Origin of the sequence: Flavobacterium degerlachei (assembly GCF_900106645.1) — a bacterium.
In the GTDB taxonomy this organism is placed as follows: Bacteria; Bacteroidota; Bacteroidia; order Flavobacteriales; family Flavobacteriaceae; genus Flavobacterium; species Flavobacterium degerlachei.
On record NZ_FNMV01000010.1, the window covers coordinates 115,344 to 165,919 of the forward strand.

49 protein-coding genes, 1 tRNA gene and 2 pseudogenes (1 of these 52 only partly in view) are annotated in these 50,576 nt (G+C 33.8%); 23 read left to right on the top strand and 29 right to left on the bottom strand.

What is annotated here, in order from left to right; genetic code table 11:
- From BLV91_RS11415 to BLV91_RS11425, 3 genes are all read right to left on the bottom strand, one after another.
- Positions 1–1,682, bottom strand: the 5' portion of a protein-coding gene (locus BLV91_RS11415; protein WP_091433346.1) for a TonB-dependent receptor. 847 nt of this gene lie to the left of the window's left edge; 1,682 of the gene's 2,529 nt are visible here — the first part of the coding sequence; it begins with the start codon at positions 1,680–1,682; the stop codon falls past the left edge of the window.
- Positions 1,669–2,583 (bottom strand): FecR family protein, encoded by a 915-nt coding sequence (locus BLV91_RS11420; RefSeq protein WP_091433349.1) that lies wholly within the window; start codon positions 2,581–2,583, stop codon positions 1,669–1,671. The genes BLV91_RS11415 and BLV91_RS11420 overlap by 14 nt, the downstream gene beginning before the upstream one ends.
- Before the next feature lie 61 nt (positions 2,584–2,644).
- The gene (locus BLV91_RS11425; RefSeq protein WP_091433352.1) at positions 2,645–3,160 is read right to left on the bottom strand and encodes an RNA polymerase sigma factor; all 516 of its coding nucleotides are present in this window, start codon (positions 3,158–3,160) and stop codon (positions 2,645–2,647) included.
- Positions 3,161–3,503: 343 nt separating this feature from the next.
- Between BLV91_RS11425 and BLV91_RS11430 the strand changes: the two genes are divergently transcribed.
- The 3 genes from BLV91_RS11430 (at position 3,504) to BLV91_RS11440 (ending at position 6,036) form a co-directional block, all read left to right on the top strand.
- On the top strand, positions 3,504–4,547 hold the full coding sequence (locus BLV91_RS11430) for a hypothetical protein (protein ID WP_091433355.1): 1,044 nt from the start codon (positions 3,504–3,506) through the stop codon (positions 4,545–4,547).
- Positions 4,548–4,642: 95 nt separating this feature from the next.
- Positions 4,643–5,419, top strand: a complete 777-nt coding sequence (locus tag BLV91_RS11435) for a membrane metalloprotease (protein WP_091433359.1) — start codon at positions 4,643–4,645, stop codon at positions 5,417–5,419.
- A 32-nt stretch (positions 5,420–5,451) separates the two neighbouring features.
- Positions 5,452–6,036: a porin family protein gene (locus BLV91_RS11440; RefSeq protein ID WP_091433362.1), complete on the top strand. Its 585-nt coding sequence runs from the start codon at positions 5,452–5,454 to the stop codon at positions 6,034–6,036.
- 68 nt (positions 6,037–6,104) lie between these two features.
- On the opposite strand, the gene BLV91_RS11445 is transcribed toward BLV91_RS11440, so the two are convergent.
- The gene (locus tag BLV91_RS11445; protein ID WP_091433365.1) at positions 6,105–7,127 is read right to left on the bottom strand and encodes an alkaline phosphatase D family protein; all 1,023 of its coding nucleotides are present in this window, start codon (positions 7,125–7,127) and stop codon (positions 6,105–6,107) included.
- 203 nt (positions 7,128–7,330) lie between these two features.
- Between BLV91_RS11445 and BLV91_RS11450 the strand changes: the two genes are divergently transcribed.
- Positions 7,331–8,818: an aminotransferase class V-fold PLP-dependent enzyme gene (locus BLV91_RS11450; protein WP_091433368.1), complete on the top strand. Its 1,488-nt coding sequence runs from the start codon at positions 7,331–7,333 to the stop codon at positions 8,816–8,818.
- Positions 8,819–8,859: 41 nt separating this feature from the next.
- On the opposite strand, the gene BLV91_RS11455 is transcribed toward BLV91_RS11450, so the two are convergent.
- Together BLV91_RS11455 and BLV91_RS11460 are read right to left on the bottom strand one after the other, a co-directional pair.
- The gene (locus tag BLV91_RS11455; protein ID WP_091433371.1) at positions 8,860–10,425 is read right to left on the bottom strand and encodes a protein adenylyltransferase SelO; all 1,566 of its coding nucleotides are present in this window, start codon (positions 10,423–10,425) and stop codon (positions 8,860–8,862) included.
- Between the two features lie 75 nt (positions 10,426–10,500).
- A complete protein-coding gene (locus tag BLV91_RS11460) occupies positions 10,501–11,373 on the bottom strand; it encodes a lysophospholipid acyltransferase family protein (protein ID WP_091433374.1) in 873 nt (290 codons plus the stop codon).
- 115 nt (positions 11,374–11,488) lie between these two features.
- Between BLV91_RS11460 and BLV91_RS11465 the strand changes: the two genes are divergently transcribed.
- Positions 11,489–12,127 carry a rhomboid family intramembrane serine protease gene (locus BLV91_RS11465; RefSeq protein ID WP_091433377.1) on the top strand — a complete coding sequence of 213 codons (639 nt, stop codon included), beginning with the start codon at positions 11,489–11,491 and terminating at the stop codon, positions 12,125–12,127.
- Positions 12,128–12,179: 52 nt separating this feature from the next.
- Positions 12,180–12,869: an SIMPL domain-containing protein gene (locus BLV91_RS11470; RefSeq protein ID WP_091433474.1), complete on the top strand. Its 690-nt coding sequence runs from the start codon at positions 12,180–12,182 to the stop codon at positions 12,867–12,869.
- Between the two features lie 178 nt (positions 12,870–13,047).
- Here the strand turns inward: BLV91_RS11470 and BLV91_RS11475 are convergent.
- The 5 genes and pseudogenes from BLV91_RS11475 to BLV91_RS11495 form a co-directional block, all read right to left on the bottom strand.
- Positions 13,048–13,132, bottom strand: a tRNA-Tyr gene (locus BLV91_RS11475).
- A 176-nt stretch (positions 13,133–13,308) separates the two neighbouring features.
- Positions 13,309–13,695 (bottom strand): annotated as a pseudogene (locus tag BLV91_RS11480) (TlpA family protein disulfide reductase); the annotation flags it as partial.
- A gap of 18 nt (positions 13,696–13,713) precedes the next feature.
- Positions 13,714–14,490 carry a DUF4369 domain-containing protein gene (locus BLV91_RS11485; RefSeq protein ID WP_091433383.1) on the bottom strand — a complete coding sequence of 259 codons (777 nt, stop codon included), beginning with the start codon at positions 14,488–14,490 and terminating at the stop codon, positions 13,714–13,716.
- A gap of 438 nt (positions 14,491–14,928) precedes the next feature.
- A complete protein-coding gene (locus tag BLV91_RS11490) occupies positions 14,929–15,369 on the bottom strand; it encodes a KTSC domain-containing protein (protein WP_091433385.1) in 441 nt (146 codons plus the stop codon).
- Positions 15,370–15,542: 173 nt separating this feature from the next.
- The gene (locus BLV91_RS11495; RefSeq protein WP_091433388.1) at positions 15,543–15,791 is read right to left on the bottom strand and encodes a hypothetical protein; all 249 of its coding nucleotides are present in this window, start codon (positions 15,789–15,791) and stop codon (positions 15,543–15,545) included.
- Positions 15,792–15,880: 89 nt separating this feature from the next.
- Here BLV91_RS11495 and BLV91_RS11500 point away from each other — a divergent pair, with 89 nt between their 5' ends.
- Positions 15,881–16,426: a hypothetical protein gene (locus tag BLV91_RS11500; protein ID WP_091433391.1), complete on the top strand. Its 546-nt coding sequence runs from the start codon at positions 15,881–15,883 to the stop codon at positions 16,424–16,426.
- 23 nt (positions 16,427–16,449) lie between these two features.
- Here the strand turns inward: BLV91_RS11500 and BLV91_RS11505 are convergent, their stop codons facing one another.
- Together BLV91_RS11505 and BLV91_RS11510 are read right to left on the bottom strand one after the other, a co-directional pair.
- The gene (locus tag BLV91_RS11505; RefSeq protein WP_091433394.1) at positions 16,450–16,845 is read right to left on the bottom strand and encodes a response regulator; all 396 of its coding nucleotides are present in this window, start codon (positions 16,843–16,845) and stop codon (positions 16,450–16,452) included.
- Positions 16,842–19,688: a PAS domain S-box protein gene (locus BLV91_RS11510; RefSeq protein WP_091433395.1), complete on the bottom strand. Its 2,847-nt coding sequence runs from the start codon at positions 19,686–19,688 to the stop codon at positions 16,842–16,844. The genes BLV91_RS11505 and BLV91_RS11510 overlap by 4 nt, the downstream gene beginning before the upstream one ends.
- A 463-nt stretch (positions 19,689–20,151) precedes the next feature.
- Here BLV91_RS11510 and BLV91_RS17025 point away from each other — a divergent pair, with 463 nt between their 5' ends.
- From BLV91_RS17025 to BLV91_RS11525, 3 genes are read left to right on the top strand one after another with little or no spacing between them, the layout of a single operon-like run.
- On the top strand, positions 20,152–20,304 hold the full coding sequence (locus BLV91_RS17025) for a hypothetical protein (protein WP_091433476.1): 153 nt from the start codon (positions 20,152–20,154) through the stop codon (positions 20,302–20,304).
- An 11-nt stretch (positions 20,305–20,315) separates the two neighbouring features.
- Positions 20,316–20,549 (top strand): hypothetical protein, encoded by a 234-nt coding sequence (locus tag BLV91_RS11520; protein WP_091433398.1) that lies wholly within the window; start codon positions 20,316–20,318, stop codon positions 20,547–20,549.
- 4 nt (positions 20,550–20,553) lie between these two features.
- Positions 20,554–20,934: a YchJ family protein gene (locus BLV91_RS11525; RefSeq protein WP_091433477.1), complete on the top strand. Its 381-nt coding sequence runs from the start codon at positions 20,554–20,556 to the stop codon at positions 20,932–20,934.
- A gap of 127 nt (positions 20,935–21,061) precedes the next feature.
- Here the strand turns inward: BLV91_RS11525 and BLV91_RS11530 are convergent, their stop codons facing one another.
- Positions 21,062–22,294 carry an ATP-binding cassette domain-containing protein gene (locus BLV91_RS11530; RefSeq protein WP_091433401.1) on the bottom strand — a complete coding sequence of 411 codons (1,233 nt, stop codon included), beginning with the start codon at positions 22,292–22,294 and terminating at the stop codon, positions 21,062–21,064.
- Between the two features lie 144 nt (positions 22,295–22,438).
- Here BLV91_RS11530 and BLV91_RS11535 point away from each other — a divergent pair, with 144 nt between their 5' ends.
- The 3 genes from BLV91_RS11535 to BLV91_RS11545 all read left to right on the top strand — a co-directional run bounded on the left by BLV91_RS11535 (position 22,439) and on the right by BLV91_RS11545 (position 25,829).
- Positions 22,439–23,557 carry a vWA domain-containing protein gene (locus BLV91_RS11535; RefSeq protein WP_091433404.1) on the top strand — a complete coding sequence of 373 codons (1,119 nt, stop codon included), beginning with the start codon at positions 22,439–22,441 and terminating at the stop codon, positions 23,555–23,557.
- Positions 23,558–23,624: 67 nt separating this feature from the next.
- The gene (locus BLV91_RS11540; protein ID WP_091433407.1) at positions 23,625–25,088 is read left to right on the top strand and encodes a sigma 54-interacting transcriptional regulator; all 1,464 of its coding nucleotides are present in this window, start codon (positions 23,625–23,627) and stop codon (positions 25,086–25,088) included.
- Positions 25,089–25,235: 147 nt separating this feature from the next.
- Positions 25,236–25,829 carry a 2OG-Fe(II) oxygenase gene (locus tag BLV91_RS11545; protein WP_091433410.1) on the top strand — a complete coding sequence of 198 codons (594 nt, stop codon included), beginning with the start codon at positions 25,236–25,238 and terminating at the stop codon, positions 25,827–25,829.
- Positions 25,830–25,848: 19 nt separating this feature from the next.
- Here the strand turns inward: BLV91_RS11545 and BLV91_RS11550 are convergent, their stop codons facing one another.
- From BLV91_RS11550 to BLV91_RS11570, 5 genes are all read right to left on the bottom strand, one after another.
- Positions 25,849–26,559, bottom strand: coding sequence for a DUF4339 domain-containing protein (locus tag BLV91_RS11550; RefSeq protein WP_091433412.1), 711 nt, complete (start codon positions 26,557–26,559; stop codon positions 25,849–25,851).
- A gap of 236 nt (positions 26,560–26,795) precedes the next feature.
- A complete protein-coding gene (locus BLV91_RS11555; RefSeq protein WP_091433416.1) occupies positions 26,796–27,341 on the bottom strand; it encodes a 2'-5' RNA ligase family protein in 546 nt (181 codons plus the stop codon).
- Positions 27,342–27,410: 69 nt separating this feature from the next.
- On the bottom strand, positions 27,411–28,562 hold the full coding sequence (locus BLV91_RS11560) for a saccharopine dehydrogenase family protein (protein ID WP_091433419.1): 1,152 nt from the start codon (positions 28,560–28,562) through the stop codon (positions 27,411–27,413).
- Between the two features lie 222 nt (positions 28,563–28,784).
- Complete coding sequence (locus tag BLV91_RS11565) at positions 28,785–29,927, bottom strand: hypothetical protein (RefSeq protein WP_091433421.1); 1,143 nt, start codon at positions 29,925–29,927, stop codon at positions 28,785–28,787.
- Positions 29,928–30,007: 80 nt separating this feature from the next.
- Entirely contained in the window at positions 30,008–30,421 is a 414-nt protein-coding gene (locus BLV91_RS11570; protein ID WP_091433423.1) for a hypothetical protein, read from the bottom strand.
- 166 nt (positions 30,422–30,587) lie between these two features.
- Here BLV91_RS11570 and BLV91_RS11575 point away from each other — a divergent pair, with 166 nt between their 5' ends.
- On the top strand, positions 30,588–32,105 hold the full coding sequence (locus tag BLV91_RS11575; RefSeq protein WP_091433425.1) for a hypothetical protein: 1,518 nt from the start codon (positions 30,588–30,590) through the stop codon (positions 32,103–32,105).
- A gap of 227 nt (positions 32,106–32,332) precedes the next feature.
- On the opposite strand, the pseudogene BLV91_RS11580 reads toward BLV91_RS11575, so the two are convergent.
- Both BLV91_RS11580 and mnmE read right to left on the bottom strand, forming a co-directional pair.
- A pseudogene (locus BLV91_RS11580) lies at positions 32,333–32,689 on the bottom strand (hypothetical protein).
- 66 nt (positions 32,690–32,755) lie between these two features.
- Positions 32,756–34,156 (bottom strand): tRNA uridine-5-carboxymethylaminomethyl(34) synthesis GTPase MnmE, encoded by a 1,401-nt coding sequence (gene mnmE, locus BLV91_RS11585; protein ID WP_091433427.1) that lies wholly within the window; start codon positions 34,154–34,156, stop codon positions 32,756–32,758.
- A 171-nt stretch (positions 34,157–34,327) separates the two neighbouring features.
- On the opposite strand from mnmE, the gene BLV91_RS11590 reads away from it, so the two are divergent.
- The 5 genes from BLV91_RS11590 to BLV91_RS11610 all read left to right on the top strand — a co-directional run bounded on the left by BLV91_RS11590 (position 34,328) and on the right by BLV91_RS11610 (position 38,991).
- Positions 34,328–35,161, top strand: coding sequence for a universal stress protein (locus tag BLV91_RS11590; protein WP_091433429.1), 834 nt, complete (start codon positions 34,328–34,330; stop codon positions 35,159–35,161).
- Positions 35,162–35,307: 146 nt separating this feature from the next.
- Positions 35,308–36,141: a universal stress protein gene (locus BLV91_RS11595; RefSeq protein WP_091433430.1), complete on the top strand. Its 834-nt coding sequence runs from the start codon at positions 35,308–35,310 to the stop codon at positions 36,139–36,141.
- Between the two features lie 99 nt (positions 36,142–36,240).
- Complete coding sequence (locus tag BLV91_RS11600) at positions 36,241–38,013, top strand: MutS-related protein (protein ID WP_091433432.1); 1,773 nt, start codon at positions 36,241–36,243, stop codon at positions 38,011–38,013.
- Positions 38,014–38,102: 89 nt separating this feature from the next.
- Positions 38,103–38,486 (top strand): hypothetical protein, encoded by a 384-nt coding sequence (locus BLV91_RS11605; protein ID WP_091433434.1) that lies wholly within the window; start codon positions 38,103–38,105, stop codon positions 38,484–38,486.
- Positions 38,487–38,499: 13 nt separating this feature from the next.
- On the top strand, positions 38,500–38,991 hold the full coding sequence (locus BLV91_RS11610) for a hypothetical protein (RefSeq protein WP_091433435.1): 492 nt from the start codon (positions 38,500–38,502) through the stop codon (positions 38,989–38,991).
- A gap of 219 nt (positions 38,992–39,210) precedes the next feature.
- Here BLV91_RS11610 and dnaN read toward each other — a convergent pair whose 3' ends face one another.
- The 5 genes from dnaN to BLV91_RS11635 form a co-directional block, all read right to left on the bottom strand.
- Positions 39,211–40,329, bottom strand: a complete 1,119-nt coding sequence (gene dnaN, locus BLV91_RS11615; RefSeq protein ID WP_091433437.1) for a DNA polymerase III subunit beta — start codon at positions 40,327–40,329, stop codon at positions 39,211–39,213.
- A gap of 110 nt (positions 40,330–40,439) precedes the next feature.
- Positions 40,440–42,125: a gliding motility-associated ABC transporter substrate-binding protein GldG gene (gene gldG / locus BLV91_RS11620; RefSeq protein ID WP_091433439.1), complete on the bottom strand. Its 1,686-nt coding sequence runs from the start codon at positions 42,123–42,125 to the stop codon at positions 40,440–40,442.
- Positions 42,125–42,850: a gliding motility-associated ABC transporter permease subunit GldF gene (gldF, locus tag BLV91_RS11625; protein WP_091433441.1), complete on the bottom strand. Its 726-nt coding sequence runs from the start codon at positions 42,848–42,850 to the stop codon at positions 42,125–42,127. Before gldF ends, gldG begins: the two co-directional genes overlap by 1 nt.
- Positions 42,851–42,927: 77 nt before the next feature.
- Positions 42,928–43,224: a putative quinol monooxygenase gene (locus tag BLV91_RS11630; protein ID WP_091433443.1), complete on the bottom strand. Its 297-nt coding sequence runs from the start codon at positions 43,222–43,224 to the stop codon at positions 42,928–42,930.
- 76 nt (positions 43,225–43,300) lie between these two features.
- A complete protein-coding gene (locus BLV91_RS11635; protein WP_091433445.1) occupies positions 43,301–44,131 on the bottom strand; it encodes an SAM hydrolase/SAM-dependent halogenase family protein in 831 nt (276 codons plus the stop codon).
- Positions 44,132–44,327: 196 nt separating this feature from the next.
- Between BLV91_RS11635 and BLV91_RS11640 the strand changes: the two genes are divergently transcribed.
- Positions 44,328–45,278, top strand: coding sequence for a PhoH family protein (locus BLV91_RS11640; RefSeq protein ID WP_091433447.1), 951 nt, complete (start codon positions 44,328–44,330; stop codon positions 45,276–45,278).
- Positions 45,279–45,482: 204 nt separating this feature from the next.
- Positions 45,483–46,298: an SDR family NAD(P)-dependent oxidoreductase gene (locus BLV91_RS11645; RefSeq protein WP_091433450.1), complete on the top strand. Its 816-nt coding sequence runs from the start codon at positions 45,483–45,485 to the stop codon at positions 46,296–46,298.
- A gap of 82 nt (positions 46,299–46,380) precedes the next feature.
- Here the strand turns inward: BLV91_RS11645 and BLV91_RS11650 are convergent, their stop codons facing one another.
- Genes BLV91_RS11650 through hmpA form a run of 3 tightly spaced genes read right to left on the bottom strand, consistent with a single transcriptional unit; the run spans position 46,381 to position 48,229 of the window.
- On the bottom strand, positions 46,381–46,584 hold the full coding sequence (locus tag BLV91_RS11650) for a DUF2798 domain-containing protein (protein ID WP_091433452.1): 204 nt from the start codon (positions 46,582–46,584) through the stop codon (positions 46,381–46,383).
- On the bottom strand, positions 46,577–47,014 hold the full coding sequence (locus tag BLV91_RS11655; RefSeq protein ID WP_091433454.1) for an Rrf2 family transcriptional regulator: 438 nt from the start codon (positions 47,012–47,014) through the stop codon (positions 46,577–46,579). Before BLV91_RS11655 ends, BLV91_RS11650 begins: the two co-directional genes overlap by 8 nt.
- A gap of 12 nt (positions 47,015–47,026) precedes the next feature.
- The gene (gene hmpA, locus BLV91_RS11660) at positions 47,027–48,229 is read right to left on the bottom strand and encodes an NO-inducible flavohemoprotein (protein WP_091433456.1); all 1,203 of its coding nucleotides are present in this window, start codon (positions 48,227–48,229) and stop codon (positions 47,027–47,029) included.
- Between the two features lie 263 nt (positions 48,230–48,492).
- Between hmpA and BLV91_RS11665 the strand changes: the two genes are divergently transcribed.
- Both BLV91_RS11665 and BLV91_RS11670 read left to right on the top strand, forming a co-directional pair.
- Positions 48,493–49,341, top strand: a complete 849-nt coding sequence (locus BLV91_RS11665) for a Cof-type HAD-IIB family hydrolase (protein WP_091433458.1) — start codon at positions 48,493–48,495, stop codon at positions 49,339–49,341.
- A gap of 142 nt (positions 49,342–49,483) precedes the next feature.
- Entirely contained in the window at positions 49,484–50,437 is a 954-nt protein-coding gene (locus BLV91_RS11670) for a phosphoribosylaminoimidazolesuccinocarboxamide synthase (protein ID WP_091433460.1), read from the top strand.
- Positions 50,438–50,576 lie beyond the last annotated feature (139 nt).

Consider the following 50,576-nt stretch of genomic DNA (forward strand, 5'->3'; position numbering starts at 1 on the left):
AGCAGTAATTTTTCAAACTTTTGAAAATAATTCAAGCGAACGCCAATTCTCAAATAGCTATTGTTTTTATTGTACTCGGCTTCGGTAAAAAGTCCGTGATTGTCTAATACGTCTTTCTTAGTACTAGAGTAGGATGGAGAGCTAACGGTAGTCTGGTTCAGCATTCCAGTTTCATTAAACTCATATCCTGCCAATATATTGAAGTATGGGGTAGCCTTGTAATGCGCATTCAATTTTATAGCTGTTTCTAACACCTCATTGGCTTCTGTTAGCAGTTGATCCGTTTCTATTCTGTAATCAGTAGCATCGATATTGTATTTTGAAAAGTAGCTGATAAGGTTGGTACTAAATTTAGAATTCCATTGTGCTTTCCAGTTTCCTCCGTATCCAATATTCTTTTGCGATAGCGTACTTGCCTTGGTTTCTGAATTGGAACCGTTTGTACTGAACTCTGTATAATCTAAAGCATTATTGATACCAATAAGATTCGCTCTAAATTGATGTTTATCGTTCAGGTCAAAAAGAATTTTGGCCGTATAATCGTAGAAATAAAAATCTGATTTGGTGTTGTTTTGATTGCTGTCGGCATTGATCTCACTATCCTGAAAACTACGTTTGTAGTAATTGGTAAATGTGGGTGTATTAAAAATATCTGTTACAGAACGCCTGCCTGAAATATCAATTTCCAAATTCTTGGCTATAGGAATGGCCAAAAAAGCATCGGCATTGATACCATTAATTCCTGCACCGCCTGAAAAAGTATTGCTCACTTGATCATTAGTAAACATATTAATCGTACTGGAAACCCCATCGCTATATTCCGCACTGGTTCCGTTTTTAGTGACAATTACTTTATTAGTAAGATTAGGATTATAAGCTGATATGAGACCGAAAAAATGACCCGAATGGTACATTTTAATATTGTCCCAAATCATAAGATTCTGATCGTTTGTACCACCGCGAACATTGATATTAGCAATGCTTTCATTCGTACTTTCCACACCTGGCAATGCTTGTATAGATTGTAATATATCGGGCTCAATTAGTCCGGGTAAGATGCCGAATTTCTTGGTGTTTAAAACGGTACTTCCGTCCAAGTATTTTTGTAAACCTGGAGTCAAATACACATTAATCAGCACTTGATTGAGCTCTTCATTACTTGTTTTTAAAAAGAGCTTCTTACAGTTATTTTGGTCTGAGAATAATTGATTGGCTGTATATTGTTTTCCTTCATATCCTAGATATGAAATTGAAATTGTTTCTGTTATTGGAACATTGGGAATGTTAAAAAAACCATTTTTATTGGTAATGGTAGCTGCGTTTCCCACAAGTACCGTTGCGCCGTCAAGTGGTGTTTTTAATTCTTCTGAAAGGACAGTACCACAAACGGGAAGCGTTTTGTTAAGTATCGAAACTGTAACATAGCGGTTGTCTAAAGCTTTGAAATTTAAAAGTACTTTAGAGTTTAAATAATCCATAGTTTCTTGTAGCGACAGTGTAGTGGCTGGCTTCTCAATAGAAATGCCTGCAACATCTTCAACAGCATACGAGAACTTTACATTAAACTGTTGCTCAATGGAATTTATGATTCCTGATAACGGGATTTTTTCATTTGGTTTTTGCGCATGGCAAATACTTCCTGCGCATAACAAGATATAAAGTATCCATTTATTGCACTTCATAGTTGTAAAATATAATGGTTTTGCCTTCTATTTTATAACTTAGTTTAAGCGGAATAGTAATAGCTTCTAATGCTATTTTTTGATCTTTATGAGTGAAACTTCCAGTAAATAATTTTGAAGTGTCAACGCCTTCAGTTTTGATTTTAATATCGTATTGACGCTCTAATTCGGCTATTACCTGATCTAACGGAATGCGGTCAAAACTAGATTCCTGTTGCATCCACGAAGGATTTTGTGCGTTAAAATCAGGAACATCTTCAATAGTATTATTAATTAATCTAAATGTTTTTCCCGGAGGTAATTTTATTGTTTCATTATTATGTGTTACGCTAACTAAACCTTCGAAACAACTCACTTCAAAATAGTTCTTGCGTTGTTTTACGTTAAAATGAGTTCCCAATACCTTAACGACACCATCGGCAGTATTTACACTAAAGGTTTGCCCTTTTTTTACTTGAAAGTAGGCTTCTCCTTCTAAAGTCAAATCGCGGTTTTTATCCCATTTTTTTTCATTGAATGTGATTTTTGAAGCAGCATTTAATAAGACTTCGGAATCATCTGGAAGATGGAACGTTTTAGTTTGTGCTATTTGAGTTTCAAATGAAGTCGTAGTGTTGTAAAACAAGAAATACGCTGACGTTAACAGTACGACTATCACTGCAGCTGCCCTATACATCATTTTGAAGTTTAGGGTTCTGACTTTAGTTTCCTTTTTGGATTTATTTCTCGATTTAAAATGGTCTAAAGCTTTTTGCGCATCGACTTTTGGAGTTTCCAAGTTGGATGAGTAATGAGCGATTTTTTCCAATGTCTCTAAACCTTCAGATTTTTTTAAATCCTCGATTTCTTGACTTGAAAGGTCTCCATTTAGCCATTTTAGTATTTCTTTTTCATTTTTCATTTTGCTCCTCTATAATAGTAAGACAACCCAATAGCGGTTTTCCCTACTACGAATCAGTTATTTATATGTTTTCGATTTGCTCTTTTAATGTTTTTAGAGCTGCAGACATTCTTTTTTCTACTGCTTTTTGAGATATTTCCAAGATTTCGGCAATCTCTCTGTATTTTTTTCCGTCGATGCGATTCATCAAAAACACTTCGCGCTGAGCTTCTGTTAAAGAGTAAATAGCATTTTGTAGTTTTAGTTTGAATTCCTCTTCTTCTAATAAGTATTCTGGACTTTGATTGTTCGTGTCGAGGTTAGGAGTCTCTTTGGCGTAAGCCAGAACCACCTTATTATGCTTTATAGTGTTTAAAAAAAGATTATTTACAGTGGTAAGTAAATAGGTTTTCACTTTGGTGAAATCAATTTTAGAACAATTCTCCCATATTTTAGTAAAGGCATCTTGAACCAAATCTAAAGCAGCATCGGCATCACCACATTTGTAATAGGCGAAATTCGTAGCCGATTGCACATTTTTTATATAAAAGTGATTGAAGTGATTTTCGTCACAAAGGTTATTTTTGTCGTCGCTCATTTAATACCTATTCATTTTTAGTAGGTAGTAAAAGTAAAAATTATTTTTAATAAAGTATGGACGATAATTTAATTAGTCCTTCTGTAAGTTATTTGTAGAACTGCCCATTTTTAATGGTTATTACTATTTCAAATGTAAATTTTGTAATAAATGGGGTTAATTGTATAACTGAAAGGAGACCGTTTATAAATAATTTTGGCTTTTTAATTAGAAGGTTCGCTTTCGCATTCGGAAAAAAAAATTTTTTATTTTAAAATGAGGGTAGGGTAAAAAGAAACTTGGTTGTCTTACTATCAGAAAGGCGTTTATAGCATCGCTTAAAAAAGATAAAAAAATATAAAATATGAAAAAGTTAAGAACTATTACAGGAATTGCATTGATGTCAATATTAGGTTTCACATCTTGCCAAAGTGAAGTGGATGATGTACAAGGACAAAATCCAAATACGAATGCTGCAAACTCAACAACTGCCAATAATTTGAAACGTACTTCAATGTATGATGGTTCATTTGATGATTTTCTTGATGGTGCTTCTTGTTCTTCGATTGTATTGCCTGCAACAGCAACGATAAACGGAACGAAGATTACATTGATCAGCCAACTAGATTACACACAAGTAATTTCTATTTTAGGTCAGTTTAATAATGATCAAGATTCAGTTACGCTTCAATTTCCATTGAAAGTGAAAATGAGTAACTATACTGAAGTTACTGTTAACAATCAAACAGAATACAATGCAATTGTAAACGTTTGTTCATCTGCACAGTCTTCAGGTCAAAGTGCCATTTCATCTGTAAACATAACTTTTCCTATTACGATTTTAACTTATAATGTGAGTTTAGAACAAACAGGAAGTGTTGTTATCACATCTGAACAACAATTATATACGTATATGTCTAATGTAAGCAGCACAGAATTATTCTCGGTTAAATATCCGATGAATGTGACACTTATTGATGGTACAAAAACATCTGTTTCTAGTGATGTTGAATTTCAGGCAGCAATTGATGCTTCTATTAAAACTGAAGCTACGATGTCAGAAGCAGTTCAAAATTCTAAAAAATTAGAAACTATTTTAGTGAATGGTGCTTTTAGAGTTCAATCTTTTATTAGTGCAGGAGTTGATTCAGCTAATAATTATAAGGATTTTACAATAGATTTTGCAAATGACAAGTCAATAAAAGTGGTAAATACACTTAGTACAGCTGCAACTGGTACTTACGCAGTAAGTTCAGAATTAGATGTATTGTTGAAGTTAACTTTTTCAGGAAATGCTTCATTTAGTTTGTTAAATAACACTTGGAAAGTAACAAGTTTTAGTTCATCATCAATCTCATTACAAAGTACAACAAACGCCGCTATAACGGTAGTGTTGAAACAAATATAAATTGAATGGTTTGATTTATGGTTTGGTTTGTTTAGTGTCCAGCGACTAGCAATGGTTGCTGTACTTTAAATATTAATTTAGAATAAAAAAATAAAATGAAAAAAGGAATTGCATTATTAACATTAGCTATAGCATTACTAGTTTCCTGTTCACAGGAGGACAGTACAAACCAAACATCTGCTGAGGGGAATTTAATCAGTAATAACCAAAAAGCGACAGGAAGCTCTGCTAATGATTTATTATCGGATGCTGCTTTCAAAAGCATGGTTATCGAAGTAGTTTATGTTAAAGGATTTGAACCGTCAGCTTCATCGATAAGTAATTTTGTTGCTTTTTTGAATGCCAGAACTTACAAACCAGGAGGAATTACTGTTTTAAAAAGAGAAATTGCCTCACCAGGAAAAGAGTCTTATACAAATCAAGATATTGTGGACATTGAAGATGCTAATAGAATTAAATACAATACCTCAGATCAGATTGCGGTTTGGGCATTCTTTGCAGATGCTAAGTCTGTTAGTAGTACTGATACAGCAGTTGTTCTAGGAACAGCTTATAGAAATACTTCATTTGTAATTTATGAAAAAACAATTCAAGGTTTAAGCGATAGTCCTTTTGAGCCTAATAGAAGTCTTCTGGAATCAACGGTAATCACACATGAGTTTGGACATATTTTGGGCTTGACCAATTTAGGAACTGCATTACAGAGCAACCATGAAGATCCGGAACATACAAAACATTGTAATGTGTCGAGTTGTTTGATGTATTGGTCAGCTGAATCAGGAAGCGGAATTGCTAACATGGTTTCAGGCGGATCTGCACCACAATTAGATGCTCAATGTATTGCAGATCTTCGTGCAAACGGAGGAAAATAAGTATAAATTAAATCTAATATAAAAACAAAATTATGAAAATTAAATATTTAACACTCGCTTTACTTTTTGGTGTAATGTCAACAATGAATGCACAGGATGGTGCAGTCCGTAAATCAAATATGGGAATAAAAGGGGGGTACAATTTAGCTGCGGTTAATTACGAAGGTAGTGGAGAAACAGGACAACGCCACGGATTTCACGTAGGTGTTTATGGAGAATCATTCATTAGCGAAAGCTTTTCTATTCAACCTGAATTGATGTATTCACAACAAGGATTTGAGGAAAAATATGCAAATGGTGGGACATTTACCCAAAAACTGGATTACATCAACTTACCAGTGATGCTTAAAGCCTATCCTTCTAAAAACGTGTTTTTGGAAGCAGGTCCGCAAATAGGATTGGCAGTATCTCATAAAGAAGAGTATAATGGTGTCATCAGTGGCTCAACAGAAAGAGATCCAAACAGTTTTGATTGGGGAATGAATTTTGGAGGTGGTTTTAAAACTAATTCTGGAATAAGCTTAGGAGTACGTTATCATTTAGGCCTAGGGGATTTGTATGATAATGACAAAGCACATAATCGTGTTTGGCAATTCTCAGTAGGATTCGATTTGTAGTCCCACTAGCTTTTATATTTAAACCCTCACAAAGTACGCTTTGGGAGGGTTTTTCTATTTAATCCGTTTTAGTATTTTTGAAGGTGTTGCCCCAGCAGTTTATTTTCTTTTCCTCGAATTTCCATTTGGACAGTATGGGTATCAAAATCGAATTTTAAAATTCCGAAATTCAATTCTTTGACAACTTCTCCTTCTAAATAGGGGTTTTCTTCTCCTGGGAAAGAGGTATAAGTATGTGTGAGTCCACTTGAAGTGAAATCTACTAAGTCGTAAGGAAGTTGAGGTACTCTCTTAGTTGAAAACAATGCAATATGGCGATCTCCAGAAACTATAAAAGTCCCTTGGGCTTTAGAAGAAACAATCAATTTTTCTAATTTCTCAACTTCATGAGGAAAATTCCCCCAACATTCAAAGCCATGCTTGTTAGATAAAAATTGAATACTACTGACAATCACATTGAATTCTGCTTTAGAGGAGTTTAGTTCTTTCGTCAGCCATTGCCATTGTTCTTTTCCTAAAATAGTTCCCTCGCCGTAAGTATTGGGCTGGAATCGCTTGTTAGAGTCTTGCGATTTGGTTAACTCAGTTCTAAAATAGCGGGTATCCAGAATGATAATCTTTATTTGATGGTTGTTTACTGTTATTGTTTTCGAATTATAAACACCATCTCGTTTTCTTTCAGCTGCATTTTTAGGAGTATCCAAAAAATCAAATAAGTAGTTTTGACTTTCTTTTTTAAAGCGGTATTCATGTCCGCCATCATTTAGTCCATAATCATGGTCATCCCAAGTCCCAAGTATAATTTTGTTTTTTATAAAATGCTGATAAGCTGAATCTTGTTTTTGAAGGTCAAAATTTGCTTTTAAAACTTGCATGTCATTAGTATCTGAATAAACATTGTCACCACCCCAAATCCAAACTGAAGGATGGTTGGTATCAATTGATTCCCAAAGTTCATTTTTTATTTTTTGATTATCGCAGGACCCAAAAGCAATAGTGTATTGATTTTGAGTAGGCTTTAAGTCTAAGTTAGACGTGCTTTTACAATTGATGAATAGAAGAATACTAAAAGCTAAAATGATTTTTTTCATGTGTAATAAGGGACTTAATTATAAGTTATAAAATTAGAGTTTTATTTTTTTACGGAATTTATTTTATTGTCAAATTAACTTTAAATTTTTCCCGGATTTTCTTGATTGATGGAATAAATAATTTAAGAATATGGAATGTAATAAAAGTTCAAATTTTTAAATCGATAAAAATCAATATCTTTGGTACTTAATAAAAGAATGTCATGACCGTTAAAGAATCTCCAACTCAGTTAGAACAATATTTTCAACAGTTTCGTAAGAATATCATAGGAATAGATCAAAATTTCGTTTCTCCTTATGGAGATCAAAAAATTATCTATACTGACTGGACAGCCAGTGGTAGGCTCTATCGCCCTATAGAGGAAAAATTGATGAATGAATTTGGACCTTTTGTGGCTAATACACATACCGAAACGACTATTTCCGGTACTGCCATGACTAAGGCATATCATAAGGCGAGACATATTATCAAGCATCATGTAAATGCAGATGTAAATGATATCCTAATTACTGATGGAACAGGAATGACCGGTGTAGTCAATAAGTTCCAACGTATTTTAGGATTAAAAGTACCAGAAAATCTTAAAGACTTTATTACTATTCCAGCTGAAAAAAGACCAATCGTTTTTATTTCGCACATGGAGCATCATTCAAACCAAACTTCTTGGTTAGAAACGATTGCTGACGTTGAGGTTATACCTTCTACTGAAGATGGCTTATTCAGCATCGAAAATCTTAAGATAGTTTTGGAAAAGTATAAAGACAGGACTTTCAAGATTGCATCAATTACCTCTTGTTCTAATGTAACAGGTATTAAAACGCCGTACCATGAAGCCGCAAAAATAATGCATCAACACAACGGACTTTGTTTTGTTGATTTTGCTTGTTCTGGTCCTTATGTAGAAATAGATATGCATCCTGAAGATCCGGAAAGTTATTTGGACGCCATTTTCTTTTCGCCTCATAAATTCCTTGGCGGACCAGGAACTCCTGGTGTATTGGTTTTTAATAAAAAATTATATCAAAATTTAGTTCCAGATAATCCAGGTGGAGGAACCGTTTCTTGGACAAATCCTTGGGGCGAACATAAATTCATTGATAACATTGAAGATAGAGAAGATGGTGGAACACCGGGTTTCCTGCAGGTTATTAAAACTGCACTTGTTATTCAGTTAAAAGAAAAAATGGGAATTGAAAACATCCTAAAACGAGAACATGAAGTCGTTGATTATGTTTTTGCAGAATTAGGTAATGTAGACAATATTAAGATTTTAGCAGGGCAACATCAAGATAGGCTAGGAGTAATTTCCTTTTATGTAGATGACTTGCATTTTAATTTAGGCGTGAAATTATTGAACGATAAATTCGGAATCCAAACCCGTGGAGGTTGTAGTTGTGCCGGTACTTACGGGCATTTTTTACTACATGTGGATCAAGAAACTTCGCATAAATTGATAGATGAAATTACCTTGGGTGATTTGATCAGAAAACCGGGTTGGATCAGAATGTCTATTCATCCTACAACGACCACTGCTGAAATTGAATCTGTGTGTAATAGCATTAAAGCATTGGCCGAAAACCACAAAACTTGGGCTTTGGATTATGATTATAACAGAGATACTAATGAGTTTGTACATAAACAAGCACAGCCATTAGAGGATAAATTGGTAAATAACTGGTTTTCATTATAATCGAAAGAGCTTCTAATAATAAATAAATTCTATGTTGTCTGCTAAGAACTGCAAGACAACATAGAACTTCCAATTTTTTCTCTGGCCCAATCAGGTCGTTTGACAAACCATTTTTCAGATTGCGGTTGTTCCTGATATGGATTTTTTAATAAAAGATGTAATTCTTCTATTAACGAATAATCGTCTTTGTCAGCGGCTTCAATAGCTAATTGTGCCATGTAATTTCGTAAAACATATTTCGGGTTTACAGCATTCATTGCTACTTTTCTATCTTCATCAGTTTGTTCTTCCTGTCTCAAACGATTCAAATATTGGGTAAACCAATACAACCAAGTTTCTTTTAGCTGATCTTTAACTTCATTTATTTTATAGAAAGAATCAGCTATTAGTGAAAAAGCCTCTTCTTCAGATTGCACTTTCTTTATTTTACTTAAATTTCTAAAGAAAATAGTCATATCTGTTTCTGTCTGCTGCAAATTTTCGGTAAGTAAATGAATCAGTTGATTGTCATTTTCATCTTTGGTAACAAGACCTAATTTACTGCGCATCATATTGGCATAATCGGCTTCATATTTACTCTGAAAACTATTTAAAATAGCTTCTAACGGAGCAGCCTCTTCAATCAATGGATATAATGCGTTGGCCAATTGGTATAGATTCCAAAGTACAATTTCGGGTTGGTTACCAAAACGATACCTGCAGTTTTCACGATCCGTTGTATTTGGGGTCCAGTCTGGATTATAATCTTCTAACCAGCCGTAAGGTCCATAATCTATGGTAAGTCCAAGAATGGACATGTTATCAGTATTCATTACGCCGTGGACAAACCCTACACGTTGCCAGTGTACGACCATTTCAAGGTTTTTGTTTGCAACCTCTTGGAAGAACTGAATGTAGCTTTCTTTTCCTGTCACTTTTATTTCTGGGAAATGATATTTAATGGTAAAATCAGCTAGTGATTTCAATGTTTTTAGGTCATTTTGCGAGGAAAAAAGTTCAAAATTCCCAAAACGTATAAAAGATGGTGCTACTCTGCAAACCACGGCCCCTTTTTCATAATCGGGATGACCGTCATACATTACGTCACGTAATACCTGATCGCCTGTAAGTAGTAATGAAAGTGAGCGAGTAGTAGGAACGCCTAAATGGAACATAGCTTCGCTGCATAAATGCTCCCGAATAGAAGAACGCAATACTGCCAGTCCATCTGCTCCACGAGAGTAGGGAGTAAGCCCAGCTCCCTTTAATTGTAAGGTATATGTTCGTTGATTGTTTTCAATTTCTGTCAGAATGATGGCTCTCCCATCGCCCAATTGTCCAGCCCAGTTGCCAAACTGATGTCCGGCATAACTCATGGAATAAGGACGGGTATTGGGAAGCAATTCTTTTCCGGAAAATATATTTGTAAACTCTTCTGATTGAGCTTCTTCTTTAGTGATACCAAGTAATTCTAAAACTTCTTCCGTAACATGAATTAATTTAGGATCAGAAGGAATTCTGGGTTTAACATAGGAAAAACAAGCGTTTTTAACCTGACGCGTAACATTTGTTTCATTAGTATCTGCAGGAAGTTCCGTACTAAACCTATTGTTGATTTTTAAATTCATTTTATAGTGTATTAGTACCAAAATTAATAAAATATTTTGGTAACAGTAGTTAATTAAAACCCAATGTAGTTTGATTTATTGGCGACGGTGTTTCCATCTTTTATGAGTCCAGAAGTAATACTCAGGGGCCTCATAAATTTGATTTTCAACTTCCTTGATGAAGGCATGTGTAATTCCGAAATCGGGTACAGACCTAGGATCGTCGCTCAAAGGAATTAAAGTCGCTTCATAATATCCTCTTTTTACCTTTTTTACTTTTGCAAAAATAACATTCAAATCATGTTTTTTAGCTAGCATTTCAGCACCGGTGTGAACTGGAACTTCTACTCCCATGAAGCTGTCCCAATGAAAGATTCGGTCCGATTTTGGAGATTGGTCACTGGCTAAACCGTATATAGAAAGAATGCCGTTTTTTTGATTGTGAGCAATTAGGGGAATCGTTTTACTGGTGGTAACTAATTCAGTGTTGTATTTTGAACGAATGTCCCTAATGAGTTTGTCAAAATATTTGTTGCTGATTTTTTTATAAACACCTATGCCTTGGTAGCTAACTTTTTGATTTAAGGTAATTAACCATTCCCAACTTGCGTAGTGGGATGCTAAAAGCATTATGCTTTTTTCTTTTTGCTCATATTCTTTCATGACTTCAAGATTTGTTATTACGAATCTTTTATTCATCTCTTGGGATGAAATGGTCATGGTTTTTGTCATTTCCATAAACATGTCGCATAAGTGGCGGTATGATTTTTTTTCTATTGAGAGACGTTCTTCTTGGCTAAGATAAGGTAGAGCTAAAGCTATATTTGCCCTAACGGTTTTTTTGCGATAGCCTATGACATAGTAAACTAAGAAATATACCGCATCTGATAATAAATAAAAAATTCGGAAAGGGAGAATAGATATTATCCAAAGAAAAGGGTAAGCTATTATAAATATAAGAAATTGCATGCAGTAATTTTTCTTGCAAAGATAAGTCAAAAATGGATAAACATATAAATTATACGAAGGTACTAATGAAGTATTGGAGAATCACTACATTTACAATTCACAATAAACATACTTTATGAATTTAATATTAATTGCAATAATCGTTGCAAATGTGCTTTTCAGTTACAAAGGATTTAATGATCAATCGTTCTTTAGAAAATATGAATTTCACATGGGAAGGGTTCGTTCAGGAGAACAAATCAGAATTTTATCGTCAGGTTTCCTTCATGCTGATATAGCGCATTTGGCTTTTAATATGTTTACGCTTTATTTTTTCGCCCCAGTTGTTATTGATTATTTGGGTGAATTTTTATTTGTTGTAGTTTATTTTGGTAGTTTGATTTTTGGAAGTCTATTGACTATTGTATTTCATAAAGATGATTATAATTATAGGGCTATAGGAGCTTCTGGTGCCGTAACTGGTGTATTATACTCGGCAATATTATTGCGACCAGATATGATGCTGGGAATCTTTTTTATTATTCCTATGCCTGCCTATCTTTTTGGAATATTATATTTATTATATTCAATCTACGGAATGAAAGCTAAGAACGACAATATAGGTCATACGGCGCATTTTGGAGGTGCTATTGGCGGTTATTTGATAACTCTTATCACCAATCCCAATTTAGTTGTAGAACACACCTTTATGGTGGTTTTGTTAACGATTCCTATTATCATCCTTTTTGCTATGGCTAAAATGGGGAAACTATAATGGCATAGATATTGAAAGAGAATACACCAATAAACAATTCAAAAAACACAATATGAAAAAAGCAGCAGTAATTATAGCAATGTTATTTATGGGCATGTCATATGCACAGGAAGTTAAACAAATTCCTCAAATCAGTTTATCGGGTGTAGGTGAGATCAAAGTTGTTCCTGATCAAGCTAGTATTATGGCGACTGTCGAGACAAAAGGAAATAATGCTAAAGACGTAAAAAAGGAAAATGATAAGCAAATGGAGGCAGTGCTAAAGATGATAAAAAGAATGAATTTGGCGCCAGCAGATTATAGAACACAACGCGTTTCCTTAAATCCAATTTTTGATTACGAAAAAAAGAAGACTACGTATAAAGCTACTCAAACCGTTGAAATTTTATTAAAGGACTTATCGAAATATGATGAATTAATGGAAGGTCTAGTGGATCAAGGGATCAACCGAATTGATAATGTGGTTTTTCAGTCGTCAAAAGTAGCGCAGTACCAATCAGATGCCAGAAAAATGGCTATGAAGGATGCGAAGCTTAAAGCCGAGGACTATGTATCTGTTTTAGGGCAAAAAGTAGGTAAAGCGATGACTATTACTGATAACTCACAAAACTATCAGCCACAGCCCGTTTATGCACGTATGAAAACAATGGCAATGGACGAAAGCGCAACAACTCGTGAAACGCTTGCTGAAGGAGAAATTACAATAACTGCAAATGTAAGTGTGAGTTTTATTTTAGAATAGTAACGCCACTAGTTAAAACCTCAAAATCCCCTCTCTTTGGAAAAAGAGAAGGGATTTTTTTTTGGGGATATATATTTTATGACAAACTGATTGTCTGCCGCTTTCTAGAAAACCAAAAAGAATAAAATTTGGTTAAATATAAGTGCAAAAAAAAACGCTGCAATTGCTTGCAGCGTTTTGGTGGGGAGAGTAGGATTCGAACCTACGAAGACGTAGTCAGCAGATTTACAGTCTGCCCTCGTTGGCCGCTTGAGTATCTCCCCGAGGCCTTTGCTTGCAACACTTTCGTTGTTGTTAGCGGTGGCAAATATAGTAACACTTTTCGTTTCTGCAAACATTTTTTGCACTTAATTTCACTATTATTTTTAACGTATTGGTATTGAATAAAATAAAAAAATCTCCACAAGGGAGATTTTTTTATTTTGTTCTAAAAAACGGATTATTTAGCCAAAAGTTCGATGATTTTTGCTCTAAGTTCAGCGCCTCTTAAATCTCTTGCCACAATTTTACCTGAAGCATCAAGTATGAAGGTTGCAGGAATGGCTTCAACACCATATTGAGCTGCAATAGGCTCGTCCCAAAATTTTAAATTAGATACTTGATTCCAAGTTAACTTATCTTTCGCAATAGCTTCTTTCCATTTAGCAGCATCTTTATCTAAAGAAACGCCAATGATGTTTAGCCCCTTTGGATGTAACTCTTTATAGATAGCAACCACATTTGGGTTTTCTTGTCTACAAGGACCACACCATGAAGCCCAAAAATCAACAATTGTAACCTTACCTAAGCTTTCTTTAAGAGAAATAACTTTTCCCTCTGGATTAGGTGCAGAAAAATTTGAAGTTCAGTTAGCGTCTCCAACTGGAGCAGCGTTTGCACCAACAGCAGGAGAGTTTATTTCAGTTAGTCTTGCTTTTACAGCGATACCAGCTTTAGTCTTTTTCAAAGACTCTTCTAAACTGTTAAAAATTGTTTCAGTTTTTTTAATGTCAGCACTTGGATCGTTAGCCATACCTTGTACAATTAAAACACTAATGTAAGATTTAGGATGTGTTTCAGCATAAGTTGTGTATTTTGCTTTAGATGCAACACCTACTTCTTCTTGTAATTTTGAAAAACCTTGCATTAATTTGTTGATTACAGCAGTATCTTTAGTTTGTTGTGCTGTATTCATTGCTTGCATGTTTTGAGTTTGAAAATCCATTAGTTTCTTTTGAACTACTTTGATCTCCTCATTAAATTTCGCGTACTCATCATTGCTGTATGTACCTGAAACTTTAGTTTTTTGAATACTGTCTTTGTCAATTGCAATGATGATTTCACCATTTTCCAATATAAAAGGAATCTTAGTGTAAGGCGCTTTTCCAGCTACTGCTTCTAATTGAATAGTATGGAAAGATGGTTCTGTAACTTTTCCTTTAATTTCAAATTTACCATTTTCTACCTTTACAGTATCTAAAGCAGTTATTGCACCTGTAGTAGGATCTTGAGTTTCTAGGATTATAGTTTTACCATTTTCAATACCAGTTGCAGTACCAGTGATAAGGAATTCGTCTTTTCCGACTTTGTTGCAAGAAAATAAAACGACAGCAACAGAAAGTAATAAAATTATTTTTTTCATTGTTAATTAGTTAATTGAGTTAAGTGTGCAAAAGTATCTAAAATAATTAAAGTATAATTAATTTTATTACCTAAAATTTTGTTATTTTTTAATTAATTTCTTTATATTTAAATGCAGTATTTGAGTCGTTTATTACTGTATTTGAGATAGTATTTATGTTAATTTCAAATTTGTATTACTTGGGGGAATAATGTTTACAATATGACTTTGTGAACTTCTAGAAAAAGGAATTTTGCTAGAGTTAAATTTTGAAGTGCTTAGTTGTGCTTTTTAATCATGTATGGGTTTGTAAACGAGTAAATTAAGTTATGATTAGCTCCGTTTAATATTAATTGTACCCATTGTTGTTGTCTAAAATAGGGTGTCAAGTATCCAGAAAATATGAGGCAAAAAAAAAGCACTCTTAAAAAGAGTGCTTTTTTGTTTTTATATAAAAACTTAATCTTGGTTTAATGTTTTTCTCCAAGTAAAAGAATTTAGAATATGTCTTTTTGCAAATCTTCCAGGAGAAGAAGCGTTCACCATCTTCACGTAAGTAGCTTTAGGAACACTAATGTATTCGTAAACACTTCCATTTGAAAAATTGATTATTAACCTACCTTCAACAAACTTATAATCAGTTATTGTAGCTGTGTTAATTGTTTCAGTATATTCTGGTAAATTTTGTTTAATAGTTTCAGGATTGATGCTAACCAAAAAATGATAAGCTTCAATGATTTTCTTACTATTCTCTTCTGCAGCTTTCAGTCCAGTTTCATCACCTTGAAATTTATCAGGATGTGCCTCTTTCATCGCATTACGATAAATTGTTTTTAGATCTTTTAGCTCTGCAGTTTTTTCTACATTTAGTAGTTTGCGGTATTCAACTATTTTTTTCATATAATATGGTAACTACTTGTCTTTTAATAAGAATTCAATATAATTTGATTTCTATCCCCGACAAATTTTTTGCAAAGGTACACTTTTTTTTTACTCTTTAGTTGGAGACCAATAAATATTCTAAAAAAAGCTGTTTACCTCTTTGTTTGCGGGGATTTTATTCTAAAAGGGTACTATTGTTGTGGCTTGTTATTTGCTTTATCGAAATTTTTTGATTTTTTCGGATACTTGTTATGACTGATGTCACTTGGATTTTCGATAATTGTTTTTATCGTAATCATATCACCAACAACATGTTTAGCCATAACCATTTTATAATCTAAAAGAAATTCACCACAAAAGAAATTGTTGTTTTCATCTTTTTCAATTGTTCCAGTATAAACTCCTTTTTGTAACATTCTTTCTTCAGCACCTTTGGTCATAATCTATTTGTTTTAAAAAATTCAAGTTGCAAAGTTAATCAAATATTAGTTGTCTAGCTACGTTCTGCACATTCTGATTATATTTGCGCATGCAAAAAATATTTCGTCCTAGTCCCAAGTCCTTTAAAAACACTTTTTGCGTGTTTCAAGAAATGCCAATAAAAGAAATTGAAGGGCTAGTGGTACAATATGCAAGTAAATCGGGCAGTAGTTATTATTATACTAAGGTAGGAATGTATCGATTGTCAAATCATTGGGGAAGATTAGCCAATAGCAAATGGCGTTTGGAGCCTTTGGAACCCGAATCAGAATCAAAATTTAAATTGGGTTTTGCTCCTTGGACTAGTTTTTACCCAGATAATGCCCTAGATGAATTGTACTATATTGAGATGAATTATGTCAAGAATACCGTAAACTATCAGCATAGAAACAATCCGGATTATGATAAAAAGGCAATCCTCAGAACCAGTTTTGAAACTACTAAAAAAATCAAGCAAATTAGGAATCTCCTTAATTTAACATCATGGGCAAAGTATTTTGAATATGATGATTTGGATCTTTTGAGAAAAGAAATTATAGACGAATTAATTTTTACCAATAAAACATTGGAGGAAATAAAGAGGGAATTAGCTTAGGATTTTCTATTTGTAATGTCGCTTTAATCGTTAGAAGCAATTAATAATAAATCGTTTATGGAAATCGGTTTCGATAGATAACCTAAGATATTTGGATATGTTTTTGATTTATTTTTGTCTTCAACTGCGATGGATGAGCTTACGATATAAACACTGATTGGTTTTTCAATTAGCGATTTTATTAGAGCGAATGCTTCCATAAATTCCCATCCATTCATCACGGGCATGTTGATGTCTAATAGAATTAAATCTGGTAGCGAGTCCATATTTTTTAATGAATCGTTCAACGCATTAATAGCTTCTTCTCCATTTTTAAAAGAAGAGAATGAAGAAAAAACTTCTGCTTTTTTGATTATTTTATCAATAAGAATTTGATAAATAGGATCATCATCAATTACCCAAATATTTTTTTTTGTCATTGTATATAAATTTTAAAAGTAGTTCCCATATTTGGTTGGCTTTCTACGGTTATGCTTCCACCCATAGCTTCAATTTGATTTTTCGTTATAAATAAACCGATTCCTTTGGAATCTGGGTTATTACTGAATGTTTTGTACATCCCAAAAATTTTATCAGCATTTTTCACAAGGTCAATTCCAACACCATTATCTGAAATTTGGAGTACATTCATATCGTTTTCTAAAAACCAATCTATTGAAATTTCTGGTTTTCGTTCTGGATGTCTGTATCGAATAGAATTAGAGATAATATTATAGAGTATACTTTCTAGATAAGCCGGATTATAATTAACCATTACATTCTTAGGGATAGTAGTGGTTATTGATACATCATTTAACGCTATTTGTTCGGTTAGGACATTTTGAGCTGTATCTATATATTGTTTTAGATCTATTGATTGAGACACTAAGCCAATGTTTGTTCTTATATTGATTACTTCATTTAAGTGAACCATCGTATCATTTAAGGATTCAGAAACTGTTTTTAACAATTGAACCATCTCGTCTCTTTCTTCCTGCGTCTCTGAGATTTCTATTAAGTTTACAATTGATGAGATGTTACTGGTATGAGATCTTAGGTTATGAGATACTATATAAGAAAAATTTAGTAGTCTTTGATTTTGTTCAGTAACCAAATTAAAGGAGTTATTCAGTTCTTTTTCTGCTTTTTTGGTTTCTGTAATGTCAATCATTATGCCACGCATACTTGTTGCTCTGCCGTTTTCAATTATTATATTCACAATGTCTCTAAGCCATACCGAAGCACCGCTTTTTGCAATCATTCGGTATTCAAAATCATGATTTAAGTTTGCATCGGTATTTGTTTTACAGAATTGTTGAACCCATTGACTGTCATCTGGATGAATATGATCTTTCCAGAAATTTGGATTTGAGGTCCATTCCTCAGGATTATAACCTAATATGTCTTTTACTTTTTTACTAATGAAAGAAAAATGTAATGTTTCAACATCACATTCCCATACAATACCATCAACTGTATTGATTAGAGATTCTATTTTTTGTTGCGTATTTAATGCTTTTTTTTCAGCCGATTTACGCTCAGTGATATCCTCTGTTGCAATAATTACTCTTTCTAATGTGTCTTCATATCCTTTTACTACACTATAAATAAGATGAATATCCCTTATTTCATTTTTAGGGTTTTTTATCTGAGCTTCTATATTTAAATGATTATTCCCTTGGCAAATAGCCACAAGGTGTTTGATAAAATAATGGGGTAATTCTTTCCCAAACAAAATATCTGTATTACTAAGATGTTCAAGTTTTGTTTTTGGTGCATATTCAATCAAGCATTGATTGTTGACATTGAGAACTTTAATCAAAGAAAAACATTTTTGCATTATTTCTGGATGGCTCTGTAAAAATGCGGTTACGATTTGTGGATCTTCATTGATCAGATTTAATTCGGCAAGATACTTTTTTACTGCTGAATAGTCTTCTTCCCATAGGGCTAAAGGGGAGTCGTCAAACAAACTTTTGAATCGTACTTCACTTTTTTTAAGTAACTCTTCACCTTCTTTTTTTGCAGAGATATCTTCAACAATTGCAATATGAGTTGTCACGGTTTCATTAATTTGCCACATGGGAGAAACGGTAATGTTTACCCAAATTATTTCTCCTAATTTCGTAATGTATCTTTTTTCCATCGAATACTCACGTATTTCACCTTGCCTAAGCTTTTCTAAATTAGATAAATCGGCGGCGAGATCTTCAGCGTAAGTTACGGATTGAAAATTTTTATTTTTAATTTCCTCCAAAGTATATCCCAGTAAATCGCGATGTTTTTCGTTAACTTCCATGAAATAACCTGTGTAGGAATCAATACGTGCAATTCCTACTGAGGCTTGATCAAAAATAGTCTTGAATTTTATTTCGCTATTGAATAACTTAGTGGCCTGCTCATTTACTAAAAGTTGTAATTCAGCTGGTTTTCTAAAAATCAAGAGAATAAAAACACCAAAAAACAAAGCCAAAATAAACCCTAAAACAGTTGGAACGATTAGCTGGGCATAAACATCATTTGGATTTTTACTTATCAAATATATTTTCCAGTCTCCATCGGATATCGTTTTGGAAACATAATTTTTTGTAGAAAAGTCTCCAACCATGGGTAAGAAAAACTCTTCCTTTGAAGTATTAGGATTAATTTTCGAAAGTTGGAAATAGTATTTTGATGTGTCTATCGTACTTATCCCAGAAGTTTTAAATAAAGTTTCCAGCCTTATTACAACGGCCGAAAATCCCCAAAATTTATTTTCATTATAAACGGGAAATCGGCCCACAATTCCTGTACCACCCTGTACGAGTTCAAATGGTCCAGCAAAATACATCTTTTTGTTGGCGACGGACTGCAAAGCTTCTTTTCTGAGGTTTTTAGATTTCAGTATGTTTAAGCCCATCGCGGCTTCATTCCCTTTCATGGGATAGATATACCTAATTATTCCATCAGGTACTAATTGAACAGAATTGATGCTGCTGTTCGAAGCCAATAATTGGCTGGCAATTTTGTCAAAATTTTGAGGTACGCCATTATCATCATTAATGATAAGGGCCAGTGTCAATGTTGTTGCATAACAATTTTTTAAAGACTGTCCAATATTCTGCTGCACTGCCGAGAGGATATTCTCCATTTCTTTCTCTTTGTTTTCCTTCACGATTTGATAACGCTGAGAAACAACATAGAATAGGACTATACATAAGATTAGTGAAACTAAAAGTCCCGCAATTTTTGGTCTTTTTAAAAACCAACCGATTAAATTAGACCTCTTATTTATAGACTTCATTGGTTTTATTTGGACAATTTGGGATTGCTAATATGACTAACATTCAAATATTAGAATGAATCGCGTACTATAATGGAAGGCAAATTAATTAAAAAATCTTATAGAAATAGATTTAAACTTCTTTTTTATCAATTACTTTTAAATAGCCAAGGAATTTTATGTTTTATTGTGAATTATACATACCAAAATTACCTTTTGCAATTTTTTAAATTAGTTTTTTATCAAAAGTAATTTTAATAAATGCACATAGGAAAGCAAACCAATATCTTAATATCAGACCAAAAGCCACTAACTCAGTTTTCTCATTTCGGAATAATTTTTTATTGAATTAAAAATGCCGAACTTTACACAAAATATAAATAGAGTCCCTTTAAGCGCATTTTAGTTTTGATAGAAAATCCGATAGATTCTTGCGATGAATGAGGAAAGGCGAGATTTAAAGAGCAATTTAAGAAAAAGTATTATGAGCAGAAATAACGAGAAAAACATTAAAAAGCATAACGATAAGTTGCATAAGGCCCAAGATAGGGTGAAGCAGTCTGCAATTACTCGTAAGGAACAATTGAAACAGATTGTTAAGAAATTTAATGAAGCGAATGAGTCAGGAACTAAATAAAAGCAAATCCCATGGAAAACAATAAATTTACCGACTTGAAAAAGGGTGTTCAGGAAATAATTGATTTAATTGCCAATAGAAACGCCAAAGAAGCTAATAATAAATTAGTTGAAGTAAGCGAGGTATTGGATGAATTGCTGGACTATTCAGAAGATGACCAAGACTTAATTGAAATTAGCAAATACCAAGTATTGCTAAATCAATTGCACCAATCTATTATTTCGCTTAATGGGCAAGCTAATTAGTACAATGAAAGAGTTAGCATGCCATTGTGGTTCCCAAATAAATTTTGATGATTGTTGTAAACAGTATCTTGATGGTACGCAAAATGTGCCTACTGCAGTGGCGTTAATGCGTTCTCGTTATTCAGCCTATGCGACACATAATGCTGATTATCTAGTGGCAACTACTCATATTTCAACTAGAAAGGACCATAATAAGAATGACATACTTGATTGGTCCCAAAGCAATCAATGGATGAAGTTAGAGGTGTTACAGGCAACAGACAATACTGTTGAGTTTAAGGCTTTTTATCTGGATAATATGATGCAGATGCAAATGCACCATGAGTATTCTACTTTTAAGATGGAAAGTGGGAAATGGTTTTATGTGGATGGCACTTTTAATTAATTTCAAAACAAAATACTATCCTATCCCAAGGTTGCGTGAGTGATGGAAGTGGAAATCCCACGCTTTTTTTGCGTGGATTGAGAACGGACAGCACGACCCTTGTGGTCACGCCCAAATCATTAATAAATCAATTTACAATTGTACCAATAGATCCTGTGACTTGAGGGCTTAACTGATAAATGGCTTTTGGCTTAATATTGGGCTCTACTCGATGGGACACGTATAAAATTGCCATATCTGTTTTTTGCGATAAAAGGGTAATCAATTGAGTAACCAAAGCAGCATTTTCATCATCTAGACCTTCAAGGGGTTCATCCAGAATCAATAAGGGTGGGTGTTTAAGTACCGCTCGTACAATCAAGACTAGTCTTTGTTGACCTATAGAAAGTTGGTTGAAAGTACTGTTTTTTAAATGATTCATGTCAATTAATTCGAGCCATTGTGTTACGGTCTTTTTCTGCAAATTAGTGGGGCGCGTATACAAGCCGATGGAGTCAAAGAAGCCAGATAAAATCATTTGCTCTACAGTATCTCTTTTTTGAAACAAATCAGTCATGGCGGTCGAAAAATAACCAATGTTCTTTTTTATGTCCCAAATGCTTTCGCCGCTTCCTTTCTTTTTTCCAAAAAGGTGTATGTCTTGACCATATCCTTTTGCATTTTCTCCAGTGATTAATGATAGTAAAGTACTTTTTCCAGAGCCATTAGGACCTAATAAATGCCAAAAATCACCTTTTTTAATTGTCCAATCGATATTTTTTAAAATTGGTTTTTCAAGGTAGCTTACGCAAACTTGGTTCATTTGAATTAAAACGGAATCATTGAAGATAATGGGTTCAAATGCATCCGGTATAACATTGAAGTTTACTGCGGGATTTTCTTTAATTGATATTAATTCCTCTAAAATAAAGGAGTTGTTTAGTACATGACCTTTGTTTGGGATGAAGGAATGTAAGTCGCTATTCCGGTTTACAATCTGGATTAGCGGTACTTTTTGAGATAATTCCTCTAATGCAATTGTTATTGATTTTCTAGAATTAACATCCAAATGATCCAATGGATTGTCAAGAATTATAAAATCAGGCTGTTGTTTGATGCAATAGGTTAAAAAAACTTTTTTTCGTTCACCTGACGAGAATGTGCTTAGCTTTCTTGTGCTTTCTGGGGATGCTTCAATAGAATCATACTGGTATTCTTTTTTTATAAAATTATCAATGGCGATGTCTGAGAAAAGAATCCCACTTTTAGTATTAAAAGTACTTAGTTTTCCAATGGATTTACCTAAAAGAATGGTTTCGATAAACGTTTTTTTATCTACTTGATTGGATAGAAGAATATCCCAATGTTCGTGTTTTTGCATTTTTAATTTTTAAAAATATAAAATTAAACTTATTTCATTTAATAGGGTAGAATAAAAATGGAATGTTGTCAAAAGTTCATTTTAACTAAATATTAATAATCGTTTGTCAAGGCCTTGTTTTAAAATGATGTAATTTTATTGTCTATGGAAAATGATAATAAAAAAGGTTTTTATTTCAAGCAATATGAGGCTCCAAATCAATCGCCGTTTGATAAACTCTTTGGAATTTTCAAGGAATTAATCACGCATACTTCAGGGGATTTTGATGAGGCAATTGATTGGTTGCGCGAATTAGACAAGGAATATAAACTCACCGATGAACACTATACAATTGATGATTTTATCGAAGATTTAAAGAAAAAAGGCTACATCCGTGATGAGCTCAAAGAGGACGGGACATCAGGTATTGGCATTACAGCCAAAACAGAACGGGCGATAAGGCAACAAGCATTAGATCAAATTTTCGGGAATTTAAAACGTTCTGGAAGCGGTAATCACAAAACCAAGCATTCTGGAAACGGAGATGAACATACCGGGGAATTCAGGGAGTTTCATTTTGGGGATGGTTTAGAACGAATTTCATTGACAGAAAGTTTACGAAATGCCCAAATCAATAATGGGATGGAAGATTTCATGTTAACCGAGAATGATTTGGTTGTAGAAGAAACCCAATACAAATCGCAAATGAGTACTGTCCTGATGATTGACATTAGCCACAGTATGATTTTGTATGGTGAAGATAGAATTACTCCTGCCAAAAAAGTAGCAATGGCTCTTGCAGAGTTAATTACAACCCGATATCCAAAAGACACTTTAGATATTTTAGTTTTTGGAAATGATGCCTGGACTATTGCAATCAAAGATTTGCCTTATCTAAAAGTGGGTCCATTTCATACTAATACTGTTGCTGGCTTACAACTAGCAATGGATTTATTACGTAGAAAGCGGAATACCAATAAGCAAATATTTATGATTACTGATGGTAAGCCAAGTTGTGTGCGTGAGCGCGATGGTTCCTATTATATGAACAGTAATGGCCTTGATGAGTATATTGTAGATAAATGTTACAGTCAAGCGCAACAAGCGAGAAAACTACATATTCCCATCACCACCTTTATGATTGCTAATGATCCTTATTTACAACAGTTTGTCAATAAATTCACCGAAGCCAATCAAGGGAAAGCATTTTACACAGGACTTAAAGGCTTAGGCGAAATGATTTTTGAAGATTATGAGACAAATAGGAAGAAAAGGGTGAAGTAGGTTTGAAGTGGTAAAGAGAAAAGAGAATAAAGAGAAAAGACACAAGATAGAAAGACAATTGAAAAAGATGAAAATAGAAAATATAAATACTTTAGGCGAATTGAAAGCATCAGGATATGAAAGTAAAAGTATCAAAGATGAATTAAGGAATAATTTGAGAGATAGAATTAAATCAGGAAAACCAGCTTTTGAGGGGGTTCATGGTTTTGAGAATACTGTAATTCCAGAGATGGAACGCGCTATTTTATCGCGTCATAATATAAATTTATTAGGTCTTCGTGGTCAAGCCAAAACAAGATTGGCGCGCAAAATGGTCGATTTGTTAGACGAATACATTCCATTTGTTACAGGTTCAGAGATAAATGATGATCCTTTAAATCCTATTTCTCGTTTTGCTAAAGATTTAATTGCAATCAATGGAGATGCGACACCAATTTCGTGGTTGCATAGAAGCGAACGTTTTTCAGAAAAATTGGCTACACCAGATGTTACCGTAGCAGATTTAATAGGGGATGTTGATCCGATAAAAGCTGCAAATTTAAAGTTGTCGTATGCAGATGATCGTGTCATTCATTTTGGAATGATTCCGCGCGCAAACCGTTGCATTTTTGTAATTAATGAATTGCCCGATTTACAAGCCCGTATTCAAGTGGCTTTGTTCAATATTTTGCAGGAAGGGGATATTCAGATTCGTGGTTTTAAATTACGTATGCCACTAGATATGCAGTTCATCTTCACGGCAAACCCGGAAGATTATACGAATAGAGGAAGTATCGTAACGCCTCTTAAAGACCGTATAGGTTCTCAAATATTGACTCACTATCCTGAAACTGTAAAAATTGCAAGAACGATTACAGAACAGGAAGCTAGACTAGATGCAGTTCAAAATGATATGGTTCACGTACCTTCATTAGCAAGAGATCTTTTAGAACAAATTAGTTTTGAAGCTCGTGATAGTGAATACATTGATAATAAAAGTGGAGTTAGTGCAAGGTTGAGCATTACTGCTTTTGAGAATTTATTGAGTACAGCCGAAAGACGAGCATTGAAATCTGGAGATGATAAGACGACTGTGCGATTATCTGATTTTATGGGTATTATCCCCTCTATAACCGGAAAAGTAGAGCTAGTTTATGAAGGAGAGCAGGAGGGAGCTGCTGCCGTGGCTCAAAATTTACTAGGATCTGCCATTCACACCTTTTTTCCAGGTTATTTCCCGAAAATTGAAAAACTAGAAAAGCCTAATGAACCAACAGAATATACAGATTTAATTGAATGGTTTTTTGCCGAAAGTGGTTTTGAATTATTAGATGATGCCAGTGATGAAGAGTATGAAAGAATTTTGGGAGCTATTGTTCCACTCGAAATTTTAATCAAGAAATACCAACCTGAATTAGCCAAGGAAGATAGGCTTTTTATGAAGGAATTTATTCTTTGGGCTTTAGTAGAGTACAATAAGTTGAGTAAAGATCGTATATCCGAAGGCTATCAGTTTAAAGATATTTATGGAAGTTATATTAGTAAGCTTTAGAATAAACTATTAGTTATTAGATAGCGCTTAGAAAATATTTTCTAAGCGCTATTTTTATTATACCTATAATACAGTCAGCATGTTATATCTGATGGAATATATACTACCTTACAAAGGTTAGCCGTCCTTGCGGTTAGTGAAAAACTAATGGAAAATAGCTTTGAAGCTTTGATTACCACTTATATTGATAATAGAGTAGGTATATCTGAAAATTTTTTAAGTGATGATTTGGCGAACAACTTAAAGCAAAATTTACTAGCCTTAAACCAACAAGATTTATTGATTGCTGCCGGAACAGGAAATTCACAAGCTATTGTTTATGATAGTGCTGTCCGCAGTGATTCTATTTTTTGGCTTGATAAAAAGAATAACAATGCCTTCGAAAATGCTTTTTTTGAGCAAATAGAAGCATTTATCAGTTATTTAAATGAGAGTTGTTTTACGGGTATTACGGGCTATGAATTTCATTATTCATTGTATGAAAAAGGCGATTTCTATTTGCAACATTTTGACCAATTTCACAATAATCCCAGTCGCAAATATTCGATGATTAGTTACTTAAACAGTAATTGGCAACCTAGTGATGGAGGAGAACTGTTAATTCATCAAGATAATTACAACCAGAAAATCTCACCAATACAAGGGAAAACAGTTTTCTTTAAAAGTGATGAATTACTTCACGAAGTCTTAGTAACTCAAAACACCCGAATGAGCATTACAGGTTGGTTAAAGTGCGATTAGTTTTATTGTAAAAATGTATTTAATGTATTGTTTCTAATTCTAGATATAACCTATTGGCTTCATTTTCCAGATGATCAATTTCCCTTTTCCAATTTGCAATGTCATTTTGGATTAAGCGAATCTGCTCTTCTGAGGTATTTTCTGACTGTAACTGTTGAAAATTTTCGAGATTTGATAAATTATTTTTTGCTTCAGCTAACTGATTTTCATCTTCTATTAGAAATTTTTTGATTTCAGAAAGTCGAATATTAATTGAATCTTTTCTTCTTTTATTATTATTTTCTGATGCTATTCTTTTTTGTATTTCTTGTTGAATAAGTTCCTCGTTGGACTCTTTCTGTTCTAACTCAGTTTGTGCGTTACCAAACTCAGTTTGCTTATTTTTTACATCTAATTCATTTCTTTTATTATCCTGAATAATATTAAGAACCAGAATTGCAATCAATATTACTAAAAAGCCTAACGCCAAAAAGAAATAACTTTTTTTAAGGCCTAAAATAGTTTGCTCCGTTTTTGTTATATCCTTTGTTGGAGGGGGAGCAGATTGTTTTAAAGGGGAGAGTGTGGCTGTGAAAAAAGGAGAAAACTCCACTAAGTCCACTGCATGTTTCCATTCGTCCATTCCTTGAGACCAGACTAATGTATTTTCTTTTATTTGATGGTTTTTTAATTCCTCCAGTGTAAAAGGACCGGCATTTTCACTACCGTTATTAATATAATATTTTCTCATTTTATGATGCTATTTTCTATGCAAAAGTATCGCGAAATTTCACAATAAAAAAGTATCTGAATTTAATCTCTTTAGGTTTAATTTCTCCAAGCTCTGTTTCGGTTTTTTTGACGCAGATTATCACAGATTCAAACGGATTTTTTATCCGTGTAAATTTGTGTAATCGGTGTTTTACTTTAACAATAAATGGTGGGCTAGAGCGAGTCTTTGCTTGGGAATTGAAAACTGCGCACAGCTTACTTAAAGTCTGATGTTGAATTGCCTTGGAATATAAACGTATCGGTAATGATATACTGTTTTATGTTTTTGTCAAATTTTCTTAAAACAATAGTATCGCATACAAAATTGATATCTATTATTTTGAAAAATGATTTTGCCCTTCGTAGCTTATGAGGCGATAAGCCGCGAGCAATGGAAAGATGTGGGTCTTCATTTATTTGCAAATCGGGAATAAAATTTAATGATTCATGGACTTGTTTCATTATGGGTATCAACCGCTTTTTGGAAATGGAGTCAGGAGCGATATAAAAAGCACCGTTGGGATAGGAGCCAAATTCATTCAGGCAGACTGGAACCGGCTCGAGACCACTGCAAAGTTTTTGTACTTTATCTTTAACGGTTTTGACTGTCGGATCCATTGCAGTGAATAAACAGATGGTAATATGTCCCACCGAATTTTTACTATGGAACCAACCCACTTCATTGGCCAATGCCTCTTTCATGGACTTGATTAAAGAAATAACAGGTTCCGAAGGATGTATTACAATTGAATATTTTTCCATGGTCTGGAATTATCTCTTGTTTTGTTATATCAAATTTTAAAAACAAGGGTTAAATTTTGCCTTTATTTTTTACAGTGTTTCGTTTTTCCCGTAAACGCGGGAAACATAAATGCCATTTAAAAAACGTTTAGGGTCTATTTGGCTTTGTAATAACACTCCAGCATGGGAATTTTCTAGAAGCAGTTGGGCTGCTTGTGCTAAAGGGGCCGCTGTGGTTGTTTGTATGGCTCTCAATTGATGGTTCCCCACTTTTTGAGGAAGTATGCGCTTTGCAATTTCTCTTCTACGCAAAACTCCTGTTACATCTTTTCCTTGTACGGCAGCATACAATACAATTTGATCATCTTCTATATGTGGTATTGCATCTTCCATTTTTTTCTGGAGATCCTTGATGGCGTTAATTGGATTTCCCAATTCAGGAAGTTGCTCTTGTACCCAATCATAGTGCCCTGGATGGCGCAAAGTCTTGTAATCGAGTGAGCGTACTTTTCCAGACAGTGCATCAGGCAAGTCAGCCGCACCTCCCGAAGTAAGATCTTCATCGTAGGTTATGCCGTCAATAATGATGGAAGCTCTTTCGGACAAAGCAGCTAAGGTTGTTTTTTTATAATCGCGAAGGACTATGGCATCTTTAAGGTATTCGGTAGCTACACCTACAGGACTCCAAGTGAATCCGTAAAAATGAGGGGCTACAGCATGGTTCGTCAATGCACCTACTTTAAATTCCAGTTTGTCTACTTTATGTACATCAAAGTCATTGCAAAATTCTTGAAAAAGTCCGTGGGCGAGTAGATCTATATAGCCTGGCGCAAGACCAGTCTGAAGTACGAAACCGGTTTTGGCATCAGACGCCAATGCCATTATTTTTTCAGTTTCGGCGACATATTCAGTAAGGTTAGCGTAATGCATTCCAAAATCTTTGGCAAACTGGGCCATTTTTGGTGCCTGACTACCAGGAAGACAGTCAAGAATGATGTCAGCCTTGAAGAACAGCTTTTGCATTTCGTCAGTATGGCCGTTTTCCGGTAGAAGGAAGGCTTTTATCTCACCCTTTTTGGTACTGCCTTCTTCAATCCACTGGGCCACTTTTTCGGCCTTTGAAAGGGTTCGGTTCCCGATGAAAAGGCTAGGGGTAACCTCGCTCCATTCCATCAACAATAAGCCAACGGCTTCGGCAATGCCGCCCGCTCCGGCGATAATAATATTGAAGTGTTTTTTCATATCTTAAAGATAGTAAAAAAAAGTTTAAACAATTGGTTGTTATGTAGTTATGTGTAAATTTATCAAGCGACGCCATAACAGCCCAATCTTCTGTCGGGAACGGCGAAGGAATCCCGAAAAGCTGGTGGCATAACAAAGCAAATCCCGAAACAGCGATCGTAGGAAGTTGGTTTCGGGATTATGTTTCTTTAATACCAGACGGATAACTTAAAATTAGCCTCTTTACTTTTGGAATGAATAACGTATAACTTCATTTCGGCCACCAATTAAGATTACCTTTTTGTCGTTTGAAGGCACTGCAGTAATACTCTGGAAAGAATCTACAATTATCTCTTTATAGACAAGTTCCCCAGTTGCCGAAAATACATATAGAATACTTCGGTGCCATCCGCCTCTGCCCTTATATAGGGCAGCAAATGGTGCATCTGGCCCGTTGCCAATAAATGTAGCGGCCACAACATGCATTTTAGATCCGGCCCCAGCCGCTTTGTATTTTTTCACGATTTTCAATTTAGAATCATAGACTTCCAATATTTCTTCTGCAGAGATTACCACTAAAGGCAGAGCGGATGATGTAAGCACGGGCTCGTACCAGTAGTCGTCCGACAATGTTAATCTAGAGATTTCTTGGGCTTTGCCATTGAAAACGGCAAAATCTGTTTCTCCGTTTGCGGCCAGAAGCTCATAATGGCCATCTCCGGTAAAATCGGCCGAGCCAATTATCCTTTTAGCAGATCCTTTGCGAGCAACTTCTCCTGTTTCAAAGTTTAAATAAAGAAGTTCTTGATTCTTATTTTCCAAAACAACAAATCGTTCTTCACCATCATCGAGTACTGCGGTCTTTCCCATTGCATCAAAACCAGACTCTTTCTTCCACTTTAATTGCCCGTTAATATCAAACACGGCTGCAGATGGCTTACCCCATATTCCGCCCCCGACGATATACGATGGTTCCTCTGAGGTATTTCTAACAATAGAAAGATCCGATAACTCGGGAGTTAAAATTATGCATTCTTTGTTCAACTTATTATTTGAAAGCTTGCAAATTTGTTTGTCACTTACTATCAGGAATTCGGTTGAGTCTTGTAATAGCACTATAGCTTTTACCAAATTTAGACCGTCTTTTTTCAAGACAACTTCTTTTGTTGGTGTCCATTTGGAAACATCGACTCTTGGCTCGCTTAAATACTTTGGAGTAGTTCCTCCGCCACATGAAATTAAAAATAGGGAAGCGGTGATTGCACAAATGCATGTTTTAAAATGAGTATTGCAGGGAATTAATTTAGAACGAAATATCGGAAGTATTATGAATATAACCCTGAGTATTGATACTACTATTAAAGCTGATACATTTTTTAATTTCATGATTTTAAATTTAGTTGGTTAATTGTTTTTTTCTAAGTTGAAGTTCATTTTCTGTTAAACCCGTTGTTTTTCAACTCTAGTCATTTTTTAAAATACCTTGTTGCAGCCTTGACAAAACTTTTAATAAGTTGAGAGGTATATGCTCCTGCTAGAGCGGGAATTGTATAAAGGGCATAGCCTATGAATTCAAATGGAAACATAGTATGGGAAGTAGGATCGGCAATCATTTCACAGATAGCAGCTAATGGAAATAAAACCATACTCATTAATCCAATTTTCCAAGAGGGAGCATCACTAAATAACTTGACAATAAAACCAGACAAAAGAAGGAACAGAAAACTGTATTTGGAAATGCCTTCAATTCCGGTTCTTAGTAAGGGGAATAATGGGGATTCATAGGGCTTTAAATTACCCAAAATAAATACAGGAAGTATTATGGATATAATACCGAGTATTGATACGACTATTAAAGGGGATGCGTTTTTTAATTTCATGGTTTTAAATTTAGTTGGTTAATTGTTTATTTCTATGGGTCAAAATTGTAACAATTAACCGAACTATTGAAATCAATATTTCAAATATACTTACGATATAAATTTAAAATACACCCATTTTTTATACTAAAATCGGTATATTTGGTTTAATTAACTTACGATATAAATGAGTAATATACATGCGATTATTGCAAGTTTGTCTAACGATAACAAGAAAGAGTTTGTGCGAAACTTAAGGGAGCGCAACAAAAGAAACGATACTAAGAATGTAGAATTGTTTCGCCTTTTAGACAATGCAAACATGCCGTCTGACATAGATGTGATTTTATACGGAAAGCCTTCGAAAGGAGCGTATCATGCCCTTAGTAAGAGATTACACGATTTATTGATTGATTTTGTTGCCACTAAAGGTTTTGACAAGGAATCTTCTGAAGAAATGAATGCCTTAAAATTGTTATTGGCAAGCAGGATATTTTTCCAGCAAAAACAGCCTTTCATCGCTTTCAAAACATTGGCAAAAGCAGAAATAATTGCGGGTAAACATTCCTTATTCAATATCTTGAATGAAATATACCAAACGCTACTATTGCACGCCCATCTAAATACAACTCTAGATTTACAAAATGTAATTGACAAGTATCAGACAAATAAATTAAACATAGGTCTGGAGGAAAATTTAAATTTATTTTACGCTACCATACAAGCGGAGTTAAGCCATGGTAATCCGGGAATTTCGGATACTATCAATAGGAACTTGGTTAAATTTAATATTTCAATCACTAAAAGTTTAAGTTACCAATCGCTTTTCAAGATTTTACAAATTACCAACCAAGTAGCATATGTTACAAGAGACTACCAAGCGATTTTACCATTTATTGAAGACGCTTGCAAAAAAATAGAGGCGACAGAACGAACAAAAGACAAGCATTTATACGATCATTTACAGGTTTTGTACTATTTGGCAAACACTTATTTCAGGATTAAAAACTTTGAGCTTTCGGCTGCTTATTTGGATACAATGCATTCAAATATGAGTTTGGAAAATAAAAAATACAGTTCCGTTTTTTATCCACAATACGTATTGTTAAAAAATTTAGTACTTATCTTTAAGGGGCAAAATGACGAAGCTGTTAGAGAAATAACATTGTTTGACTTTGAAAAGTATAAAAACAAAACAGATTATACACTTGATTTAAAACTCACATTGGTTGTCGCCTTATTTTTTAAAAACAACTATAAAGAGGCTTTAAAAACCCTGCAGGGTTTCTATCATAGTAATTATTGGTATATTGAAAAGATGGGGTATATATGGGTAATTCAAAAAAACCTGATTGAAATATTGTTACTCATAGAATTGGATTATATGGATTTAGCGGAGTCTCGATTAAGTAGCTTTAGAAGAAAGTATACAGCCCATATCCAGGCACATAATGGATCTGTAGTTTTGGATTTTTTTAAACTAATTACAATTTTTTACTATAAAACGGAAGATATCTATTCGGAAAATTTTAGAAAAAAAGCGGATAATTTGCTGAATATAAATAGTAAAGACACAGATGTCTTCACGATTAGTTTTTACGCTTGGATTAGAGCTAAAATTGATAAAGCTGATTTTTATGCGACATGCCTCAGTCATATTAAGATGCTGTCTCATATGTCTGGCGTGAATAAAATAACTGAATAAAACCGTCAAATTATTTTTGCAAAAATAATATGTTTTGCTTTCGAAAAACGGATTTGATTTATAATGAGATTACTTGGGTTATAGCAATTAGAAGGGATTAACTTCATGATAAGCGTGAATAAAGACCAGTATTACTGCTTCGCTCTTTGCAGGTAGCGGGTGAATCGAATTTAAAATTGCATTACACAACAATATTAAGACAAGGCCATCTTTTGTTGAGGCTAATATTAGTTTACAAGCTCTTTAGAGCCTATTCTGAAACAACGTTCACTTCCTAAATACTCAGGATTTCCGTGTTTTTCAGACCAAAAGCCTTCGAGAATGTCTTTGTTAATGCATTTGTAAACTGCTACACCTTTGTAAATGTAATCGTCTTCGCCGCGGTAGTTAAAATTAATTACTAGGATATTATCTTTGAAAAAACCACTACCGTTTTGTACTTGATCACTGATTAACCAATGGGCTATAATTCGGTTGTTTTAATCAAGAGATAAGGTAAGAGTACCTTTGTAACTGATGTCGCTAACGGCATCTTGATTGCTTCCTTCAATGGAATAGGTACCAACTAAATCTTCGATTGTCATTATTGTTATTTAAGGTAAAATGAATTGTTAATGTTCGAAAGTAGAGGTTTATTACTGAATACTACTTTACTTTCCGATGCAGAAATTAGCAAATATATTACCCAATAATTCATCGTTTGTCACTTGCCCTGTAATGGTACCAAAATGATATAAAGCCTCCTTGATATCGATGGCCATCAGATCACTCGAAAGCTCTGTTTCGAGTCCGTATTTTACCTTTTGAATCTCGTTTAACGCTTTTAATAAGGAATCGTAATGTCTTGTGTTAGTTACAATTGTTTCGTTATTTCTTAATGCTCCAGTATTGACAAAGGACAGTAGTTGATTCTTTAATTCTTCTATACCGATGTTTTGTTTAGCAGAGATCATTTCGAGAATAACGTTTAGCGGCTGGAGTTGATTTTTGATTTCGGCAACTTCATCTTCTGTCAGTAATTCGGTTTTGTTGATCACCACAACTAATGGTTTTAGCGGAAATTGATTTTTGACCTTTTCAATTTCTAGAATATATTCAGAACTTTGAACTTTAAACTTTAAACTTTCAAACAGATAAAGAACGACCTGTGACTGCTCGATTTTCTCAAAAGTTTTACGAATACCTATACTTTCTACCACATCTTGCGTTTCACGTATACCTGCCGTATCGATAAATCGAAAACCAATTCCGCCAATGACTAGTTCATCTTCAATCGTATCGCGGGTCGTTCCGGCAATTTCGGATACGATCGCGCGTTCTTCGTTTAATAAAGCATTTAATAAAGTCGATTTTCCCACATTGGGTTCACCCACAATGGCAACGGGAATACCGTTTTTGATTACATTTCCTACCGCAAAGGAATCGATAAGTCGTTTGAGGACAAACTCGATTCTGTTTAATAATTCATGAAACTGTGTACGATCTGCAAATTCCACATCTTCCTCTGCAAAGTCTAGCTCCAATTCGATAAGCGAAGCGAAATTCAATAACTCCTCACGCAACTTAGCAATTTCATTAGAGAAACCACCACGCATTTGTTGCATGGCAATTTGATGTGAAGCTTCGTTATCTGACGAAATCAAATCGGCTACTGCTTCCGCCTGAGATAAATCGAGTTTTCCGTTAAGGAAAGCCCTAAGAGTAAACTCACCAGGGTCAGCCATACGGCAACCTTTTCGTAGCAATAACTGGATTATTTGTTGCTGAATATAAGTTGAACCGTGGCAAGAGATTTCGATAGTATTCTCACCAGTATAAGAGTTTGGGCCCTTAAAAATGGAAACCAATACTTCATCCAGCGTTTTAGTATCATCTATAATGTGGCCCAGATGTAAAGTGTGTGTTTTTTGTTTTAGTAAATCTTTGTTTTTAATGGACTTAAAAACACTGTTGCCAATAGTAATTGCTTCATTTCCGGAAATTCTGATTACCGCTATGGCTCCCGCTCCTGAAGGTGTAGCCAATGCTACTATGGAATCGTTGTATAACATATTTTTTATTCTAGGTTGCAAAGGTAGTAAATCTTAAGAAGTATCTATTTTTTTATGGAAGGGCTTTTTTACTATGAAAAAAACAACTGTAAATTGCTGGATATTATGGTTTTATTGTCGTAACTTTAAGAATCTCTTTATAAATAAATACTCACTTTAAGCTTTTATAAAATGAAACGTATCCTCTTCCCAACTGATTTTTCTGAAATTGCGACTAACGCTTTTATTCATGTGCTACAATTTGCTAAAGTCATGCAAGCTGAGATTATTGTATTGCATTCTTATGAATTACTGGAGTTTGACGAACACTTTTTTCATGAAAATTACTCTATGATATATGATGCTGTTGAATTGTCACAATTTGATATGTTTAAAGAAGAAGTGCCTAAAATGCATAAAATGGCTGAGGACTTAAATGCCGATCAAATAAAGATGACTCATCGCCTGATGGAAGGGACATTAGTTGATAATGTTAAAAAGGCAATCGTGGAGGATAAAATTGATTTTGTGATAATGGGCACTTCGGGCATAACGAGCTGGGATGCCTTTTTTGTGGGCTCAAATTCGGGTTCCGTACTTATAGGAATTGAAGTTCCTATGCTTTGTGTACCCTTAGCTGCAAAATACAGACCAATCAAAAACATTGGGTTTACAACTCGATATAGAAGCAAGGATAAAAAACCGCTGAGTAGCGTATTGGAAATTGCCAAAAAATTGAATGCAAAAGTAAAATGCCTATATGTAAAATCCAGTACTTCAGATGTGTCTTCTGAGACTATTGATTATTGGGGAAAAGAATATAGCAGTGAGCCCGTATCTTTTGATATCGTTAATAGTGATGACATTAAAAAAACTGTTTTAGATTTTGTCTCCGTGAGTAATATTGATGTATTAACCATGCTCACTTACAAAAGAGGCTTTTTTGAAGGTTTATTTGTGCCTAGCTATGGTGAAAAATCACAAGATGATATAGACATACCTGTTTTAGCAATTCACAGTGATTAAGGCAAATATGTTATAAAATGGTCTATATATCTAGAAATGAACTTAATAAACGTAATAAATTAACTCTAATCAGCTGATAATTATCATATTAATAGCGTAACTTTATGTCTATATTTGATAAACGAATCACATAAAATTTTTATAAGATGAAAAGAATATTATTCCCAACCGATTTTTCCGAAGTAGCGACAAACGCATTTGTACACGCATTAGAATTTGCGAAAATAGTTCAAGGGGAGCTTATATTGTTACATACATTTGATTTGCCTGTATTTGACAATCAGTTCTTTCCAGAAAATTATCTGGTTATATATGAATCTGTTGAGTTGTCGCAATTTGAAATGTTTAAGGATGAAATTCCCAAATTGAGAGCCATTGCCGAGAAACATAATTTGGGCAAGATCAAAATGACACATCGATTGATGGATGGTGGTTTGATTTATAATATCAACAAGGCAATCAAAGAGGATAAAATCGATTATGTTGTTATGGGAACCGAAGGTGCTTCAGGTTGGTCAGCCTTTTTTTCAGGCACTAATACAGGAGCTGTTCTTTCAGATGTTGAAGTACCGCTTTTGTGTATTCCGATTGAAGCCGAATTCAAAAAAATAAAAACGATTGGTTTTACAACTAGATTCAGGTCTAAAGATAAAAAAGCCTTGAAAAAGGTAGTGGAAATAGCAAAATTATCTGGAGCACAGATAAAGTGTCTTTACGTTAAAACAGACAAATCTGACGTTAGCAAGGACATTATTAAAAAGTGGGAAAAAGATTTTGAAGATGAACCTGTTGAGTTTTTTGTAATTACTAGTGACGAGGTAAAAGAAACCATTTTGGATTTTATTTTATATCAAGAAATCGATGTTTTAACCATGCTGACTTATAAAAGAAGCTTTTTTGAGGGAATATTTCACCCTAGTTTAACTAAGAAATTTGCTAATAGTTTTGATATCCCAGTTTTGGCGATTCCCATAGAATAAGTTGGGTTTTTTTTAACTTTTTTGGAATGTATTATACTAGCTAATCTAATAGCTTATTTATGCGGGTAGCGCTATATTTGTTTTTCATTAAATCAAGATATGGAAATATATAGCGCTAAGAGCAAAAGTCATTCGCAGGAGTTAAATAGCATCAATAAAAAATACAATAGTGTCAGTTTCTTAAGACTCATAAGCGTTCTGCTTTTTCTGGGTTCTCTTTATTTTTACATAAGGGATAGCAAAATAATCTTTCTTATTCTTGCTGTAGTCCTTTTTATGAGCTTTGTGTTATTAATGCGAATTCATTCCAAATTACTTTTCAAAAGGAAAATAAAAGAGGCATTGGTGAAAGTCAATGAGGAGGAGATTTCCTATCTAGAAAAAAAATCAATTCCATTTGAAAACGGAATCGAATTTAATGACTTTCAGCATCCTTACGCCTATGACCTTGATATCTTTGGTGAGCATTCTTTATTTCAAAATTTAAATAGAACTGCTACTTTTATTGGTAAAAAAATCATGGCAAAACAGTTACTTATGTTGTCAGCTGCAGAGGAAATTTTAAATAATCAAGCGGCTATAAAAGAGCTTTCTAGAAAGTTAGATTGGCGTCAGGAATTCATGGCTCTTGCCAAAATCACAAATGATAGCCAAACTAGTTATGAGGCATTATTAAAATGGAGTAAATTCCCAATTACTCGATTACCAAAATGGGCAATCATCGCCTCTTATGTTACTCCAGTTTTATTTTTCGGGACATTAGTGGCCTATTTATTCACTACAAATTCAGTTTTTCTGAGCTATTTGTCTTATTTGTTTGTTGCCAATTTAATCATTTTTGGAAAATTCCATCAACGTATTCAAATAGAAATTGCCAATGCCGAAAACATTGACGAAATAATTAGTCAATATAGCTTGATTCTTAGAAAAATTGAAGACGAAACGTTTCATTCTACAAAATTAACGGCATTACAACAAAAGTTAAAATTCAAAGATGAGAATGCAAGTGAACATCTTAAGAAATTATCTGGGTTATTTTCTAATATGGATACTGTAGGGAACCTTGTTGCAGCATCATTATTCAATGGAACCTTCCTTTTTAACCTTCATGTTTTAAAACGTTTGTTAGATTGGAAAGAGAAACATGCTACAGTTTTAGAAGAGTGGTTGGAGGTAATTGGTGAATTTGAAATGTTAAATAGCTTAGCCAATTTTTCTTATAACAATCCAGAGTTTGTTTATCCAAAATTAAATGCTGATTTCAAAGTTGATTTTTCAAGTTTAGGACACCCGTTATTAAATGCAAACACGAGAGTAAATAACGAGGTCAGTTTTCATCCGCAGTCGTTTATGATACTTACGGGCTCAAATATGTCTGGTAAAAGTACATTTCTGCGCAGCTTAGGGGTTAATATGGTTTTATCAGCCATGGGTTCAGTAGTTTGTGCAAGTAGCGCTAACGTGCATCCTTTGCCTATTTTGGTTTCCATGCGATTATCTGATTCCCTGTCAGACAGTGAATCCTATTTCTTTGCTGAAATTAAACGCTTGAAGCAAATAATGGACGAATTGGAAAAAAATCCCGCGTTTGTTTTGTTAGATGAAATTTTGAGAGGTACCAATTCTGATGATAAAAGAAACGGTACGATTGAAGTAGTTAAAAAAGTGATAGCAAAAAAGGCTATAGGAGCAATAGCAACACACGATATAGAAGTTTGTTTAACAACAAATGAATATCCAGATGTTTTGACTAACAAATGCTTTGAAGTCGAAATAGTTAATGATGAATTGAATTTTGATTATAAGCTTCGCGATGGTATCTGTAAAAATAAAAGCGCTACTTTCCTAATGAAAAAAATGGGGGTTATTTAAGAAGTTTTTTATTTGTCGAAAAAAATAAAAGAAAACAAATTGCTTGGATTTAAATTTACTACTTTAACTATTCTTAAAAAGAAGAATTTATGAAAAGGAATATATTTATACTCTTATTGGCTTTGTCTTATTCTTTGACTTTTTCACAACATACGCAATCGCCTACTGCTAGTATTGCAACGTACATGAAGTATAATGATTATAAAGCTTTGAAAAAAAGCAGCAATAATGTTATTGATTCCATTGGTTTTAAAATTATGGATAGTGATACATTAATAAATATAGGAGGATACCAACAGAAAGGTGTTAGAGTACAATATGAGGAAAAAGATGATGTTTTTTTGGAACGGTACAAAGGATTAGTTTATAATAAAAAGTATCAAAAAAAGGAAGAAAAACTAACACCTACAATGAAAACTTGGAAGGATACTATTAAGGTTTATTTTGACAAGTCTGTTAGTAAAAAAAAATAGCAAGGAACTTAGTATGCTAATTCATTTTCTGGATAAAGAAGTAGACTCCTTGAATATTAATGTTGTTAAGGACAAAGAAAAATCAAATTATTTTATTTATTCAGTCAATACCCCTACGGAACTCAATTTAGACCTAAGAATTAGAGCAGATGATGGTTATTACCTTTTATGGAATAGTAAACAAAATATCTATAATTGTTCGCTCAAAATTGATGGGAAAAACACAAATAAAGAAAATGTAGCGACTACGATGAAAATTAACTTTGTAAGATCGTTAGGCTATTTCTATCTTGAATTTGATAATTCAAATTGCAGTAGTTATTTTTCCTACTGTAAATCCGATAAAAAAGAATTTGGTTTAAAAGATCTAGAAATAGTAAAGTATCACTATTCTTATGGTATTTGTAAAGGAACTAACATTGATACATTTGAAAAAAATCATAAAGATGCTAAAGAATCTTTGAAAAAGAACCATTCAAAGTTTTATTTCCTTCATACTAATTAAGCGCTACTTTCCTAATGAAAAAAATGGGGGTTATTTAAGAAATAAATTTCCCTTGAAAGTAGTGCTAATTGACTAAAAGCAAAAGAACCGCAATTTCTAAATGAAATTGCGGTTCTTTTTAAATATAAAAATGGTTTGGTTAATAGCGTATTGAAGTACAATGATAAGGCTTTATATTTGATTATCAAAAGTCAAATACAACAAAATCATAATTTAATGTTAACTATTTAGCATTACTGGCATCACTAACATCGTTACTGTTTCACCATCCTCTAACCCGTCAACAGGAGTAAGGATTCCGGCTCTGTTAGGTAAAGACATTTCAAGCATGATCATATCAGACTGAAGATTAGTCAACATTTCAGTAAGAAAACGTGAGTTATATCCTATTTGCATATCGTCTCCTTGATAATCACAAGTCAATCTTTCTTCTGCTTTATTAGAATAATCGATATCCTCTGCAGAAACATTCAATTCAGCTCCAGCAATTTTCAAACGAATTTGGTGCGTAGTTTTATTAGAAAAGATAGCCACACGACGCACAGAACTCAAGAATTGAGAACGGTCTATCATTAACTTGTTAGGGTTCTCTTTTGGAATAACCGCTTCGTAATTTGGATATTTTCCATCAATCAAACGACACATTAAAATATAATTGTCAAATGAGAACGTAGCGTTAGAGTCGTTATATTCAATTTTTACCTCTGCATCTGAAGCAGAAAGTATATTCTTTAAAATTGTCAAAGGTTTCTTTGGCATGATAAAATCAGCAACCTGAGATGCAGTAACATCTGTACGAGCATATTTTACCAATTTATGTGCATCAGTTGCTACAAAAGTTAACCCTTCTGGAGAGAACTGAAAAAACACTCCTGACATTACTGGACGTAAATCATCATTACCAGCAGCAAAAATGGTTTTGCTTATGGCTGTTGCCAAAACATCAGCAGGAACTAAAGTTACAGATGGCTCCTCTAAGTTTACCGCTTTAGGAAACTCATCACCAGGAGCATATGCTAATGCATATTTACCAGAGTTAGAGCTAATTTCAATTGTACTGTTCTCCTCAACCGTAAATGTCAAAGGCTGCTCAGGAAAAGTTTTAAGTATTTCTAAAAGCAATTTTGCAGGTACTGCAACACTTCCTTGGCTAGTGGAATCAATAGCTAAGTTTGCCGACATTGTTGTCTCTAAATCGGATGCTGAAACCGTTAATTCATTATTATTTAATTCAAATAGGAAGTTGTCCAAAATAGGCAAAGTATTGCTGCTGTTGATAACATTACCTAAAACTTGTAATTGTTTTAATAAGTACGAACTCGATACTATAAATTTCATCTGTTTTATTTTATTTTTTTGAGGTATCTATTTTAGTTTGATTTTAAAATACAATACATTTTACAAATATATCGTAAACTATTCTAGTATTGAAACTTTTTTATTAACATCTACTTACTGTATTTTCTTTTGCGGAGGTAGGTAAATAGAAGTCCAAAAAGTGCCAAAATTAGAATTGGAAGCCCGATAGTTATGACTTGCGTCGAGGTATAGTTTTCGTAAACTTTTTCTTTATCCAATAAAGGCAGATCAAGATCCTTGCTTCGAATGTTAATAAGTCCAGTATCGTCTAGTAAATAATTCACGCAATTCAATAGGAAATCCTTGTTGTCATATAAATTCCCTGACCTTTGGTCATAACCTAATTCTACGGGCTGGTAGTTTTTATCCAATTGGTTTTTTACCAAATCACCGTCAGAAATCACGATCATTTTGTTAGTGGTTCCTGTCGTTTCAAAAGTCTTTTGATCAAACGGCAATACCCTGTTTTCAAAAACGGAATGAAAAGCACCTTCAAGCAAAATGGCTAGCGGAATATTTCCCGTATTGATATAGTGATTCGGGCTCGTTTCTTCGGCTACAATTTCCAAATTAACTTCTACCGGTGTGCCTATTTTTTTTGAATATCTTGATGATTTTAATAAAACGGTTTTCTTAATTCCGTTTTTTAAAGTGTCAATTGGATTTGCAAAATCGAATTTAATACCACCAAGATTTTTTACTATTGGATGTTTATTATCTGGATAAGCCAAAGGGGCAAATTTCCAGTTGAATTCCTGAAATTGAGTTGCACTGCCTTGTTCTCCAGTAGCCAATTTTATAGGAGTTCCTTGCTCGTCCTTAACAATGTCAGGATTAATACGGAAACCGTACTTGAAGAACATATCGTTCAAGTTCAAATCTCTAGGAAAGGCCAAGGTGGATCCTGAAGGATTATAGAGACTGTCCATCTCTACAGCTACTTGATCTATCAGCCACAGCGTTTTTCCACCATTAATTATAAATTGATCTAAAACTTGTTTTTCGGTATCTGTGAAAGTTTCCGTTGGTTTGGCTATAATTGCCAAGTCATATTTCTGTAAAGCTTCTAAACTTTCCGTTGGGCTTTTAGCAACTGAATCTAAGGTAAAAGGCCCAATGTGGTAACTTTCTCTTATTTGTAGCAGGAATTTAGCCATCAAAACATCCTGTAGCTCCCCATTTCCTTTAATTACCGCAATCTTCTTTTGTTTGTCTTTGGTGATTTTGTTTAAAGCGTCGGCGATAGAATATTCAAGGTTTTGAACGGAACCAATCACTTGCTCAGTTGTTGAAGCACCCATCTTATTTTTCAATAAAGGGATGTTGACTTCTCTGTTATTATAGGTTGCAATAGCCCATGGAAAAACCATTGCCTGAGATTGTTTTCCTTTATCATCCACAGTTATATTTACAGGTGTTAGTCCTTTTCGATACAGCTCTTTAATATTATCCATGCTGCTATCTTCATTTTCCAGTGGATCTACAAATGTAAAAACGATATTTTTATTGTAAGCTTGGAATTCTTCTAGCAATTGCTGTGTTTCCTGCTGTAATCGCTTGAATTCAGCTGGTAATTCACCTTGTATGTATATTTTTACCGACAACGGTTCTTTGACCTGCTTGATGATGTTTAAAGAAGTTTCAGAAAGCGTATATCTTTTATCAGAAGTTAAGTCGAAACGGTGGAAAAACATATTCCCAATTCCGTTAGCGATCAATAAAAGGCCAATTATTACGACTAAGTTTTTTAAATTACTTTTCTTTATTGGTACCATTATAATTTCAAAGATTTAAGTTTATAAACGGTAAGCGAAAGAAACAAAACCGTCAGACTTACAAAATAAAGGATGTCTCTTGTGTCGATTACACCGCGACCCATGCTTTTAAAATGATCTTGCATTCCTAATGCAGAAATTATAGTAGAGAAAGTTGGTGTCATTGATGCTAATCCTTCGAAACCAAAATAGAAAAAGAAGCATACAAATACGGAAATGATAAAAGCCACGATTTGATTGTCAGATAGGGTTGAAGTGAATATTCCAATTGCGGAATAAGCTGCAATCAGGAACACTAATCCAAAATAGGATCCAATCGTGCTTCCCATGTCGATATTTCCTTCGGGCATGCCCAGTTTCGAAATCACTACAACATAGATAAACGTGGGAATGATAGCCATGATGATCAACAAAAGTGCTCCTAGAAATTTCCCGTTTACGATTTGCCAAATACTCAAAGGTTTCGTTAGTAATAATTCAAGAGTTCCTTGTTTTTTTTCATCAGAAAAACTGCGCATAGTAACTGCTGGAATCAAGAAAATCAGAATCCACGGCGATAATGTGAAAAATGGAGTCATATCAGCAAATCCAGTATTCATTAAGTTGTATTCCCCATCAAAAACCCAAAGAAAAAGTCCGTTGAGGATAAGAAAAAGCGCAATGACCAAATAACCTATTGGAGAACCAAAAAACGATTTGATTTCGCGTAATAAAATGGCTTTCATATTTATTGTTTAATGTTTAAAATGTTTAAAGTTGCTAAATAATATAACTTTAAAACTTACTTCATAAATTGATTTTTTTATTCTAAACTGGCTAATTTATCCACGCTCCAAGCTTCAGGCTTATCATTAAATAATTTTTTGGTGAATGACCAAACAGAAGTAAAGAGTTCTGATTTTCGATAATTTTCTAAATCTTCTTCCGTTTCCCAATAACTGTAAGTAAAAAATATACTTTTATTGTTTTTGTCTTGGTATAATTCTAGAAAACGATTTCCTGGAGCATTTCTTATTTTTTCTTTTACCGATTCGAAATTCTCTAGGAAAGCAGGGATGTTTTCTTCGTGAAAACTCAATTTTACTATTCGTACAAACATTATATAATTTTTTAACCGCAAAGTTCGCAAGGCTTGTCGCAAAGTTCGCAAGACGATTTGTTGTTTAATCTATATCTTAATTCTTAAATTGTATGGAAACTACGTCTTGGTAATTCAATCCTAATAAACTATTTGCTGATCCTACCTTTGAAGGGTTACTTCTAAAAATGGCAATTTCGAGAAAACCGGCTTCATTGAAAATCGCCAATTTTTCCCCTTCATAATTCTTAATCGGATATTTTTCAGAACTGGCTATTGCAGAATAATTAGGCAAAATGGTTTTGATGTTTTTTGTTTTCATCAGGATCTCATACGGACGTCCTTTAGCAACCTCCAAGAATTGTTTTTTAGTGATATTGGTAACTACATTTCCAAAATGATCAATATAAATAACATAGCCTTTTAATGTATTATTATCAACGGAAGTCACTGCTTTTAGTTCAAATACTTGCTTAATGCTACTTATTTCTCTACCAATGACGTTCAGTAAACCGCCCTTGGCAATATGACAAGCTACCATTACAAAAACATCCATGCCAGAAGCATCACTTTGCAGACGATCATGAATATTTATGGCAACTAATTTTTGAGGAACGATTTTTTGTGACAACATGCTTAGAATCCCATTATCTGCGGCAATAAAGTAGGAATCATTCCACTGCATGACGATATGCTGATTCTCTTTGTTCAGTTCCATATCTACTCCAATCAGGTGAACTGTTCCTTTTGGAAAACTTGAATAGGCCGCTGCAATAATGTAACTTGCTTCAACAGTGTTGAATGGGTCAATATGATGCGAAATATCAATGATTGTAGCTTCAGAATATTCAGATAAAATTTTCCCTTTCAATGCACCTACAAAGTGATCTTTCAAGCCGTAATCGGTCGTAAGGGTAATTATTGACATAAATTTTTTTATAATTATTGGTGTAATCTAAAACTAATTTTCATTAAATTTGAGAAATGCAAATCTAATAATAGTAAATTCAAAAAAGCAAAAAACAAAAAACAAATTCCAAATAAGTAAGACAAAAAATATTGTGGTTTAAAGCCAAAATGCCTTAGACGTATTTATTGATTAATTTTATATAAAACTACAACATTTGAACGAAAGAATAATCGAGCTCATAGACATCGCTCCAAAAGAATTTTGGGGCGCTCAAGACACTCATCTTGAAACAATTAAAAAATACTATCCAAAACTTAAGATTGTTGCTAGAGGAACTACATTAAAAGCTTTTGGAGAAAAAGAAATTCTGGACGAGTTCGAAAAACGTTTTCAACGGTTAATGCTTCATTTTACCCGCTATAACACAATAGATAACAATGTAATTGAGCGGGTTATTTTAGGTGACAGTCAAGACGACAGGAGAACTCTCGTTAATGATAAGATTCTTGTGCATGGAGTAGGTGGCAAAATAATAAAAGCCATGACTCCTAACCAACAATTGTTAGTTGATGCCATAAATAAAAATGATATGGTTTTTGCTGTTGGTCCTGCGGGAACAGGAAAAACCTATACAGGAGTTGCCATGGCTATCAAGGCACTGAAAGAAAAACAAGTTAAACGCATTATATTAACACGTCCTGCTGTTGAAGCCGGAGAGAATCTTGGTTTTCTTCCAGGTGATATGAAAGAGAAACTAGATCCCTATATGCAACCCCTTTATGACGCTTTGCGCGACATGTTGCCTAATGAAAAATTAGAAGATTATATTTTAAAAGGAATCATTCAAATTGCTCCATTGGCTTTCATGCGTGGAAGAACATTAGATAATGCATTTGTAATTTTGGATGAAGCCCAAAACACAACACATTCGCAAATGAAAATGTTCTTGACCCGTATGGGAAAAAGTGCGAAATTTATGGTTACTGGTGACCCAGGGCAGATTGATTTACCTAGAAGAACCATATCAGGACTTAAGGAAGCGCTGTTGATTTTGAAAGATATTGAGGGAATTGGAATTGTATATCTTGATGATAAAGACATAGTGCGTCATAGATTAGTCAAAAAAGTAATTGACGCATACAAATACACGGAAAACCCTGATTAAAGAGCATTTGCTTTTTAATGATAATCAAATTAAAATGGGGTATTAAAGCAATTATATTTAAAATACTGGTTAATAACAAAGTACAATTAACGGCCCCTTTAGGGGTCGTTCTTTATTAATAAATTATCCAATTTTTTAGGATTGTTTGCAATCGAAGTTGGATGGATACAGTTAAAAAAATTATATTAGCAAAAAATTATAATATTGAAGAGTGTAATCATAACAGGTGCTTCGGGTGGAATAGGAAAAGAGATTGCTTTGCACTTTGCCAATAATGGATGGAATGTCATTGCAACAATGCTTTGTCTGGAACATGGCAAGGAATTGCAAGGGATAAAGAACATTAGTTGCTATGTGCTTGATGTAACTTCAACAGAAAGTATACAAGCTGCCAAGAAAGAAATAATGGAAGATTTTAAAACTATAGATCTTGTCATTAACAATGCTGGTGTAGGCTATCGAAGTTTTGTTGAATTGGCTGAAGATGAGCAAATCAATAACATTGTAGATATAAATTGGCTTGGAGTAGTCAAAGTATGCCGAGCGTTCATCCCCGTATTTAGGGCTCAAAAAATGGGTCACTTCATAAATATCTCTTCCATTGCGGGACTGGTAAATTTGCCGTTAGGGAGTTTTTACCATTCAACAAAACATGCTGTAGAAAGTTTTTCTGAGTGTATGGCCTATGAGTTAATAGATTTTAATATTAGTGTTTCAACCATGCAATTTGGGAATACGCCATCCAATTTTCAAAAAAACGTGGTTAAGTCTGAATGCTCATCTTTTGGGTCTTACAATGTTTTGATGGAGAAAATTAATTTAATATTGAAAAATAAGACTGCTAAAAACACAGATTTAAAGCCTCTTATTATTCGAGAATTACTAAAAGTCGCTGAAAATCCAGCCAAAAATTTTAAGAGATATACCATAGGTTTTGATGCCAACAGTCTAAGTATGCTTAGGTCAAAAATGGGGTATCGTTTATTTGGAAGATTGATCAGACAGTCCGTTTTGAAATAGAAGTCATCTTATGAAAATTGGGTTTGACAAATTGTATTTCAGTACTTTTATAAAAAAGAATGAGATTATTAATTACGGTATTTTACTGCACTTCACTATTTTTATTTTTATGGAAAAAAGGAAGTATATAAAGATTAAATACACTGGCTATAGTAGCAGCAATTATCCACGACCTAGTCCATACCATTACAAAATCAATCGTGTTTTTTGTAGGTATATTTAATGCTGTGAGTGTAAAAGTGATAAATGCAGTTACAATGACACTGCCAAGAATAGTTTTACGCATTTGGGTTATTTTCAAAAATTGAATTCCAGTCGGTAAATTCAAGATCTGACAGATTAGCTTCGTTTAAACTATCAATAAAGGCAATATATGCTTTATTGAACAATGATTTTAATTTGCAATTATGTGATTTAAAAATGCAGGGTTTAGCATCGCAATTGATAACTGGATTTTCGTCCTGCTCCAGAAGATGGATTAAATCCCCTAAACGAATTTCTTTGGCCTTCTCAGATATTAAAATCCCTCCATTTTTTCCTCGTTTTGTCAAAACTAATTGATTTGCCGATAAAAATTGAACCACTTTAACGAGATGGTTTCGTGAGATTTTGAATTTTTCAGCTAAATCGTCCAAAGAACTTTGAGGAGTATCTTTTTTTTGATTTAGATAAATCAATACACGCATACTAAAATCGGTAAAGTGGTTTAATTTCATAAGTGTTATTTATTAATTTAAAGCTAATGATTGGGGGCCAAATTCTTCATAAAATATCGCGTCTCTAGTTACACCTAGCTCAATCAAAGATTGGAATTGTTTTTTGATAAAAAGTTCTGGCCCGCAAATATAATATTTTGCGCCATCAATAATGATTTCTTCTTTGTAAGTATGCAAATCTACTCTTCCTTCAATAGCATTGGTTTTATACTCGGGTAAGGTTTCGTAAAATACATAAGATGTCAACCAGTTTTCCTGACTATTTAATTCTTCGATAGTGTCTTTAAAAGCATGTACGTTTTCATTTCTACAACTGTGAACCCATACCGTTTTGTTTTTCTGTAGCGATACTTTATTGGCTTCGACCATACTCATCAATGGAGTCGCACCAACACCTCCACTAATAAGAACTAACGGGTTTATCGATTCTGGATCAGCGTAAAAAACACCCGCTGGAGCACTAACGTCTATCGTTTCTCCTACTTTTTTAGTGTGTAACACATTAGAAAATATTCCATCAGGAATGGCATTGATACCTTTCTCTTTTTTTACTGAAATACGGTAATACTCATTGTTAAAAGAAGTTGATATGCTATATTGTCTAGGTTGCTCGTAACCAAGTTCTGGAATAAATGTTTTAACAGAAAGATACTGTCCAGGGAAAAAATCAGCAATATCTTTTCCGTCTTCTGGCTGTAGATAAAATGATTTTACTTCGTCACTTTCTTCAACAATTTTAGCAATTGTGAATTTTCTCCAACCAAGCCAACTCCCTTTTTTTAGGCTGTCTTTTTTATACATTTCAGCTTCTATACCTATCATAATCTGTGCTAGTTCTGTATAAGCACAAGTCCAAGCTTCTAACAACTCCTCTGTTGCTGCATCAGCTAGTACTTCTTTAATAGATGCGATAAGATGGTTTCCTACGATGTCATATTGTTCTGGAGCGATGTTTAAACTGACATGCTTGTTCCCAATTGATTTTAGAACATTTATTAAAACACTAGGGTCTTCGATGTTTTCTGCATAAGCTAGTACCGCGGCTGTCAAAGCATTCTGTTGCTTTCCGCTGGCTTGGTTAGCCATATTGAATATGTTCTTTAACTCAGGATTATTGCTTAGCATTCTTTGGTAAAAATAAGTGATCAAATCATTACCATTTGATTTTAGTACAGGAACAGTCGCTTTTATTAATTCTTTTTGAATTGCATTCATGTTTATGATATTTAATTTTGACAAAGGTAGCGCAAAAAACTATATGTTATATTTTAAATACAACAATTAAAATGTTTTTATCTTTTGTTGATTTAAATTAAATACAGTTTTAGAACGAACAGTACTATAACTAGTTGATATTTACGTTTTAAATCGAATTGTTTCTGTTATGCATACTATATTTTGATTAGATTTTTTTTCTTAAACTATTCCCTAATTTTTGGGATTCTGTTCAAAATTGGATATTTTTGGGTTTATTAAAAATGACAGAGAAACCGATTAAAGTGAAAGATAAAGTAAAAGTAGTAATTAGCGATTTAGATGGTACGTTGCTAAACAAGGAACATAGAATATCAGATTATACAAAAACAGTTTTTCAGGAGCTTCACGATCAAAACTATTTAATAGTTGTAGCCACAGGACGTCACCATCTTGATGCGATGCCTATTGTAGATGGCTTGGGCTTTCCCCTTTATTTAGTTACATCAAATGGTGCGAGAATTCATTCGCCACAGAAAGAGCTTCTTTTTTCCCATGACATAGATAGTGACTCTATAAAATCAGTATTGGATTTGGGGATTGACTCAGAAATTACCACAGTATTGTTTAAGGAAAATGTTTGGCAGACCAATAGACACAATGAGGTTTTAAATAATTTTCAGACTGAATTGAATTATTTGCCAGAAGTGGTAGATTTTGCCACGGTGGAAGATTTTAGCGCTATTAAAATGTTTTTCACACATGATAGACATTCAAAATTGATGGAGTTGAGAGATCAAATTCTAAGTAAATATCCGGATCTTTTTAGTCACGCATTCAGTTTGCCGTTGTGTTTAGAATTTATGGACAAATCAGTGGATAAAAGTGTAGCGATTTCCAAGATCTTAGAAATTGAAAATTTTAATTTTGAACAAGCGATTTCCTTTGGCGATGGATATAATGATGAAAAAATGTTGAATGCGACTGCAAAAGGACTTTTGATGGGGAACTCTCCTGATAGTCTAAAAAACAAACTATTCAATCTTGAAGTGATTGCAATGAATTACGATGATGGTGTAGCAAATTATTTGGCACAAAAATTATTAAGCAAGGATATCTTGTTGGCAAAATAAGTTGTTTAACAGCTTTTTAAATATTATTTTGTTACGACTGTTATTTATTACGGCTACGATGAATGATTCTTTGCATTTCTTTCTAAAATAGTTCTAAATTTGCAGATAGAAAACAACAACACAACACAACACAACAACTATAATGAGTAATACAATTACAACCACCGACTTTAATTTTCCTAATCAAAAATCTGTTTATCGCGGTAAGGTAAGGGAAGTATACAATATCGATGATGAATTATTGGTAATGGTTGCTACTGACAGGCTTTCTGCTTTTGACGTGGTGCTACCAAAGGGGATTCCTTACAAAGGGCAAATTTTGAACCAGATTGCAACTAAATTTATGGAATTGACTGCCGACATAGTTCCAAATTGGTTAATTGCAACTCCAGATCCAAGTGTTGCAGTAGGTCATTTGTGTACTCCTTTTAAAGTTGAAATGGTAATACGTGGATATCTTTCAGGACATGCCGCTCGTGAATATGCCCTTGGGAAAAGAACAATTTGTGGAGTTTCAATGCCTGAAGGTTTAAAAGAAAATGATAAATTCCCAACACCAATTATAACTCCTACTACAAAAGCAGATAATGGAGAACATGATGCTGATATTTCTCGTGAAGATATTCTTGCAAAAGGGATAGTTTCTGAGGAAGATTATTTGGTTCTAGAAAAATATACTCGCGCTTTGTTTCAAAGAGGAACTGAAATTGCAGCAAGTCGTGGATTGATATTGGTTGATACTAAATATGAATTTGGTAAAACTAAAGAAGGAGTTATTGTTTTAATTGATGAAATTCACACCCCAGATTCTTCTCGCTATTTTTATTCAGAAGGATATCAAGAGCGTCAAGATAAAGGAGAAGAGCAAAAGCAATTGTCAAAAGAATTCGTCCGTCGTTGGTTAATTCAAAATGGCTTTCAAGGTTTAGAAGGACAACAAATTCCTGATATGAGTGATGAATATATTGAAACTGTTTCAGAACGATATATTGAGTTGTATGAAAAAATCCTTGGCGAAAAATTCGTAAAAGCAGATATTTCAAACATCAATGAACGAATTGAGAAGAATGTTCTAGCTTATCTACAAAATAGATAAATACAAAACAGATCTATATAGTAAAAAACCGCAAGCCTTGATGGGAGGGCACTGAAAAACTTCACTTATTTTGATTAGAGTCGTTTTTTAGACAATAAAAAAACGCTTATAACAGGATTTTAAAGATCCTTTATGAGCG

What these genes read in the sequence shown, in the direction of transcription:
- BLV91_RS11510 (WP_091433395.1), bottom strand. Translation starts at nt 19,688, where the DNA reads ATGAAGTCTATAAATAAGAGGTCTAATTTAATCGGTTGGTTTTTAAAA.
- BLV91_RS11450 (WP_091433368.1), top strand. Translation starts at nt 7,331, where the DNA reads ATGACCGTTAAAGAATCTCCAACTCAGTTAGAACAATATTTTCAACAG.
- BLV91_RS11535 (WP_091433404.1), top strand. Translation starts at nt 22,439, where the DNA reads ATGGAAAATGATAATAAAAAAGGTTTTTATTTCAAGCAATATGAGGCT.
- BLV91_RS11430 (WP_091433355.1), top strand. Translation starts at nt 3,504, where the DNA reads ATGAAAAAGTTAAGAACTATTACAGGAATTGCATTGATGTCAATATTA.
- BLV91_RS11435 (WP_091433359.1), top strand. Translation starts at nt 4,643, where the DNA reads ATGAAAAAAGGAATTGCATTATTAACATTAGCTATAGCATTACTAGTT.
- BLV91_RS11425 (WP_091433352.1), bottom strand. Translation starts at nt 3,160, where the DNA reads ATGAGCGACGACAAAAATAACCTTTGTGACGAAAATCACTTCAATCAC.
- dnaN (WP_091433437.1), bottom strand. Translation starts at nt 40,329, where the DNA reads ATGAAATTTATAGTATCGAGTTCGTACTTATTAAAACAATTACAAGTT.
- BLV91_RS11465 (WP_091433377.1), top strand. Translation starts at nt 11,489, where the DNA reads ATGAATTTAATATTAATTGCAATAATCGTTGCAAATGTGCTTTTCAGT.
- gldG (WP_091433439.1), bottom strand. Translation starts at nt 42,125, where the DNA reads ATGGTACCAATAAAGAAAAGTAATTTAAAAAACTTAGTCGTAATAATT.
- BLV91_RS11490 (WP_091433385.1), bottom strand. Translation starts at nt 15,369, where the DNA reads ATGAAAAAAATAGTTGAATACCGCAAACTACTAAATGTAGAAAAAACT.
- BLV91_RS11550 (WP_091433412.1), bottom strand. Translation starts at nt 26,559, where the DNA reads ATGAGAAAATATTATATTAATAACGGTAGTGAAAATGCCGGTCCTTTT.
- BLV91_RS11595 (WP_091433430.1), top strand. Translation starts at nt 35,308, where the DNA reads ATGAAAAGAATATTATTCCCAACCGATTTTTCCGAAGTAGCGACAAAC.
- hmpA (WP_091433456.1), bottom strand. Translation starts at nt 48,229, where the DNA reads ATGAATGCAATTCAAAAAGAATTAATAAAAGCGACTGTTCCTGTACTA.
- BLV91_RS11630 (WP_091433443.1), bottom strand. Translation starts at nt 43,224, where the DNA reads ATGTTTGTACGAATAGTAAAATTGAGTTTTCACGAAGAAAACATCCCT.
- BLV91_RS11500 (WP_091433391.1), top strand. Translation starts at nt 15,881, where the DNA reads ATGCAAAAAATATTTCGTCCTAGTCCCAAGTCCTTTAAAAACACTTTT.
- BLV91_RS11650 (WP_091433452.1), bottom strand. Translation starts at nt 46,584, where the DNA reads ATGCGTAAAACTATTCTTGGCAGTGTCATTGTAACTGCATTTATCACT.
- BLV91_RS11610 (WP_091433435.1), top strand. Translation starts at nt 38,500, where the DNA reads ATGCTAATTCATTTTCTGGATAAAGAAGTAGACTCCTTGAATATTAAT.
- BLV91_RS17025 (WP_091433476.1), top strand. Translation starts at nt 20,152, where the DNA reads ATGAGCAGAAATAACGAGAAAAACATTAAAAAGCATAACGATAAGTTG.
- BLV91_RS11460 (WP_091433374.1), bottom strand. Translation starts at nt 11,373, where the DNA reads ATGCAATTTCTTATATTTATAATAGCTTACCCTTTTCTTTGGATAATA.
- BLV91_RS11590 (WP_091433429.1), top strand. Translation starts at nt 34,328, where the DNA reads ATGAAACGTATCCTCTTCCCAACTGATTTTTCTGAAATTGCGACTAAC.
- BLV91_RS11565 (WP_091433421.1), bottom strand. Translation starts at nt 29,927, where the DNA reads ATGAAATTAAAAAATGTATCAGCTTTAATAGTAGTATCAATACTCAGG.
- BLV91_RS11545 (WP_091433410.1), top strand. Translation starts at nt 25,236, where the DNA reads ATGGAAAATAGCTTTGAAGCTTTGATTACCACTTATATTGATAATAGA.
- mnmE (WP_091433427.1), bottom strand. Translation starts at nt 34,156, where the DNA reads ATGTTATACAACGATTCCATAGTAGCATTGGCTACACCTTCAGGAGCG.
- BLV91_RS11455 (WP_091433371.1), bottom strand. Translation starts at nt 10,425, where the DNA reads ATGAATTTAAAAATCAACAATAGGTTTAGTACGGAACTTCCTGCAGAT.
- BLV91_RS11600 (WP_091433432.1), top strand. Translation starts at nt 36,241, where the DNA reads ATGGAAATATATAGCGCTAAGAGCAAAAGTCATTCGCAGGAGTTAAAT.
- BLV91_RS11540 (WP_091433407.1), top strand. Translation starts at nt 23,625, where the DNA reads ATGAAAATAGAAAATATAAATACTTTAGGCGAATTGAAAGCATCAGGA.
- BLV91_RS11655 (WP_091433454.1), bottom strand. Translation starts at nt 47,014, where the DNA reads ATGAAATTAAACCACTTTACCGATTTTAGTATGCGTGTATTGATTTAT.
- BLV91_RS11570 (WP_091433423.1), bottom strand. Translation starts at nt 30,421, where the DNA reads ATGAAATTAAAAAACGCATCCCCTTTAATAGTCGTATCAATACTCGGT.
- BLV91_RS11420 (WP_091433349.1), bottom strand. Translation starts at nt 2,583, where the DNA reads ATGAAAAATGAAAAAGAAATACTAAAATGGCTAAATGGAGACCTTTCA.
- BLV91_RS11495 (WP_091433388.1), bottom strand. Translation starts at nt 15,791, where the DNA reads ATGACCAAAGGTGCTGAAGAAAGAATGTTACAAAAAGGAGTTTATACT.
- BLV91_RS11555 (WP_091433416.1), bottom strand. Translation starts at nt 27,341, where the DNA reads ATGGAAAAATATTCAATTGTAATACATCCTTCGGAACCTGTTATTTCT.
- BLV91_RS11505 (WP_091433394.1), bottom strand. Translation starts at nt 16,845, where the DNA reads ATGACAAAAAAAAATATTTGGGTAATTGATGATGATCCTATTTATCAA.
- BLV91_RS11445 (WP_091433365.1), bottom strand. Translation starts at nt 7,127, where the DNA reads ATGAAAAAAATCATTTTAGCTTTTAGTATTCTTCTATTCATCAATTGT.
- BLV91_RS11560 (WP_091433419.1), bottom strand. Translation starts at nt 28,562, where the DNA reads ATGAAAAAACACTTCAATATTATTATCGCCGGAGCGGGCGGCATTGCC.
- BLV91_RS11575 (WP_091433425.1), top strand. Translation starts at nt 30,588, where the DNA reads ATGAGTAATATACATGCGATTATTGCAAGTTTGTCTAACGATAACAAG.
- BLV91_RS11530 (WP_091433401.1), bottom strand. Translation starts at nt 22,294, where the DNA reads ATGCAAAAACACGAACATTGGGATATTCTTCTATCCAATCAAGTAGAT.
- gldF (WP_091433441.1), bottom strand. Translation starts at nt 42,850, where the DNA reads ATGAAAGCCATTTTATTACGCGAAATCAAATCGTTTTTTGGTTCTCCA.
- BLV91_RS11520 (WP_091433398.1), top strand. Translation starts at nt 20,316, where the DNA reads ATGGAAAACAATAAATTTACCGACTTGAAAAAGGGTGTTCAGGAAATA.
- BLV91_RS11440 (WP_091433362.1), top strand. Translation starts at nt 5,452, where the DNA reads ATGAAAATTAAATATTTAACACTCGCTTTACTTTTTGGTGTAATGTCA.
- BLV91_RS11665 (WP_091433458.1), top strand. Translation starts at nt 48,493, where the DNA reads ATGACAGAGAAACCGATTAAAGTGAAAGATAAAGTAAAAGTAGTAATT.
- BLV91_RS11635 (WP_091433445.1), bottom strand. Translation starts at nt 44,131, where the DNA reads ATGTCAATAATTACCCTTACGACCGATTACGGCTTGAAAGATCACTTT.
- BLV91_RS11605 (WP_091433434.1), top strand. Translation starts at nt 38,103, where the DNA reads ATGAAAAGGAATATATTTATACTCTTATTGGCTTTGTCTTATTCTTTG.
- BLV91_RS11670 (WP_091433460.1), top strand. Translation starts at nt 49,484, where the DNA reads ATGAGTAATACAATTACAACCACCGACTTTAATTTTCCTAATCAAAAA.
- BLV91_RS11470 (WP_091433474.1), top strand. Translation starts at nt 12,180, where the DNA reads ATGAAAAAAGCAGCAGTAATTATAGCAATGTTATTTATGGGCATGTCA.
- BLV91_RS11525 (WP_091433477.1), top strand. Translation starts at nt 20,554, where the DNA reads ATGAAAGAGTTAGCATGCCATTGTGGTTCCCAAATAAATTTTGATGAT.
- BLV91_RS11485 (WP_091433383.1), bottom strand. Translation starts at nt 14,490, where the DNA reads ATGAAAAAAATAATTTTATTACTTTCTGTTGCTGTCGTTTTATTTTCT.